Origin of the sequence: Rhizobium pisi (assembly GCF_003938655.1) — a bacterium.
In the GTDB taxonomy this organism is placed as follows: Bacteria; Pseudomonadota; Alphaproteobacteria; order Rhizobiales; family Rhizobiaceae; genus Rhizobium; species Rhizobium pisi.
In genome coordinates, this window is sequence record NZ_RJJT01000033.1 from 1 (window position 1) to 56,022 (window position 56,022).

At 61.8% G+C, this 56,022-nt stretch carries 49 protein-coding genes and 1 pseudogene; 28 read left to right on the forward strand and 22 right to left on the reverse strand.

Translation table 11 applies throughout. The features are described 5' to 3' along the window. Nucleotides 1-756: 756 nt before the first annotated feature. The 5 genes from EFD55_RS30090 to EFD55_RS30110 all read left to right on the forward strand — a co-directional run bounded on the left by EFD55_RS30090 (nt 757) and on the right by EFD55_RS30110 (nt 7,089). A complete protein-coding gene (locus EFD55_RS30090) occupies nt 757-3,783 on the forward strand; it encodes an alpha-mannosidase (protein ID WP_125850359.1) in 3,027 nt (1,008 codons plus the stop codon). 101 nt (nt 3,784-3,884) lie between these two features. Continuing rightward, nucleotides 3,885-4,607, forward strand: a complete 723-nt coding sequence (locus EFD55_RS30095; RefSeq protein WP_125850361.1) for an antitoxin Xre/MbcA/ParS-like domain-containing protein — start codon at nt 3,885-3,887, stop codon at nt 4,605-4,607. Then, nucleotides 4,604-5,188, forward strand: a complete 585-nt coding sequence (locus EFD55_RS30100) for an RES family NAD+ phosphorylase (protein WP_125850363.1) — start codon at nt 4,604-4,606, stop codon at nt 5,186-5,188. Before EFD55_RS30095 ends, EFD55_RS30100 begins: the two co-directional genes overlap by 4 nt. A 47-nt stretch (nt 5,189-5,235) precedes the next feature. Continuing rightward, entirely contained in the window at nt 5,236-5,883 is a 648-nt protein-coding gene (locus EFD55_RS30105) for a DUF433 domain-containing protein (protein ID WP_125850441.1), read from the forward strand. 333 nt (nt 5,884-6,216) lie between these two features. After that, nucleotides 6,217-7,089 (forward strand): DUF6030 family protein, encoded by an 873-nt coding sequence (locus tag EFD55_RS30110; protein ID WP_125850443.1) that lies wholly within the window; start codon nt 6,217-6,219, stop codon nt 7,087-7,089. Nucleotides 7,090-7,229: 140 nt separating this feature from the next. Here the strand turns inward: EFD55_RS30110 and EFD55_RS30115 are convergent, their stop codons facing one another. Further along, on the reverse strand, nt 7,230-7,868 hold the full coding sequence (locus EFD55_RS30115; RefSeq protein ID WP_125850365.1) for a TetR/AcrR family transcriptional regulator: 639 nt from the start codon (nt 7,866-7,868) through the stop codon (nt 7,230-7,232). Nucleotides 7,869-8,063: 195 nt separating this feature from the next. Here EFD55_RS30115 and EFD55_RS30120 point away from each other — a divergent pair, with 195 nt between their 5' ends. Further along, nucleotides 8,064-10,526: a glycoside hydrolase family 3 C-terminal domain-containing protein gene (locus tag EFD55_RS30120; RefSeq protein WP_125850367.1), complete on the forward strand. Its 2,463-nt coding sequence runs from the start codon at nt 8,064-8,066 to the stop codon at nt 10,524-10,526. A gap of 152 nt (nt 10,527-10,678) precedes the next feature. On the opposite strand, the gene EFD55_RS30125 is transcribed toward EFD55_RS30120, so the two are convergent. Next, nucleotides 10,679-11,116: a hypothetical protein gene (locus EFD55_RS30125; protein ID WP_125850369.1), complete on the reverse strand. Its 438-nt coding sequence runs from the start codon at nt 11,114-11,116 to the stop codon at nt 10,679-10,681. 564 nt (nt 11,117-11,680) lie between these two features. On the opposite strand from EFD55_RS30125, the gene EFD55_RS30130 reads away from it, so the two are divergent. From EFD55_RS30130 to EFD55_RS30160, 7 genes are read left to right on the forward strand one after another with little or no spacing between them, the layout of a single operon-like run. Beyond that, a complete protein-coding gene (locus tag EFD55_RS30130; RefSeq protein WP_125850371.1) occupies nt 11,681-13,066 on the forward strand; it encodes an NADH:flavin oxidoreductase in 1,386 nt (461 codons plus the stop codon). Between the two features lie 33 nt (nt 13,067-13,099). After that, the gene (locus EFD55_RS30135; protein ID WP_125850373.1) at nt 13,100-14,626 is read left to right on the forward strand and encodes a c-type cytochrome; all 1,527 of its coding nucleotides are present in this window, start codon (nt 13,100-13,102) and stop codon (nt 14,624-14,626) included. Continuing rightward, the gene (locus tag EFD55_RS30140; RefSeq protein WP_125850375.1) at nt 14,623-15,054 is read left to right on the forward strand and encodes a hypothetical protein; all 432 of its coding nucleotides are present in this window, start codon (nt 14,623-14,625) and stop codon (nt 15,052-15,054) included. The genes EFD55_RS30135 and EFD55_RS30140 overlap by 4 nt, the downstream gene beginning before the upstream one ends. Then, on the forward strand, nt 15,051-16,526 hold the full coding sequence (locus EFD55_RS30145; RefSeq protein ID WP_125850377.1) for a c-type cytochrome: 1,476 nt from the start codon (nt 15,051-15,053) through the stop codon (nt 16,524-16,526). The genes EFD55_RS30140 and EFD55_RS30145 overlap by 4 nt, the downstream gene beginning before the upstream one ends. 16 nt (nt 16,527-16,542) lie before the next feature. Further along, nucleotides 16,543-19,332: a hypothetical protein gene (locus tag EFD55_RS30150; protein WP_125850380.1), complete on the forward strand. Its 2,790-nt coding sequence runs from the start codon at nt 16,543-16,545 to the stop codon at nt 19,330-19,332. Between the two features lie 2 nt (nt 19,333-19,334). Beyond that, entirely contained in the window at nt 19,335-21,143 is a 1,809-nt protein-coding gene (locus EFD55_RS30155; protein ID WP_125850382.1) for a GMC family oxidoreductase, read from the forward strand. Beyond that, the gene (locus EFD55_RS30160; protein ID WP_125850384.1) at nt 21,143-24,031 is read left to right on the forward strand and encodes a patatin-like phospholipase family protein; all 2,889 of its coding nucleotides are present in this window, start codon (nt 21,143-21,145) and stop codon (nt 24,029-24,031) included. Before EFD55_RS30155 ends, EFD55_RS30160 begins: the two co-directional genes overlap by 1 nt. Before the next feature lie 55 nt (nt 24,032-24,086). On the opposite strand, the gene gabD is transcribed toward EFD55_RS30160, so the two are convergent. The 9 genes from gabD to EFD55_RS30205 form a co-directional block, all read right to left on the reverse strand. After that, the gene (gene gabD / locus EFD55_RS30165; protein WP_125850386.1) at nt 24,087-25,541 is read right to left on the reverse strand and encodes an NADP-dependent succinate-semialdehyde dehydrogenase; all 1,455 of its coding nucleotides are present in this window, start codon (nt 25,539-25,541) and stop codon (nt 24,087-24,089) included. Between the two features lie 211 nt (nt 25,542-25,752). Beyond that, nucleotides 25,753-26,739 carry an ABC transporter ATP-binding protein gene (locus tag EFD55_RS30170; protein ID WP_125850388.1) on the reverse strand — a complete coding sequence of 329 codons (987 nt, stop codon included), beginning with the start codon at nt 26,737-26,739 and terminating at the stop codon, nt 25,753-25,755. Continuing rightward, on the reverse strand, nt 26,736-27,761 hold the full coding sequence (locus EFD55_RS30175) for an ABC transporter ATP-binding protein (RefSeq protein WP_125850390.1): 1,026 nt from the start codon (nt 27,759-27,761) through the stop codon (nt 26,736-26,738). Before EFD55_RS30175 ends, EFD55_RS30170 begins: the two co-directional genes overlap by 4 nt. 2 nt (nt 27,762-27,763) lie before the next feature. Then, nucleotides 27,764-28,735, reverse strand: coding sequence for an ABC transporter permease (locus EFD55_RS30180; RefSeq protein ID WP_125850392.1), 972 nt, complete (start codon nt 28,733-28,735; stop codon nt 27,764-27,766). Between the two features lie 10 nt (nt 28,736-28,745). Next, complete coding sequence (locus EFD55_RS30185) at nt 28,746-29,783, reverse strand: ABC transporter permease (RefSeq protein WP_245438261.1); 1,038 nt, start codon at nt 29,781-29,783, stop codon at nt 28,746-28,748. A gap of 103 nt (nt 29,784-29,886) precedes the next feature. Beyond that, nucleotides 29,887-31,584 (reverse strand): ABC transporter substrate-binding protein, encoded by a 1,698-nt coding sequence (locus EFD55_RS30190; RefSeq protein ID WP_125850395.1) that lies wholly within the window; start codon nt 31,582-31,584, stop codon nt 29,887-29,889. A 62-nt stretch (nt 31,585-31,646) separates the two neighbouring features. Next, on the reverse strand, nt 31,647-32,540 hold the full coding sequence (locus EFD55_RS30195; protein WP_125850397.1) for a proline iminopeptidase-family hydrolase: 894 nt from the start codon (nt 32,538-32,540) through the stop codon (nt 31,647-31,649). 19 nt (nt 32,541-32,559) lie between these two features. Further along, nucleotides 32,560-33,147, reverse strand: coding sequence for an ANTAR domain-containing response regulator (locus tag EFD55_RS30200; protein ID WP_125850399.1), 588 nt, complete (start codon nt 33,145-33,147; stop codon nt 32,560-32,562). Continuing rightward, the gene (locus EFD55_RS30205) at nt 33,144-34,313 is read right to left on the reverse strand and encodes a transporter substrate-binding protein (RefSeq protein ID WP_125850402.1); all 1,170 of its coding nucleotides are present in this window, start codon (nt 34,311-34,313) and stop codon (nt 33,144-33,146) included. The genes EFD55_RS30200 and EFD55_RS30205 overlap by 4 nt, the downstream gene beginning before the upstream one ends. Before the next feature lie 484 nt (nt 34,314-34,797). On the opposite strand from EFD55_RS30205, the gene EFD55_RS30210 reads away from it, so the two are divergent. Continuing rightward, the gene (locus EFD55_RS30210; protein ID WP_210276391.1) at nt 34,798-36,438 is read left to right on the forward strand and encodes a tetratricopeptide repeat-containing diguanylate cyclase; all 1,641 of its coding nucleotides are present in this window, start codon (nt 34,798-34,800) and stop codon (nt 36,436-36,438) included. A 285-nt stretch (nt 36,439-36,723) separates the two neighbouring features. After that, nucleotides 36,724-38,445, forward strand: coding sequence for a putative bifunctional diguanylate cyclase/phosphodiesterase (locus EFD55_RS30220; protein WP_376774118.1), 1,722 nt, complete (start codon nt 36,724-36,726; stop codon nt 38,443-38,445). Here EFD55_RS30220 and EFD55_RS30225 read toward each other — a convergent pair. From EFD55_RS30225 to EFD55_RS30240, 5 genes are all read right to left on the reverse strand, one after another. Next, nucleotides 38,429-40,147, reverse strand: a complete 1,719-nt coding sequence (locus EFD55_RS30225) for an asparagine synthase-related protein (RefSeq protein ID WP_125850406.1) — start codon at nt 40,145-40,147, stop codon at nt 38,429-38,431. The genes EFD55_RS30220 and EFD55_RS30225 overlap by 17 nt on opposite strands. 136 nt (nt 40,148-40,283) lie before the next feature. Next, the gene (locus EFD55_RS33390) at nt 40,284-40,442 is read right to left on the reverse strand and encodes a hypothetical protein (protein ID WP_165504890.1); all 159 of its coding nucleotides are present in this window, start codon (nt 40,440-40,442) and stop codon (nt 40,284-40,286) included. Between the two features lie 219 nt (nt 40,443-40,661). Then, the gene (locus EFD55_RS30230) at nt 40,662-41,375 is read right to left on the reverse strand and encodes a hypothetical protein (RefSeq protein WP_165504891.1); all 714 of its coding nucleotides are present in this window, start codon (nt 41,373-41,375) and stop codon (nt 40,662-40,664) included. A 120-nt stretch (nt 41,376-41,495) separates the two neighbouring features. Next, complete coding sequence (locus EFD55_RS30235) at nt 41,496-42,167, reverse strand: hypothetical protein (protein WP_125850410.1); 672 nt, start codon at nt 42,165-42,167, stop codon at nt 41,496-41,498. A gap of 176 nt (nt 42,168-42,343) precedes the next feature. Beyond that, entirely contained in the window at nt 42,344-42,688 is a 345-nt protein-coding gene (locus tag EFD55_RS30240) for a helix-turn-helix domain-containing protein (protein ID WP_008532056.1), read from the reverse strand. Nucleotides 42,689-42,926: 238 nt separating this feature from the next. Between EFD55_RS30240 and EFD55_RS30245 the strand changes: the two genes are divergently transcribed. From EFD55_RS30245 to EFD55_RS30260, 4 genes are all read left to right on the forward strand, one after another. Further along, a complete protein-coding gene (locus EFD55_RS30245) occupies nt 42,927-43,577 on the forward strand; it encodes an acyl-homoserine-lactone synthase (RefSeq protein WP_125850412.1) in 651 nt (216 codons plus the stop codon). Nucleotides 43,578-43,741: 164 nt separating this feature from the next. Next, a complete protein-coding gene (locus EFD55_RS30250) occupies nt 43,742-44,467 on the forward strand; it encodes a helix-turn-helix transcriptional regulator (protein WP_125850414.1) in 726 nt (241 codons plus the stop codon). Nucleotides 44,468-44,589: 122 nt separating this feature from the next. Next, the gene (locus tag EFD55_RS33965) at nt 44,590-44,952 is read left to right on the forward strand and encodes a CopG family ribbon-helix-helix protein (protein ID WP_245438636.1); all 363 of its coding nucleotides are present in this window, start codon (nt 44,590-44,592) and stop codon (nt 44,950-44,952) included. Continuing rightward, on the forward strand, nt 44,901-45,155 hold the full coding sequence (locus EFD55_RS30260) for a FitA-like ribbon-helix-helix domain-containing protein (RefSeq protein WP_125850416.1): 255 nt from the start codon (nt 44,901-44,903) through the stop codon (nt 45,153-45,155). The genes EFD55_RS33965 and EFD55_RS30260 overlap by 52 nt, the downstream gene beginning before the upstream one ends. Before the next feature lie 127 nt (nt 45,156-45,282). Here EFD55_RS30260 and EFD55_RS30265 read toward each other — a convergent pair whose 3' ends face one another. Then, nucleotides 45,283-45,747: an Lrp/AsnC family transcriptional regulator gene (locus EFD55_RS30265; protein ID WP_125850418.1), complete on the reverse strand. Its 465-nt coding sequence runs from the start codon at nt 45,745-45,747 to the stop codon at nt 45,283-45,285. 124 nt (nt 45,748-45,871) lie between these two features. Between EFD55_RS30265 and alr the strand changes: the two genes are divergently transcribed. The 3 genes from alr to EFD55_RS30280 all read left to right on the forward strand — a co-directional run bounded on the left by alr (nt 45,872) and on the right by EFD55_RS30280 (nt 49,397). After that, nucleotides 45,872-47,005 (forward strand): alanine racemase, encoded by a 1,134-nt coding sequence (gene alr / locus EFD55_RS30270; RefSeq protein ID WP_125850420.1) that lies wholly within the window; start codon nt 45,872-45,874, stop codon nt 47,003-47,005. Between the two features lie 31 nt (nt 47,006-47,036). Then, nucleotides 47,037-48,305: a D-amino acid dehydrogenase gene (locus EFD55_RS30275; RefSeq protein WP_125850422.1), complete on the forward strand. Its 1,269-nt coding sequence runs from the start codon at nt 47,037-47,039 to the stop codon at nt 48,303-48,305. Between the two features lie 72 nt (nt 48,306-48,377). Continuing rightward, on the forward strand, nt 48,378-49,397 hold the full coding sequence (locus tag EFD55_RS30280) for a helix-turn-helix transcriptional regulator (protein ID WP_125850423.1): 1,020 nt from the start codon (nt 48,378-48,380) through the stop codon (nt 49,395-49,397). Here EFD55_RS30280 and EFD55_RS30285 read toward each other — a convergent pair. Both EFD55_RS30285 and EFD55_RS30290 read right to left on the reverse strand, forming a co-directional pair. Beyond that, entirely contained in the window at nt 49,321-49,671 is a 351-nt protein-coding gene (locus EFD55_RS30285) for a hypothetical protein (RefSeq protein WP_125850425.1), read from the reverse strand. The genes EFD55_RS30280 and EFD55_RS30285 overlap by 77 nt on opposite strands. 193 nt (nt 49,672-49,864) lie before the next feature. Continuing rightward, nucleotides 49,865-50,125 (reverse strand): hypothetical protein, encoded by a 261-nt coding sequence (locus EFD55_RS30290; protein ID WP_125850427.1) that lies wholly within the window; start codon nt 50,123-50,125, stop codon nt 49,865-49,867. A 160-nt stretch (nt 50,126-50,285) separates the two neighbouring features. Between EFD55_RS30290 and EFD55_RS30295 the strand changes: the two genes are divergently transcribed. Beyond that, the gene (locus tag EFD55_RS30295; RefSeq protein WP_125850429.1) at nt 50,286-51,167 is read left to right on the forward strand and encodes a transglutaminase family protein; all 882 of its coding nucleotides are present in this window, start codon (nt 50,286-50,288) and stop codon (nt 51,165-51,167) included. Nucleotides 51,168-51,264: 97 nt separating this feature from the next. Then, on the forward strand, nt 51,265-52,092 hold the full coding sequence (locus EFD55_RS30300; RefSeq protein ID WP_125850431.1) for a transglutaminase-like domain-containing protein: 828 nt from the start codon (nt 51,265-51,267) through the stop codon (nt 52,090-52,092). A 13-nt stretch (nt 52,093-52,105) separates the two neighbouring features. Here EFD55_RS30300 and EFD55_RS30305 read toward each other — a convergent pair whose 3' ends face one another. Then, a complete protein-coding gene (locus EFD55_RS30305) occupies nt 52,106-52,327 on the reverse strand; it encodes an alkylphosphonate utilization protein (protein WP_125850433.1) in 222 nt (73 codons plus the stop codon). 116 nt (nt 52,328-52,443) lie between these two features. Here EFD55_RS30305 and EFD55_RS30310 point away from each other — a divergent pair, with 116 nt between their 5' ends. Then, nucleotides 52,444-52,776, forward strand: a complete 333-nt coding sequence (locus EFD55_RS30310; RefSeq protein WP_376774117.1) for a HoxN/HupN/NixA family nickel/cobalt transporter — start codon at nt 52,444-52,446, stop codon at nt 52,774-52,776. Here the strand turns inward: EFD55_RS30310 and EFD55_RS30315 are convergent. Next, a complete protein-coding gene (locus EFD55_RS30315) occupies nt 52,773-53,363 on the reverse strand; it encodes a hypothetical protein (protein WP_183736895.1) in 591 nt (196 codons plus the stop codon). The genes EFD55_RS30310 and EFD55_RS30315 overlap by 4 nt on opposite strands. Before the next feature lie 133 nt (nt 53,364-53,496). On the opposite strand from EFD55_RS30315, the gene EFD55_RS30320 reads away from it, so the two are divergent. Then, the gene (locus EFD55_RS30320; protein ID WP_125850435.1) at nt 53,497-53,727 is read left to right on the forward strand and encodes a helix-turn-helix transcriptional regulator; all 231 of its coding nucleotides are present in this window, start codon (nt 53,497-53,499) and stop codon (nt 53,725-53,727) included. Nucleotides 53,728-53,743: 16 nt separating this feature from the next. On the opposite strand, the pseudogene EFD55_RS30325 reads toward EFD55_RS30320, so the two are convergent. After that, nucleotides 53,744-54,414, reverse strand: a pseudogene (locus tag EFD55_RS30325) (recombinase family protein); the annotation flags it as partial. A 526-nt stretch (nt 54,415-54,940) separates the two neighbouring features. Between EFD55_RS30325 and EFD55_RS30330 the strand changes: the two are divergent. Both EFD55_RS30330 and EFD55_RS30335 read left to right on the forward strand, forming a co-directional pair. Further along, nucleotides 54,941-55,354 carry an NUDIX domain-containing protein gene (locus EFD55_RS30330; protein WP_125850437.1) on the forward strand — a complete coding sequence of 138 codons (414 nt, stop codon included), beginning with the start codon at nt 54,941-54,943 and terminating at the stop codon, nt 55,352-55,354. A 62-nt stretch (nt 55,355-55,416) separates the two neighbouring features. Next, the gene (locus EFD55_RS30335) at nt 55,417-55,830 is read left to right on the forward strand and encodes a hypothetical protein (protein WP_125850439.1); all 414 of its coding nucleotides are present in this window, start codon (nt 55,417-55,419) and stop codon (nt 55,828-55,830) included. Nucleotides 55,831-56,022 lie beyond the last annotated feature (192 nt).

Genomic DNA, 56,022 nt, shown 5'->3' on the forward strand with positions numbered 1-56,022 from the left:
GACCAACCAGCCGCACGGCGAGTTTTTGACCTTCATCCATAACTAGGTGTCCACCTCTTTTAGGTGGACACCTAATGCCAAAGCTCAATCAACTACAGAAGGTGCGGAGAAATTCGCGCTTACCCTGTATCAACAGGGTATGAATGTTGTTTTAAGAGATTAGGCTAACTAGCGCGTATTTGCGTGCGGAAGGAAACAATGTAGCGGTTTCCATGTCGCGATCGTCAGCAGCTGCAAATCCATCGCAGCTGCCATCGCTCCGTTCAGATCGATGCCCAACCGCCGATACACAACGTCGCGAGCCCTTTGCGAGCCTGTATTCACTTCATCTCGAACAGGAGGGTGTTCAAGATGCGAGCGCCTGAGGCATCTATTGGGTAACCCACGAACACTTCGAACTGCCTGATGACTGATCGCAGTCTTGCAGCGTTTGTGCCTTTCGTTCCTAATGAACCGGACGTCGCTCCTCTACACCGTGGCAGCCCGCCGTTCCAGAAACTTGCTTGATTTCCACGGTTGAAAGCACTTAGCGCACATTTGGAATCAAGGAGGTGTAAAAGTGCAAAGAGATTGGGACGTCGACAATACTTGCCACAATGAGTTTCTTCCGGGCTTGACGCCAAATCAAAGTTACTTAATCTAAGCATCGATTGGACCCGCTGGGAGGAGGGGCCGGCAATTTGCGATGGCTGTCGCACCATCTTCCAAAGCCATGATTCCGGGTCGTCCGCCGCCGATTTTTCAACAGGATAAGCCATGCCGCTCACCATTGCCCAACGTCTCGACCGTCTGAAAGTCCGCATTGCCGAGCTGGCGCATTGGCGGGATCGATATAGCGCTGCGATCGACGGCTGGACATTCGAGGGCGAGCCGATTGCGCATCATCAGGACTGGCCGCATCGCCAGGGTGTCGTGCATTTTGCCGCGAGCGCTGAAGCGCCCGAGAGCTGGCCGCTTGAAGATATCCGCCTGCAGCTCGATCTCGGCGGCGAGAGCCTGATTACGCTCAGCTATCCCGACGGCGCGAGCGAGACATTCGGTCTCGATCCTTATCACCAGGAATTTCCGGTCAAGGGCCGCCGCTTTTCGATCGCGACGGAAACGGTCGCCCGTTTTCCCTTCGGCGAACCGAACCGGACGCCGAGGCTCAACAAGGCCCGGCTGATCTGGCTCGACGGTCCCGTTCACCGGCTGCACCTTCTCCTGAAGCAGGTCGCCGAGGCGGTTGGGGCGCTCGGAGAGCATGAGGTTGTGCCGCATCTGGTCGATGCCGCGGAAGAGACCTTGCGCAGCCTCGACTGGCCGTCCGATACGGCCGCCTACATCTCCCGCACCTCGGACGCCGTCATGCAGCAGAAGATCTGGGAGCTGCCGGAGCTCGTGGCCGATCCGGCAGGCCTGACGGACGAGCAGAGCGCTTCGGCAGCCTCCGCCTTCGACGCCCTGACGGCGCGGTTGAAGGAGTTGCAGAAGCGGTTTCCGCCGAATGGCGAGCTGGTGTTGACAGGCCATGCGCATATCGACCTCGCCTGGCTCTGGCCCTATCGCGAGACACGGCGGAAGATGCGGCGCACCTTCAACACGGCGCTGTCGCTGATGGAGCGCTCGGAGGATTTCCGGTTCAACCAGTCGACCGCCCATTATTACGCGCAGATGGAAGAGGAAGATCCCGAGCTTCTCGACCGCATCAAGCAGAAGGTCGCGGAAGGAAAGTGGGAAACCGTCGGCGGCATGTGGGTGGAGCCCGATACCAACATGCCGACCGGCGAAAGCCTCGTCCGTCAGGTGCTCTATGGCCAGCGTTATTTCGAAAAGATTTTTGGCGCGCGCCACACCGTGTGCTGGCTGCCGGATTGCTTCGGTTTCTCCGGCGCACTGCCGCAGATCCTGAGACAGGGCGGCATCGACAGCTTCTTCACGATCAAGGTCAACTGGAGCGAGACCAACCACATCCCCTCCGATCTCTTCTGGTGGAAGGGCCTCGACGGCAGCCGGGTGCTGACCCATACCTTCGACAATCCGATGCAGGGCTATAACGGCTTCGTGCAGCCCGACTGCTACCTGCCGACATGGAAGAATTTCCGCGCCAAGACGCAGCACCAGGCTTCACTTCTGGCCGTCGGCTACGGCGACGGCGGCGGCGGCGTGACGCCCGAAATGGTGGAGCGCGAGGTGCAGCTGCGCGATTTCCCTGCCATTCCGCAGGCGCGCTGGGGCACCGTCAAGAGCTATTACGAGCAGGCGCACCAGACCGCCGGGGAAAAGAAGCTTCCCGTCTGGGACGGCGAAATCTATCTCGAACTGCACCGCGCAACGCTGACGTCGCAAAGCGGCGTCAAGCGCAGGCATCGCCAGGCCGAACGCGCGCTGATCACCGCCGAGACCCTCGCTTCGCTGGCTCATCTGCTCGGTGCCGAAAAACCTCGCAGCCTGGAAGTGGATTGGCGGGTCGTTCTGAAAAACGAATTCCACGACATCTTGCCGGGTTCGAGCATCCGCGAAGTCTATCAGGACGCGGAACAGGAACTTGGCGGCGTCATCGATCATGCCAGGGCCGAGCAGGCCAAGGCATTGCAGGCGCTGTCGGCCAATCTGCCGAAGGGCGGGATCGCCGACGCACTCGTCGTCGTCAATCCCTCGCTTGCGCCAAGAGCGGTGAGCGCCACGCTTGCGGACGGCACGGCACTTTCGGCCGCCGAGATCGTCGCGCCCTTGTCCGTCGCGGTCTTCGACAGACAGGCGCTGAAGTCGGTAGGCGGGCTGAAGGCCGGGCCTGACCGTCTTGAAAACGATCATCTCGCGGTCGTGATCGGCAAGGACGGTGCCGTTGCCAGCCTCATCCATAAGGCGACCGGCCGCGAAGCGGTCGATGGCTCCGCCAACCAGCTCTGGGTCTATCCGGCCGACAAGCCGCGCAACTGGGACGCCTGGGATATCGATGCGGATTACGCCGAAAAGGGCATCCGTCTCGAAGCGCCCGAGAGCATCAGCCTTGTCGAAAGCGGCCCGCACCGCGCGGCGATCCGCGTCGTCCACCGTTACCGCAATTCGGGCGTCACGCAGACCTACGTGCTCAGTGCCAATTCCAAACGGCTCGACATTGAAACGACGATCGACTGGCATGACCGCCGCACCCTGCTGCGCACCCTGAACCCGGTCGACGTGCGGGCGCGCAAGGCGACCTTCGAATGCGCCTTCGGCACCGTCGAGCGGGCGACGCACACGAACACGTCCTGGGAGCAGGCGATGTTCGAGGCCGTCGCCCATCGCTTCGTCGATATCAGCGAGCCGGGTTTCGGCGTGGCGCTGCTCAACAATGCCAAATACGGCCACAGTGCCCGCGGCAATGTGATCGGCATGAGCCTGGTGCGCGGGCCGATCTATCCGGATCCGCTGGCCGATGAAGGCGAGCAGAGCTTCACCTATGCGCTGATGCCGCATGACGGCGCCTGGCATGAGGGCGGCGTGCTCGACGAGGCGCTCGACCTCAACCAGCCGCTCGTCATAGCGGAAGCCAAGGGCCTTTCCGCCGGCACTTTTTCGCCGCTTGCCGTCGCCGGCACCCCCGTTGCCTTCTCCGGCCTCAAGGCCGCCGAGGAGGGCGAAGGCCTGATCCTGCGCCTCTACGAACCCGCCGGCCGGCGCGGCCGCCTTTCCCTTGCCCTGCCTTCCGGATGGACGGCGTCACAGCCGCTCAACATTCTCGAAGAGCCGATGGAGCGCAAAGGCCCCGCCGACATCATGCCTTTCGAAATCAGGACGTGGAGGCTGCAGAAGGGCTGACATTCCCTTTTCGGGAAATCCTGCAGCTAGACAAATGGGACAAACTGGACAAATGGGTGATTTGAGACTATATCAGTTCCTGTAAGAACGGAGATGGTTTCATGGCTGGTTCCCAGGCGCAGTTGCATCGTGCTCGTCAGGCTGAGGTCGCCGATCGCGTTGCCGCCAAAGTCGCCGACGTGTTGAACGCCGACGCTACATTCGAGTCCGGCTCGGTTGCGCTCTCCGCCAGAATTGCGGGCGCGGCGGCTGCAGCCATTGTCGATCTTCCCGTCAGCGTGCGACGCGAGCTCAGCAAGCGCCAGGGCGAACTGGCCCGCCGCATTCGTGGTCTGGTGGAAACTTTCAGCGATGCGCCTGACAAGGGCAAGATCGCACTCGAAATTCCGAAGGCCGTGGCGCCCTCCGGCGGCGAAGGGCTTGGGAAGATCGTCACAGTGGAGGAAGGCGAGCGGCTGCTGGGCGAGCTTGCGGTCGCCCGCAAGCTTGAGGATTGGGCCGGGCCGGTAGCTGGTGCCAGCGAACTCCAGCGTGATTTCGCCATTGCGCGCTCCACGCTCAATCGCTGGCAGCACGCCGGCGAGGTCATCGCACTGTTGAAGGGAACGCGGAAGCACGTCTATCCGATCGAACAATTCATCGACGGGCGTCCAGCAAAGGGCATAGGAGCGATCGCCGCTCTCGTGTCCAATCAGCGGGTCGCGTGGCTGTGGCTGTGCCAGCCGAACCCCATGCTGGGTGGGCGCCGGCCTATCGACCTCCTGAAACAGGATCGCGCCGACGAGGTCGTCGAGGCGGCTCAGACCTATTTCGCGGCGCAATGAGCCTCGACAAATCAGTCCTGCAACGTATCGCCATCCGGGCTGACGTCACCGACTATGTCAGGATCGTCGCGCGCGCCCATGCCGCGACGCCGCTCGGCATGGGCTTCGGCAAGACACGGTTCTCAAGCCCGAGGGATAAGTTCCGGCTACTCTATCTCGCCCAGGATCCGATGACGGCGGTCGCGGAAACGATTGTTCGCGACCGGTTTCAGGGCAAGGCCGAGCGATGGATATTGCGAGAGGAGTTCGACCGCTATTCGATCGCCGCTGTCCGAAACCCCCATCCGCTCTTCCTGCTCGACCTGCGCTTCGAAGGCGCAAACCTGCTCGGGGTCGCGACGGATGCCGTTCGGGCAAGGGCGCAGGCCGGCGGACGCCGGCTCAGCCAGGAAATCTACGACCGCACCGATTTTGACGGCATTCTCTACATGTCCCGGATCACCAACAAGCAGTGCGTCGCCGTCTATGATCGCGCCACTGCCAGCCTCGAGGCCGACAGCCCCGCATTGGATCTCGTCCGCCTGTCCGCACTCGGCCCCATCCTCGGTGCCCTGCACGTCGCTGTTATGGACGGGGAATGATGTCCGCTCAGTAACGGCTTCTCGTTTTGCCGCCGACGTCCGGCGAAATCCCGCCGTGTCCGCTTTCTGTAGTCGCTGTCCCAATCGCTACGCGCGTCGCGCTTCGTGACGTGAACAGGGTCATTGACGAGGGAATTCTTCCCGCGGCATTTCTGTCTGCGGAGAACGGACGTCGGGTCTGGGCGACCGCATGCACGCTCATTTCCTTCTACTATGAAAGCGCCGGACAGCTGACATCGGAGGAACGTCTGAACATGATCAGGTGGGCCGAGCCGAGGCTCAGCAAATGGAAGACGTTGACGTTGGCGTCGCTGGCCAAAAAGGATTGGACGATGCGCCATGATTTCCTCACTATCGATCTTGCACCCTTCGTCGAGAGGACGGCGGAGAGTCTTTCAAACCTGGAAGCCGCCCGCGCGCTGGTAAGCTCCTCGCCTGATGTCCTCGGCGGCACGCCTGTTATCGAAGGCACGAGAATTCCGGTATACGACGTCGCCGCTTCAGTTGCGGCGGGACATTCTCTCGATGAGATCCTCGAGGCATACCCGGCGCTTGATGAAAGACGTGTCGGCCTCGCCAAGGTCTATGCCGATGCAAATCCGCTGCGTGGCCGCCCCAAGCCAGTGAACGAATTGCCGACCGGGGCGACGGTCATCACGGATCGCCGTGTTCCACGACGCAGGAAAGCAGTATGAAATTCCTGATCGAGGAGTGCCTTAGCCCGCGGCTTTCGATGATCGACTGAACTGTTCTCGATATGTGTGGGTCTGCGAGTCCCCTAGGAGAGTCGCCTGAGGTTCCTGCTTGACGCCTTATACGCTCGACATCAGAATCGCGGGTGTCGAAGGTGAGTCGGCTGTACCGCTTTCACATTGTTGCTCGCCTCAGAAGGACGCGCCGCAGGGAGCTGATTGGCCGCGTGCCGACCAACGCCGCTGGTCACGGGTTTGCGAGGTGACGCCGTGGGTAAAGTGTTATCAGCAGTCGGTCCTCCTCGTGACAGCCCACCCCGGCAGTGGAAGTTCCCAATGCGGAGCAACCGCCGCTGGCTGGTTTGGGCAGCGGTTTCGATGTCCGTTCTGCTTCTTGCAGCTGTCGCTTTTTACTGGGAAATCCGCCACTCCGGAGACCCGATCGAAGGCTTCGAAGATCGGGCTCTCGACAAGGCTGCCCGATCATCACGCATAGCCGCCGGCCCCTATGTGGCGGCTCCTCGGCCGATATCCATATCGCGGCATCTGGTCGAGATTCCGAAATTCGACTTGGCAAGTCAGTTTCTGCGGGTGTGGCTGGTCTCGGGCGCCAATATTTGCGGCGCTCTTCGAGAGGCCGGTATCGAGGTGGGCGAATGGAAAGCCGCATCGATGCGCAATCGCGATTATGAATGTTATTTTCAGCGTGTCTACGAACGGGATGAGGTGCGACCGCTTAGTTCGACCTTCGTCAAGGTTCGTGGAAATGAAACGGGTGATCTCGTTGAGATCCGCGCCAAGATCGTCGGGCCGAAGGTTGATGTCCAGGGGCGTCTCGCCCCGGCTGTCCTGCGCATTTTCGAGACCATTGTAAAGCAGGCCTGCTGGCGCGATTTCGAAGATACACTTGCGTCGATCCAAAGCCTTCGCGATGTCGAATACGAACGATTTGGCGCCTATCTCAGTTTCACGCGCGAAGCCGGCAGCGAAAACAGCTTTAATTTTGCTCTCGGCCTCAAGGCGGCGTCAGCTTCGCAAGCAAGGACCAGGGCGTATTTTTCGACAGACCGCTGGCTCGCCACGACAAATCTACGCATCCCGAAAAATTCATCCGCATCGACCGCAACGGCACGTCCAGATCAGCCAATTGCGCTCGATGACGGAGCAAGTACCGGTCGCAATCCAGGATCGAGCGGAAACTGCGGCTGAGCAACGGATCAGCGCGACAGGCTGGCTGCCGGTCGAAAAGCGTCGGGTCGGGCGGCACAGTTCTCAACGACGAAATCCACGAAAGCGCGGACGTGGATCTCGCCGACCTCTCCGGTAAAGGCGCCATCCCAGGCCGGCGGTCACGGCTTTAAACCAAGGCTCGCCAGCAGGCGGTCGACATAGGCTTCCAGGCCGCCGACCATGTCGAAGCGATCGGGGTCGCGCAGCCAGAGCATCTGCAGGCCGTCCATGACAGCGATCAACTCGGCGGCCATTGCTCGGCTGTCGATCCCACCGTCGATCGAGCCATCGGCGATGGCCCGCTCGAAGGTCGCGGCGATGCCGTTCTGCATGTCAGTGGCGCGATCGAGAAACCATGCCTTGGCGGGGTGGTCCTTCATCAGGCTCTCGGCATTCAGGATGGCGAAGGCCCTGACGACCTCGATCATTCCGGCGTTGCGGCGAAAGATCTCGACCATGCCTTTGAGTAGGCCTGGCAGATCCGAACGATAGTGCCCGATGAAATCGGCGCTTTCGAGATCGCGCTTGGCAAGGATCGCAAGCAGCAGATCGACCTTTGTGGGGAAGTGATGCAGCAAGCCGGGCAGCGACAGGCCGACATCCCGGGCAATGTCGCCGATGGCGGCATTCTGGTAGCCGTCTTCGGCAAAGCGCCGCATCGCCGCCGTCAGGATCTCCGCCCGGCGCTCCTCCCCCTTGCGGGATCGGCGCCGTCGCTTTTCCGCCTGTCCAGTCTCTGTCTCTGAAAACCCTGCCATCTCTCCCGTCTGCCTCTTCCAGCGGCGATCGGCAAGTCTCCAGCCGAAGTCTCCGGTCCCAATTCATACACGACGCGCGAGCGGTTGACATCTTAAAAATACCGAGTAATCGGTAGGTTTAAGAATTGCTGGAGGCGACCCCAAGCCCGACGGATGGCTTGCGGTGTCCGCAATGTCTTTGAACGGGAGGTTTGCATGATCGATTCCATTCTCGACCGGATGACGCTCGAAGAGCAGGTGTCGCTGCTGTCAGGCGCCGATTTCTGGACGACGGTTCCCGTCGAGCGTCTCGGCGTGCCGAAGATCAAGGTGACGGACGGGCCGAACGGCGCTCGCGGCGCGGGCTCGCTGGTTGCCGGCGTCAAGGCGAGCTGCTTTCCCGTCGGCATCGCGCTCGGGGCCACCTGGAATCCCGATCTCGTCAGGCAGATGGGTACGGCCCTTGCGCGCCAGGCCAAGAGCAAGGGTGCCGCCGTCTTGCTCGCGCCCACGGTGAATATCCACCGCTCCGGCCTCAACGGGCGCAATTTCGAATGTTACTCCGAAGATCCGATGCTGACATCAGAACTCGCCGTCGCCTATATCGAGGGCGTGCAGGGGGAGGGGATCGCCGCGACGATCAAGCACTTCGCCGGCAATGAATCCGAAATCGAGCGGCAGACCATGTCTTCCGACATCGACGAGCGAACGCTGCGCGAAATCTACCTTCCGCCCTTCGAGCAGGCTGTCCGCCGCGCCGGCGTCATGGCCGTCATGTCTTCCTACAACCGCCTCAATGGCACCTATACCAGCGAGCATCATTGGCTGCTGACCAAGGTGCTGCGCGAGGAATGGGGCTTCGACGGCATCGTCATGTCCGACTGGTTCGGCTCGCATTCGACCGCAGAGACGATCAATGCCGGTCTCGATCTCGAAATGCCGGGCCCGGCGCGCGATCGCGGCGAAAAGCTCGTTGCCTCCGTGCGCGAGGGCAAGGTGGAGGCGGCGACCGTGCGGGCGGCGGCGCGACGCATGCTGCTGCTGCTCGAGCGGGTCGGCGCATTCAAGAGCAAACCCGATCTCACCGAGCGGGCGGTCGACCTGCCGGAAGACCGGGCGCTGATCCGGCGCCTCGGCGCGGAAGGCGCGGTCCTCCTCAAGAACGACGGCATCCTGCCGCTTGTGAAGACCTCGCTCGACCGGATCGCCGTCATCGGGCCGAATGCCGCGAGCGCCCGCGTCATGGGCGGCGGCAGCGCGCAGATCGCCGCGCATTATACCGTGAGCCCGCTCGAAGGCATTCGCGCCGCCCTTTCCAACGCCAATAGCATCAGCCACGCCGTCGGCTGCCGCCACAACCGCCTGATCGACGTGTTCAAGGGAAAGATCGCGGTCGAATATTTCAAGGGGCGCGGTTGCAAGGGCGATCCCCTCCATGTCGAGATCGTTGAGAAGGGCGAGTTCTTCTGGTTCGAGCTGCCGTCCGATGAGCTCGATCCCGCCGATTTCTCGGCGCGGATGACGATGCAATTCGTTCCGGAGGAGAGCGGCGATCATCTGTTCGGCATGACCAATGCCGGGCTGGCGCGGCTCTTCGTCGACGGCAGGCTCGCGGTCGACGGCCGCGACGGCTGGATGCGCGGCGAGAATTATTTCGGCACGGCCAATGACGAACAACGCGGCGCGGTGACGCTCGAAGCTGGCCGGACCTATGAGGTCACGGTCGAGTATGAGCCGTCCATGGCGAGCGAAGAGGGCATCAACCTCATCGCCGTCCGCTTCGGCGTCGAAAAGCCGCTCGGCGAAGCCGATATCGAGGCCGCCGTCGAGACGGCGCGCAATGCCGATCTCGCGCTCCTCTTCGTCGGCCGCGACGGCGAATGGGACACGGAAGGACTCGATCTGCCCGACATGCGGCTTCCGGGCCGCCAGGAGGAACTGATCGAGAAGGTCGCTGCCGCCAATGCCAACACCGTCGTCGTGCTGCAGACCGGCGGCCCCATCGAAATGCCTTGGCTCGGCAAGGTCCGCGCCGTTCTGCAGATATGGTATCCGGGTCAGGAACTCGGCAATGCCGTCGCCGACGTCCTGTTCGGCGATGCCGAGCCCGGCGGCCGCCTGCCGCAGACCTTCCTGAAGGCGCTGGCTGACAATTCCGCCATCACGGGCGATCCCGCCATCTATCCCGGCAAGGACGGGCATGTGCGCTACGGCGAAGGTGTCTTCGTCGGCTACCGCCATCACGACACACGCGCCGTCGCGCCACTCTTCCCCTTCGGTTTCGGCCTCGGCTATACCAGCTTCCGCTGGAGCGAACCGCTGCTATCGGCGCGCGAAATGAGCTCCGACGGTGTGACCGTCAGCATCGAGCTGACCAATATCGGCGACCGGCCTGGCTCGGAACTCGTCCAGCTCTATATCCGCTCGCCGAAGGCGAAGGTGGAACGGCCGGACAAGGAACTGCGCGCCTTCGCAAAGCTCTCGCTGCTCCCCGGCGAGACCGGTACGGCGGTGATGAAGATCGTCCCGCGCGACCTCGCCTTTTTCGACGTCGAGACCGGGGCCTTCCGGGCGGAAGCGGGGAACTATCAGCTGGTCGTGGCAGCGAATGCCGCCGATACCAGGTTCGTAATCGACCTGCCCTCGCCCTCCAGCTACCTGCTGCCGACTTCGTACTAGGCGGGTAGGGGCAACGCGTTTTGGCCCGGATGCACATCCAATAGTCACGGCAGGCCGATGGCCTGCCGGGTGATTGGCGCGTCTATCGAAGAACAGACGCGCCCCGCGTGGTCAATTTCCGCAAGCGGCTTCGACCCGTCTCCGCTTTACCGTTACTTTTGCGGAATCATGACGTAGGCCTCGCCGCCGTTCCGGTCGTGCTGGAAGATGAAGCGCTTGCCCTTGATGGTGGCAACGAAGGGCTGGTTGGGCTTGTCATTCATCGGAACATTGTCGGCGAATTCGGCGACCGCGCGCAGGAACTGCTGATGCAGGGTCGGATCGGCGCGATTGGGGCTGGTGATGGCGCATTCCCGGCCGGGCTTGATCTGCACCGACATGGAATGGTCCTTCGTCATGCCGTCCTTGCCGCCATTGAGGTCGTCGAAATCGGTGACGCCGTAGCGCTTGGCGCCGCTGATCCCGGCCGTGAAGGACGGGGCGGTTTTCAGGCAAAGGTCTTTGAAGGCTTTGATAGCGATATCGGTCTTGCCTGATGCTACCGGCGGGGCGGCTGCCGACGCCGTGCAGTCGGCCATTCCGGCTGTCATGGCGAGCCAAATTGCTGCAGACTTAAATGGATTGGTGATGCATTGACGTGTCATGGTTTTCCTATCTTTCCGCCTCGTCATCCGGTGGCGCGGGAGCGTGCGCCCGGCGTGACATACGCATCCTTAAAGCGATCGTCTAAATAATTTGCAACCGGCGGGTCGGGCTTGCAGGAAAGATCTCAGCGCAAGTCGTCGCCGAGTTTAAGGGGTGCCGACAATCCACGCGGCGGGCGGTTTTCGTCTGGGAAATACTGATCTCAACGCGCCGAAACGACATCGCGGCCGAGATCAATCGGCAACGTTGTTTGCTCACTTGCTCGAAATAAAGCATGGCGGGCCGGTTATCTCTGGATATCAGGCGAAGGCGCATGCAGGCGCTTCACGGGTTGTTATTCATGACTGTATTTGCACAGATTTTTAGCTGTGCAAGCGCGCTGGAATCCGTTTGCAAACCACATAGGATTGCATTACCGTCCAGCACACTCGGAAGTTATAGCTCTCGCATTGCATTTCGGCTTTTTATTCTCCCTCGTTGCTTCGGCACGTTATTCGGATGGGCCCTGCATGCACCCAGATAGCCAGTTCACACATGCCGACAACGCGACGCTAATCTTCAACGAGCTGAAATTTCGCTCGCTGACGGTCAAGAACCGACTCTTCCGATCCAATATCTCAGGCCAGTTCGACGACTATAACGGTCATGGCGGGAATGCCCGGCTGAACTGGGAGGAGAAATTCGCGCGCGGCGGGATCGGCTGCATCATTTCCTCCTTCACCCCGGTCTCGGTGCGCGGCCGCATCCTCGTGCGCTACGCGATGATCGACGATGACGACAAGATCCCCTTCTGGCGGGAGGTCGGCCGCCGCGTTCACGGCCATGACTGTCGGTTCATCATGCAGCTCAGCCATTCCGGCCGCCAGCAGGACATGGGCGGCGTCGAGAACCTGTTCAACAAGGGTCTGAGCTCGACCGATAAGAGCGATTACTTTCATGGGCTGCTCGCCCAGGCGATGACGAAACCCGAGATCGCCGAGGTTGTGGAGCAGTTCGCCCAGGGGGCGCGGCGCGCCCGGGAGGCGGGGCTCGACGGCGTCGAGCTTCACGGCGCCAACGGCTATCTGCTGACGCAGTTCCTGAGTTCCGGCATCAACGACCGGACGGACGAATATGGCGGCGGCTGGGAGGGCAGGGCGCGTTTCGTGCTCGAGATCGTCAGGGCGATCCGCCGCGAGGTCGGCCAGGACTTTCATCTGCAGATGAAGATCAACGGCGTCGACCACAATGACTGGCTCTATCCCTGGATCAAGAAGGGCAACACGCTCGACGAGACGGTCAAGATCTGCACGATGCTGCTCGACGGCGGCAAGGGCGTCGATTCCTTCCATGTTTCGAGCGGCTCGACCTTTCCGCATCCGCGCAATCCCGCCGGCGACCTGCCGCTGGAAGACCTCCACCGCTGGTATGACGGCATGCTCTCTCAGGGCACGCGGGCGCCGATGAACTATGCGATCTTTTCCAATCCGCTGCTGGGGCGCGCCTTCCAGGCGCTCTGGCGCTGGCGCAGGGGCAAGGTCATCGAGGGCATCAATCTCGACTATGCCCGCGCCGTTTCCGAAGCGATCGGCAAGATCGATCCCGATATCAAGGTGCTCTGCACCGGCGGCTTCCAGCATGCCGACCGGATCGCCGAGGCGCTCCGCTCGAAAGCCTGCGACGCTGTCACAATGGCCCGCCCGCTGATCGCCAACAACAATCTGCCTGAGATACTCGCCGAGGCCAACGGGCCGGAGAAGGAATGCACCTACTGCAACAAGTGTCTGCTCAACGATCTCGAAAACCCGCTCGGCTGTTATGACCTCAGCCGGTTTGACGGGGCAACCTTCGAGGATCGCTACAGCGAGATGATCAAGCAGGTCATGTCGGTTTTCGAGCCGCCGACCTTCCATTGAGGCCCGCATCGCACGCGCATCCGGAGGGGATCCATGAGCAGCGACAACGACCGCAAGACGCCCGTCGAGATCGCCGTCGCGCGCCACCGCCGCTGGTGGCTGGCGATCGTCGTGCTGCTGTTGCTCGCGGTCGTCTACTACCTGGTTTTCGTCAACCAGTATGTCGTCGCCTTCAAAGGTCAGAGCGAGCATTTCATGCATGGCTCGATCGGCAGCGAGACGGCGACGGGACCGCCTTACTGGGTCTTTAAGGCCTTGCCGGTCATGTATGCCGACAAGCTGGGGCCGGAAGGCTGGAGCCGGTTCGGTTTCCTCTACGAAAAGCCCGGCGACGACCTTCCGATCGGGGTGTCTCGCCGCGTGGTCTCAGGCGTCGAGCGGGTCTGGCTCAACTGTTCCGTCTGCCATGTCGGCACCTATCATCTTCCCGGCGATCCGGTTCGCCATCTCATCCCCGGCGCACCGTCCAACAATCTGCGCCTGCAGGAATTTATCCGTTTCTTCATCGATGTCGGCCGCGATCCCGGCTTTACCGCGGATGCGCTGATTGCGACGATCGATAGCCCCAAGGTCGGCGGCGATCTCAATATCTTCGAGCGGCTGGTCTATCGCTACGTGGTCTTTCCCAGGGTCAAGAACGCCTTCCTCGATCTCGGCACCCAGCTCGATTTCGTCAAGCGCCAGGAGGCGTGGGGGCCGGGCCGCGTGGACACGTTCAATCCCTACAAGGCGCTGCAGTTCAATTTTCCCATGGACGAGGCCCATATATCGGGTGCTGCGCTGAACGGCTCTTCCGACTATCCCGCCATCTGGCGCCAGCGTCCGCGCGAAGGCATGAACCTCCATTGGGACGGCAATAATGATTCCGTGGCCGAACGAAACCTGAGCGCCGCACTCGGCGCCGGCGTGACGCCCGTGACGGTCGACCGCGCGTCGATCAAGCGCATCGAAGACTGGATGTGGGATCTGCCTTCGCCGCCCTTCCCCGTCGCCGGCGGGATCGATCAGGCGAAGGCGGCAGAGGGCAAGACGCTGTTTGCGCATTATTGCGCTGACTGCCACGGCTTCAAGGATGCGAACGGCTACAGCTATGACAGGCAGCGTTTCACGCGGCTCGGCAAGACGGTTCCGCTCGCCGAGATCGGCACCGATGCGGGGCGCTGGACCTCCTATACGGAAAATTTCGCTGCCGAGCAGAACCTGCTCTATGCCGGCTACCCCTGGCGCTTCAACCGCTTCCACAAAACCGACGGCTATGCCAATCACCCGCTCGACGGCATCTGGGCGCGCTCGCCCTATCTGCACAACGGCTCGGTGCCGACCCTGCGCGACCTGCTTCAGCCGAGCGCCAGGCGGCCGCCCGTCTGGTTCCGCGGCAGCGACGAGTTTGATCTCGCCAAAGTGGGCTATCGGTCGGATCAGTCGGCCGGCGGCGATCTATTTCGATACGACACGACGCGGCCCGGCAACGGCAATGCCGGCCACGAAGGATATCGCTACGGCACGGAGCTGCCGGACGCCGCAAAAGACGCCCTCGTCGAATATATGAAAACGCTATGACCCAGTCGCGATCGCTCAGCAAATGGAAGGCACGGCATGCGGTCCTCGTCTGGATCGGCATCCTGCTGAATTTCGCCTTCGTCCTGCCGCTCATCTTCTGTCCGGAATGGATTCTCGGTCTCTTCGGCATCACCGTCAACCAGCTGATCTGGCCGCGATTTGCCGGATTGCTGCTCGGGATCCTGTCGATCTTCTACATTCCGGCGACGCTCGATATCGACCGTTACCGCATCTTTGCCTGGCTTGCAGTCTTTCCCTCCCGCACCTTCGGCACGGTCTTCTTCTTTCTCGCCGTCTTCGTCTTCGGCCAGCCGATCGGCTATCTCGCCGGCGTCTTTCTCGACGGGTCGATCGGCATTGCGACGCTTTTCTGCCTCCTGCGCATCCTGCGGCTCGAACAGAATATCTCCGAAGGGAGACAGGCATGAGGCGCGTCTTCTGGAAATGGCTTTTCGCCATTCTCGTCCTCATCGTTGTCGGCGCATTCGCGCTGTTCTTCCTGCTCTTCCGGCCGGTCGCCCAGCCGAGGACGAACGATCTGGCCGAGGTCTTCAACCACGGTTCGATCGGCAACGAAGAGGCGCAGGGAATTCCCTACTGGATCTGGCGGGTTCTGCCGCAGCTCTTCCCCGACCATCTGCCGGCAAACGCGGACGGCTATGGCGCCTTCGGCCTCTACTGGCGCGCCGGCGACGAGGTTCCTGTCGGCCTGTCGGTCAAGACGCTGGGCGTCATCGGGCGCGTCGCGCCGAACTGCGCCTTTTGCCACCAGGGCAGCTATCGGCTGCGCGCCGACGAGCCGGCGCGGCTGGTCGACGCCGGCCCGGGAACGAGGGTCAATCCGCAGGCCTATATCCGGTTCCTGATCGATGTCGGCGCCGATCCCAGGTTTACCGCCGACCGGGTGATGGCGGAGATCGGCAGGATCTACGACATGCCGGTCTTGGAGCGGGCGCTCTATCGCTTCGTGCTGGTGCCGGCGACCCGGGCGGCCCTCCAGGAACAGGGGCGGCAGTTTGCCTGGATGAAGGACCGGCCGGACTGGGGTCCGGGCCGGATCGATCCCTTCAACCCGGTCAAGTTCCAGAACCTCAAACTTGCCGACGACCACACGATCGGCAATTCCGACATGATGCCGCTCTGGTCGCTTGCCGATGTCGCCGCCACCAACACGCGCCGCTTCTCGCTCCATTGGGACGGATTGCAGACCGATCTCTACGAGACGGTGGTCTCGGGCGCGATCGGCGACGGCATGACCTACAAATCCTATGGGGGAACCGAAGCGGGTCTTCGCCACATCATGGATTTCATCCGCCTGCAGGGGCCGCCGCCCTCGCCCTTTTCTCCCCTCAGGCCGGCAGGCGATCCCTATCATGTCGATGCGGCTGATGTGGACGCCGGCCGCGCGATCTATGCCGCGCAATGCGCCGTCTGCCACGATGCCAAGGGCGCCCGCTACCGGACGCCGATCTCGATCGTCGAGCTCGGCACCGACCGTCATCGCCTTGATATGTGGACGCCGGCCGCCCGCGACCGCTATGCGGTCTATGAGCCCGGCTATGCCTGGGGTTTTGCCAATTTCCAGAAGACCGACGGTTATGTCGCCACAAGCCTTGGCGGCCTGTGGCTGCGCGGTCCCTACCTGCATAACGGCAGCGTCCCGACATTGCGGGCCCTGCTGCTTCCGCCCGCCGAGCGGCCGGGGAAATTCTACCGCGGCTACGATCTGGTGGATGCCGAGAATGGCGGCTTCGTAAGCATGCCGGATAGCCCGGGGCAACGCTACGGCATGCTCTACGATACGAGCCTTCCGGGCAACGGCAATGGCGGTCATCTCTGGGGCACGGATTTGGCTCCGGAGGCGAAGGAGCAGCTGCTTTCCTATCTCAAGACACTTTGACCATCAGGAGGGGGCAATGGCAAACGTCAGACAGCGCATCGTGCGGTTTCTCGCCTGGACGGTCGCGGCCGTCGTCACCCTTGCCGTCATCGCCATTGCCGCGGTTGCGCTGATCGTCTGGTGGCTGATCGAGCCGGATGCCGGCCAGTTCGGCCATGTCGAGGATGAGGCGAAGAAAGTCCATCGCACGGTCGAGGAATTCCCCGGGGCAGGCGAGCCTTACTTCGCGGCGATGGACAAGGGCCTGCTGCTGCCGCCGCCCGTCGGCGCCGATTATCCCGCTGAGATCAAGGAGGTCGCAACCGCCACCGGGCTCGATCCGGAGGCCGTGCGCAAGGCGGCGATCCGCGGACAGAACGCCTGGATCGTCTGGACCGGCGGCAACGACCGTTTCTGGGATTTCGCCGCCCGCGCGACGATCGGTTCCTTCGATCTCCTAAAGACCGTCTCCTCCTACCCGACGATGGCCTATGGCCGCGACAACCGCTTCCGCTATCTCGGGCTCGTCAACGAGCCCTGCTTCGACGCCCCGAAGAACGCCGATCCCGACCATTGGGGGCTGTGGCTCGATCAGCGCAAGAAGGACTGCGCGCCCGACAGTTTCGGCGGCAATGCCGAGGCCGATGCCCGCTATCCCGGTGTGCAGATCGGCTCGCGTGGGACGACGGTCAAGGTCAAGGGCGAAGATAAGAAAATCCCGGTCGGTTCCTATTACGGCGAGCCGACGGGCGTGATGGGCCTGCGTCTCTTCCCCAACCCCGATTTTGACAACAAGGCCGCCGAACATTGGGACGCGCTGCGCTACTACACCGATCCTTCCTATTACAACGACAAGGATCTCGTGCGTCCCTATCGCGTCGGCATGTCCTGCGCCTTCTGCCATGTCGGTCCCAATCCAATCAACCCGCCGAAGAATGTCGAGAGCCCGGAATTTTCTGAAATCTCCTCCAATCCCGGCGCCCAGTATTTCTGGGTCGACCGCATTTTCTTCTGGAACACCAAACCGCGCGCGACCCCTGGTGAACCGGCCCCGAACGAGGGGAATTTCCTCTTCCAGCTGTTCCACACGAACCCGCCGGGTTCGCTCGATACCTCGCTGGTCTCAAGCGATTACATGAACAACCCCCGCACGATGAATGCCGTCTACGACGTCCTGGAGCGGCTGCGCATCGGGGCGAAGACCGGCAAGGAAATCATCAAGGGAGACGAGAAGGACAACAAGCAGGCGCAGGATTATCCGCAGACCGCAGCCTTCGGCTCCCTCTACGACAAGACGACCGGCACGGTCGCCTCGATGCGCGTCCTGAAGGACGGCGCCGATTCCGTCGGCACGCTCGGCGCTCTAAACCGAGTCTATCTCAATATCGGCCTTTTCAGCGAAGAATGGCTGCTGCATTTCCGCCCCTTCCTCGGCGGCCAGAAGATCTCGCCGATCCGCATTGCCGACGCCCAGAAGAACTCGGTCTACTGGCAGGCGACCGAAGCAATGACACCAGACATGGCGATATTCTTCCTGGTCGCGGCCCGCGCCGATCACCTGAAGGACACGCCGGTCGGAGAAAAGGTGCTCGAAGCGCGCGACCCGGCTGAGGTCGAGCGCGGAAAGATCGTCTTTGCCGAAAATTGCGCCGCCTGTCATTCGAGCAAGCAGCCGGTGCCGGCGCCGGAGCTCGGCGTCGATCAGGGCATCTGCGCCGGCGGCGGGTCCGGCCCGCATTATCGCGAATGCTGGGACCGCTATTGGGCCTGGGCGCAGTCGGATGCCTTCAAGCAAGGCATGGTCAAGCTCGTCACCGGAAAGGACGCGGACGGAAAGGATTTCCTCGACGGCAATTACCTGTCGACGGAACGGCGCGTGCCCATGGATGTCGTGCGCACCAATGCCTGCAGCGCGATCGCCACCAACGGGCTGTCGGGCGACATCTGGGACAATTTCACCTCCTCCACCTACAAGTCGCTGCCGCCGCCGCATGAGGTGACGGTCAATCATCCGGTTTCGGGCGCGGCAACGCCGCTGCAGGCGGCCGGCAACGGGCGCGGCTATCTCAGACCGCCCTCGCTCGTCAGCGTCTGGTCGACCGCACCCTTCCTGCTCAACAATTCCGTCGGCCACGAGGACAGCTATTACGGGAAGGACTACTACAATCAGGACTATGCTGGCGGCTACGGCGCCGGTCGCGGCACCGCCTGCCCGGCGGCGGATGCGAGCGATCCCTATCTGCCCTGCGTCGAAAACAGGCTTGGGGTTTTCGACCGGTCGATCCGCCAGATGCTCTCGCCGCAGACGCGCCGGATGGACAAGATGACCGAGGCGCCGGTGCCGGGCTATATCTACCGCACTAGCGCTCCCTCCTGCCTCATCGTGCCGCCGGGCTTCGTGCCCGACAAGGTGAAGCCCTTCACCGGCCTGCTGAACAAGGTCGCCGGCTGGGCCTTCAAGAAGGACGGCTCGATCACCATCGGCCCGTTCCCGGCCGGTTTCCCCGTCAATGCGCTGACCAATACCGAGCTGCTGCCCGACAATGACGAGGAAAGCAAATTCGCCAACTACAAGCGCCTGATCGCCAACGGTCCGGCGCTGATTGGAGCCTTCTCCGAGCTCGGCGGGCAATGCACGCCGGAGGAACTTGCTGATCCCGCCGTGCTCGCCAAAGCCGAGAAGGTGGTGCGCGATACCAAGCTCATCGACCGGCTGGTGGGCTTGAGCAAATGCCCTGACTATGTGGTCAACGGCGGGCATAGCTTCGGCGCTGCTCTCCCGCAATCGGACAAGAATGCCCTGATTTCCTATCTGGAGCAGTTCTGACGATGTCCGGCGGGCCGACCCACGATTATATCGTCATCGGCAGCGGGGCGGGCGGCGCCGTTCTCGCCGCACGGCTGGCCGAAGAGGGGCGGACCGTGCTCGTCATCGAAGCCGGCGGCGATCCGCTGGCGAAGGCCGACGACGGCTCCGAGATGCCGCTTGCCGATGCCTGTCGCGTGCCGGCCTTTCATGCCTTTGCCTCGGAACATCCCGGCATGGCCGAGAACCATTGGGTGCGCCACTACGAAAATCAGGAAATGCAGGAGCGCGACTGGCGCTACAGCAAAGAAAAGGACGGTGTGCTTTATCCGCGTGTGCGCGGGCTCGGCGGCTGCACCGCCCATCATGCGATGATCATCGTGCGGCCCAATCATTGCGACTGGAACCACATCTTTGCGATCACCGGCGACGAGAGCTGGAAGGCCTCGCACATGCAGGGTTATTTCGAGCGCATCGAGCGCTGCCGCTACCGCTTCTTCCTGTGGCGGTGGCTCGCCGCAATAACGGGCCTCAATCCGACGGGCCACGGATGGTGGGGGTGGATGACGACGGAGCGGGCCCTGCCGCTCAGGGTCCTGCGCGACTGGCCCCTGTGGCGGGCGCTGCTGCGCAGCGTTGGTGCTGCTGCCGACGCCTTCGGCAAACGGGGCTCGGACTGGGAGATGACCGAGGTCGACCCGAACGACAATCGCAACTGGAACATTGGCGCCTGCGGCGTGCGCATCACACCGCTTTCGACGCGCCGCCACACCAGGCACGGGCCGCGCGAGCGGCTGCTCGACGTGATGAAGCGGTACCCCGACCGACTGTCGCTTCGCCTCAACACCACGGTTACGCGCATCGAATTCGACGGCAAGCGGGCGGTGGCGGTTCGCTGCATCACCGAGGAGGGGCGCGAGGAGGTCATTCGGGCGGGCCGTGAGATCATCCTGGCGGGCGGCGCCTTCGCCTCGCCGCAGCTTCTGATGCTGTCGGGCATCGGCGATCCCGCCCATCTCCGCAAACACAAGATTCATGTCGTCGAAGCGCTTCAAGGCGTCGGGCGGAACCTGCAGGACCGCTACGAGGTCGGCGTCGTCAGCCGGGTGAACGAACCCTGGTCGGCGCTCAAGGGCGTCACCTATACCAGACGAGATGCCCATTACCGGCGGTGGCGCTGGTTCCGCATCGGCAACTATACGAGCAACGGCGTCATGTTTTCCCTGACGCTCAAGTCTAGCGACACGCTGAGCGAACCGGACCTGCACTGTTTTTCGCTGCTGGCCGATTTCCGCGGCTATTATCCCGGTTATTCCAAGCGCATCCGCAAGCCGGATTACATGACCTGGGCGATCCTCAAGGCCTATACCGAAAACCAGGGTGGCACGGTGCGGCTTCGAAGCGCCGATCCCGCGGCCCTGCCTGCCGTCGTCTTTCATTCCTTCTTCGAGGGAACCGGCAATTACGACCTCGATCTCGATGCCGTCGTCCATGCCATCCGCTTCGTCAGGAAGATCAACGATGCGATGGACGATCTCATCGCATGCGAAGAGGAGCCCGGCCGGCAGAACGAGAGCGACGAGGCGCTTCGCCGCTATGTCGCCGAAAACGCCTGGGGCCATCATGCCTGCGGCACCTGCGCCATCGGCCCCCGCGAAAGTGGCGGCGTGCTCGACAGCCGCTTCAAGGTGCACGGCATCGAAGGCCTGCGCGTCGTCGATGCTTCCGTCTTCCCCCGCATTCCCGGCTACTTCCTTGCCACCGCCGTCTACATGATCGCGGAGAAGGCGGCCGACGTCATTCTCGCCGATAGCCGACTGGAAACACTGTGATGAACGAACACCCCACCCATCGGGAAGCCAGCATCTACAATTGGCTCGGCGAGCACGTCCGCGGCTTCGTTCGATGGTGGCGGGAATTCGATGCCTGGCTGAACCAGCCGCTGCCGAAGGGGCGGGGCCTCGCCTGGCGATGGCTCGCTCCCGACGGCTACGCCTGGTTCGTGCCGGTGCTTGCGGGCATTCTAACCCTTGCCATGGCGCTCGGCCCGACCGTCGAGATGCGCTGGGGCAATCTCGGCCTGCTCGCGATCGGATTCGCGCTTCTTTTCCTGCTGCATGCGGTGGCCTGCCGCCAGGCGCTCTTCAACCAGTATCTGCTCGCTGGACAGCTCGTCATCCTTGCGGCCCTTGCCGTGCTTCTGCTCATCGATTCACGCCCTGAAACCTACGGCATGATGACGGCACGGCCCCGCCTGCATGTCGGCGTCGCCATCGTCTGCGCGCTCGTTCTCGCGCTGCCGGCGGCCTGGCTGCTGGCATCGAGCCTGTTCCGCTCCAATGCAGGTGGCGGGCTTGCCGACAGTCTGCCGAAGGTCGAGCTCTTCCTGCCCAAGAACCGCTACGATTTTATGGGCCGCGGACCGATTGCCGCGCTGGCGTCGGCCTTGTTCATCGCGCCGATCCGCTATCCGGTCGAGCTGCTTCTGCCCGGATCGCTTCTCACTCTGTTCGTGCCGGACCACTATCTCGGCTACGCCTTCTACGTGACGGCCGCCGTCGCATGGTTCGCCCTTTTCCTCGGCATCCTGTTCGACCGGCTGATGGAAATCCTGCAGACGGTCGGGCGTCTCTTCTTCATCGGCCCGCAGCGGGTCATCAGCATTCTCGTCATCGTTGTCGCGGTGCTTCGCCTCGCCGATGTTCATTACATCACCTATCTCTTCAACGCCGGCTCAAAAGGCTACGGCAACACGACGCTCATGCGCTATATCGCCTTCGCCTATGCCGTTGCCTGGTACTACGGCTTCTGGTGCGATCACTTCGTCGCGCGCCGGCTCATGCGCCTCATGGACAAGGAGCGGCAAACGATCACGCCGGTCCAGATCGCTTACGATTATGAGGGCAGCGAGACCTTGAGCACGGTCCAAAACAAGGGCCGGACGATCGCGCTGCATGGCGCGGGACGCTTGAAGATCGAGGGCCGCTACGAGGATCGATATCAGCGGCAGACCAAAGCCACGTCGAACCGGGCGATCCAGTTCATGACGCCGGCGGAATTGCTCGCGCAGTTTCGCGCACAGCTCGAGCGCCTGCCCGCCGAGCAAGCTCCAACGGGAGATCTGCTCGCGAGCCTGCGCAACTTCCAGCGCTCGACGCTCGTCTATCCCGCCCTCGTCGGCTTTGTGGCCTATCTTCTGATCGGCGGTCCCGCCGCCTTCAGCTTCCTGCGGGCGATCCAGCCGCCGGAACTTGCGATCCGCTCCGAGCGGCATGTGGGCAAGCAACCGGCAGCGCTCTTGTTCGAAAGCGGCTGGGCCAATGGCGGCTGCGCAGCCCTCGAGCCCACGACGCCGAGAATTGCCGTCGTCGCTTCCGGCGGCGGCACGCGCGCGGCGATCTACACGGCCTCGCTGCTGCGGGGGCTGGCCGAGCAGGACCAGATCTGCAACGTCGTCCTGGTCAGCGGCGTCTCGGGCGGCAGCGCCGCGCTCGGCTATTTCGCGCTTCACGAGCAGGAGCTTCGCCGGCCGCGCGGCACCTTGGACGTCAAGGCATGGGATGATTTCTCGCAGGCCATGGCGCTGCCCTTCATCGAACAGGTGATCGATGGGGCGAGCGACATGCGTTTCGCCTTCGGGCGCTGGCATTGGGCGTCCTCGGCCTGCCGCGAAGCCAAGATGCCGGATCAAGGGACCAACGGCTGGACCCTGGCGCGTTCAAGATTGGGCGCTATCCTCGCCGAATCCTTCGTTTGCGAGATGGGCGCTGCAACGATGGAGGCGCCATCCTTCGGTCTGATGCTCAACACCGCGATTGTCGGATCTTTTTCCGATGACGGCCCGTCTTCCAACAACAGCCCTTTCTGCGAGGTCGATCCGAAGCTTTCGCTGCCCGAGAAGGCGACGCGCTGCCGCCAATTCCTGGATGCCGCGCAAGCCGGTGGGCGGCTGGTGCTGACCAACCTCGCCGCGCCCAAGCCTCCGCCTGATGATGGATCGCTGCACATGCAGCTCGTCACGCTCGACAATGCCGATATATCGATCGGGCGCGCCGCGGCGCTCAGCGCAAACTTTCCGCCGGTCTTTCCCGATGCCGCGATCGATATCGCGACCCCCGGCGAAAAGGGGAAACGATACTGGGTGACCGATGGCGGAGCGGTCGAAAACCGCGGCGCCATGACGCTCTACTATTCCATCCGCGATGCGTTCCGATCGGCGCCGCAGGCGCTGCCGCCGCTGCATGTCGTCATCGCCGATGTCTCGGCCTCGGCCGGTCGCTACAGCGAGAGTTTCGGTTTCGGCTCGGTGCTCGGCGCCGGAGGACAGCTGGGCCTCGGTCTGGAAACGGAGCTTCGCGCGGCGATCGAGAAACTCTACTGCGATCACAATTCCGAAGTCCGCATCCACGAGATCACCATGCCGCGCGTCTATCGGGATGGCGGGATCGGAACGCATTGGCTGCTTCCGAACTCGCTCTCCTTCACCAATCCGGACAAGTCGTCGGAGACCAAGATCCTGTCTGCCCGGGACGTCGAAACGCTGGTGCTGGCGCTGCACAGCGATGTGACGGAACCCTATGAGGACGACGCCGCTGCCAGGTCGGTCAAGGCTTGGGCTGAGCAGGACAAGGTCGCAAAGCACGACGAAAACTGGAAAGAACTGCTCGCCGCCCTTGCGGCAAAGCAGGGCGGACGAGGAATGTCCTGCGCGCCTCGCTGAGGGGACGAACGCGCAGAACGGCTATATCCGCCCTTCGGCGACCGGGTTGCCGGCCTCAGGCGATGCCGCCGAGGCAGACATATTTGATTTCGGTGAATTCCTCGATGCCGTATTTCGAGCCTTCGCGGCCGAGGCCGGAGAGCTTGACGCCGCCGAAGGGAGCTTCGGCCGTCGAGATCAGCCCGGTATTGACGCCGACCATGCCGTATTCCAGCGCTTCGGCGACCCGGAAAACACGGGAAAGATCCTTGGCGTAGAAATAGGAAGCGAGGCCGAACTCGGTGTCATTGGCCTGGGCGATCACGTCGGCCTCATCCTTGAAGCGGAAGAGCGGCGCCACCGGTCCGAACGTTTCTTCCCTGGCAACGGTCATGGCAGGGGTGACGTCGGCGAGCACGGTCGCCTCATAGAAGCGTCCGCCGAGCCGATGGCGATGACCGCCGGCAATGACGCGGCCGCCCTTGGAAATCGCATCGGCGACATGCTCCTCGACCTTGGCAAGGGCGGCTTCGTCGATCAGCGGGCCGAGATTGATGCCTTCGTCGAAGCCGTTGCCGGTCTTCAGAGCGCCGACCGCCTTCGACAGCTTCTCGGCAAAGGCATCGTAGACACCCTCCTGCACATAGAGCCGGTTGGCGCAGACACAGGTCTGGCCGTTGTTGCGGTATTTGGCGATCAGCGCGCCTTCGACAGCGGCATCGAGATCGGCGTCATCGAACACGATGAAAGGCGCGTTGCCGCCGAGCTCCAGTCCGAGCTTCTTGATGGTCGGCGCGCTCTGCCGGTAAAGCTCGGCGCCGACTTCGGTCGAACCGGTGAAGGTCAGCTTGCGCACGATGGGGCTTGCGGTCATTTCGCCGCCAATGGCGCGCGCCGATCCGGTCAACACGCTGAAGAGGCCCTTGGGAAAACCGGCGCGTTCGGCGAGGATGGCAATCGCGATCGCCGAGAAAGGCGTCTGCGAGGCCGGCTTCAGCACCATGGCGCAGCCGGCGGCAAAGGCCGGTCCCGCCTTGCGGGTGATCATCGCATTCGGGAAATTCCAGGGGGTGATGGCGGCAACGACGCCGATCGGCTGCTTCATGACAAGGATGCGCTTGTCCTTCTGGTGGCCGGGAACGATGTCGCCATAGACGCGCCGCGCTTCCTCGGCAAACCATTCGATGAAGCTCGCGCCATAGGCGATCTCGCCCTTGGCCTCGGCAAGCGGCTTGCCCTGCTCAGCCGTCAGGATGCGGCCGAGATCGTCCTGATTTGCCATCATCAGCTCGAACCAGCGCCGCAGGATCACCGAGCGCTCCTTGGCGGTGCGGGCGGCCCATTCCTTCTGCGCGACCTCGGCTGCGGCAATCGCCGCCCTGGTCTCGGCAGCACCCAGCATGGGAACGTGGCCGATGATCTCGCCGGTCGCCGGATTGTCGACCTTGATCGCGTTGGATGGATCGGCCTCTATCCAGTCGCCGCCGACCAGCGCGGCCTGCCGGAACAATGTTGCGTCCTTCAATTCCATGACTGTCTCCTCAGATAGACCGTTTCCGTTTTCTTCGAGTCACGGGGATGCTCTATCTCTTTTCGCCTTTGCGCAATTGCGGACTTGAAAAACTGCTGCGCAGTTTTGCGGGATTATTGTCGCCACGCCGCAGGGAGCGGGCGGTTCGCCAACAGACTACCACGTTCGAACCAGGATTTGGGGGAAGGCCGGCGTCGAACCGTCCGTGGGTTCATGCAAGCGGAAAGTGACAGGCGACGGTGTGGCGGCCGGCATCGCCGGCCAGTTGCGGCCGGACTTCGTGGCAAAGCGGCTTGGCATAGGGGCAGCGGGTGGAGAATTTGCAGCCCTTGGGCGGGTCGAGCGGGCTCGGAATTTCGCCCTCGAGCAGGATGCGCCCCTGCCGGACGCGGTTGTGCGGCTGGGGGACGGCCGAAAGCAGCGCCTGTGTATAGGGATGACGCGGCGCGCCGAAGAGCGCATCCGTCTCGCCGACCTCGACGATCGATCCGAGATACATGACCGCCACCCGGCTCGACACCTGGCGGACCACCGCCAGGTCGTGGGCGATGAAGACATAGGTAAGGTTCAGCCGTTGGCGCAGGTCTGCGAACAGGTTGACGATCTGCGCCTGCACCGAAACGTCGAGCGCCGACACCGGCTCGTCGGCAACGATCAGCGCCGGCTCGACGGCGAGCGCGCGCGCAATGCCGATGCGCTGGCGCTGGCCGCCGGAGAATTCGTGCGGGTAACGGTCGAGATATTCGCGGCGCAGGCCGACGATTTCCATCAGCTCGGCGAGCCGTTCGTCGATTGCCTTTCCCTTGGCGATGTCGTGCACGTCAAGCACTTCGCCCAGCATGTCGCGCACCTTGCGGCGCGGATTGAGCGAGGACGAGGGATCCTGGAAGATCATCTGCATCCTGCGCCGCACTGGTGTAAGCGCACGCTTCTCCGCCTTGGAGATGTCCTGGCCGTCGAAGGTCAGCCGGCCGGCTGTGATGTCGTAGAGCCGCGTCAGGCAGCGGCCGAGCGTGGATTTGCCGCTGCCGGATTCACCGACCAGACCCAGCGTTTCGCCGGGATAGACATCGAGGCTGATCTCGTCGACGGCATGCAGGGTGCGGCCCGAACCCGGCCAGACGGTCTTGCCGACGAGGAAGTTCTTGGTCAGCGCCTCGGCGGAAAGCAGCGGCCTCACGTTCCCACTCGCGCTCATGCGGGCTCCTCCGATGTCAGGACGGTTTTGCGCAGGGCTTCGCGTTCCTCGCCATCGAGCACGCAGAGCACCGACTGATTGCCGATGCGGCGGGTCGGCGGCCGGGCGGCGCATTCGGCCCGGGCGAAGCGGCAACGCGGCTGAAAGCCACAGCCCTCGGGAATGCTGCCCGGCGTCGGTGGCATGCCGCCGATCGAAATAAGCCGCTTCGGCCGCTCGCCGGTCAGCGGCGGGATCGAGGCCATCAGCCCCCATGTGTAGGGATGAACGGGATTGGAGAAGATTTCGCGGGTTGTGCCGCGCTCGACGATGCGGCCGGCATACATCACCGCCACCTTGTCGGCGACCTCGGAGACCACGCCCATATCGTGGGTTATGAGGACGATCGCCAGGCCGAGATCTTTGCGCAGCCTGAGCAGCAGGTCGAGCACCTGCGCCTGCACGGTCACGTCGAGCGCCGTCGTCGGTTCGTCGGCAACGAGCAGCGCCGGCCGGCAGGAAAGCGCCATAGCGATCACCGCCCGCTGGCGCATGCCGCCCGACAGCTGGTGCGGAAAGCGCTCGGACGCTTCAGTGGGGTTGGAGAAGCCGACTTCGCCGAGAAGCTCGATCGCCCGCAGGCGGGCGACCCGGGCCGACATCGGCTCATGGGCGCGGATCTGCTCGGCGATTTGCCAGCCGATCCTGTAGACCGGGGTCAGCGCCGTCATCGGATCCTGCGAGATGAGCCCGATTTCCTTGCCGCGGATACGGCGCATGGCGCTTGCCGACAGTTCGAGAATCCGCTGTCCGCGAAAGGCGACTGCGCCGTCGACGCTTGTTGTCTTCGGATCGTGCAGGCCGAGCAGCGACAGGAGCGTGACCGATTTGCCCGAGCCGGATTCGCCGACGATCGACAGGATCTCGCCCTCGCGCACGGAAAAGGAAACGTCGTCCACGGCCCTGACGAGGCCGCCATCGGTGACGAACGAAACCGTCAGGCCTTGGACATCGAGAAGAACGGGTTTTTCAACGTTCTGCATCGTCAGTTCTTCCTTACGCGCGGATCGATCAGCACGTAGACGATGTCGACGGACGCATTGGCGAGCACCACGAAGAACGAGGCGTACATCACGGTGCCGAGGATCATCGGGAGATCGAGGTTGAGCAGCGCCTGATAGGTGAGGCGCCCGACGCCGTTCAGGCCGAAGACCACTTCCGTCAGAAGGGCGGAGCCGCCGACAAGGGCGCCGAAATCGAGGCCGAACATGGTCACGAACGGGATCAGCGACGTACGCAGCGCATGCCTGAGCATCACCCGCGCCGGGCTCAGACCCTTGGCGCGGGCGGTGCGGATATAGTCCTCCTGATAGGCTTCCACGAGGTTGGCGCGCAGCACCCGGCCATAGATGCCGACATAGAGGGCGGCGAGCGTTGCCCAGGGAATGATGAGCGTCAGGAACCAGCCGACAGGGTCAGAAAACAGCGGCTTGTAGCCGAGGGCCGGAACCCAGGAAAACGCCCAGCTGTCGTGGAAGCGGCTCTGCGAGATCAGGTTCATCACTTCGCCCAGCCAGTAGACCGGCATGGAGACGCCAATCAGCGCGAGCGCCATGAGCCCCCGGTCGAGCAGCGTGTCGCGGGCCATGGCGGCGACGACGCCGAAGACGATGCCGCCGAGCACCCAGAGCACGGCGGCGCCGAACACCAGCGACAGCGTCACCGGCGCGGCTTCGGCAACCTGCGGCACGATGCGCATGCCGCGATTGACGTAGGAGGTGAGATCCTGCGTCACGAACAGGCGTTTCATCATCAGCACATATTGCACCGGCAGCGGCCGGTCGAAGCCGAATTCGATGCGGATCTGCGCGATCGTCTCCTGGGAGGCGTTGCGGCCAGCGATGCGGGCGGCCGGGTCGGAGCCTGGTGTGGCGAAGAAGATTAGGAACACCAGCGTCGAGATACCGAACATGACGAACGCCATCTGGCCGAGACGCTGCAGGATTGCAAAAACCATCTCCGCTTCCTCAGACGATCTTGGTGCGCGGATCGAGCACGTCGCGGATGCTGTCGCCGAGCACGTTGAGCGACAGCACGGTGAGCGCGATGGCGATGCCCGGCGCCAGCGCCACGGCGGGGCGCGTGTAAAGCAGGGTCTGCCCGTCCTGGATGATCGTTCCCCAGCTCGCATCCGGCGCCTGCACGCCGATCGAAAGGAAGGACAGGGACGATTCCGTGACGATGTTGAGCGCCATCATCAGCGGGATGAACACGATCAGCATCGTGGCGACATTGGGCAGGATGTCCTTCCAGAGAATGCGCCATTCGGGAATGCCGAGCCCGATCGCCGCCAGCACGAATTCGCTGTTCTTCAGCTCCAGCACGCGACCGCGCACCGGGCGCGCGACATAGGGCACGTAGATGATGCCGATGATGCCGATCGGCAGCAGCAGGCTATCGGCGGTGATCTCGATCGGGCCGAGCACGATGCCCTTGGAGATCAGCACGATCGAGAGGGAAATCGCCAGAAGATAGACCGGAAAGGCCCAGAGGATATCGAGCAGCCGCGACAGGACCGTATCGACGAAGCCGCCGAAAAAGCCCGCGCAGATGCCGATCAGTGCGGCCAGGACCAGACAGATTGACGTGGCTGAGAAGGCAATCAGCAGCGAATTGCGGCCGCCATAGAGAAGCCGGGCGGCAACGTCGCGCCCCTGCGTGTCGGCGCCAAGGAAATACTGCGCAGCCCAGGTCGGGCCGATCGGCGTAACGCCGAGACCGAGGCCCTCGGTCGAAGGCTGCATGATCTTGACCTTCTTTCCGTCGATGGCGACCTTGCCGCTGAGATTGGAGCGGAACGGATCGGTCGCCGACACGGAGTTCGCATAAAGCGGCGCGGCGAGACTCGACAGGATCATCAAAAGCAGCACGAGGGCTGCGGCGATTGTCGGCTTGTCTCGCTTGAGAAGCCGCCAGGCCCGCTGCCAATGTCCCGCGCCTTTGCGCACGCTCCGGCTCTGCGAACTCTCCATCGGCTTTGCGATGCTGTTGGGTACGAGGGTCATTTCCGTTTTCTGCCGTCACGCATGGTCGAGCTCTTGCCGGTCCGGATTGTTTAAGAAGACGGGCAATGGCGTGGCGCGGACGCACGCCATTGCCGCGCGCCGTTTACTTCACCCAGGACTGGGAGATGATCCAACGGTTCTGCTTGTTGAACAGATAATTGCCGAGGCGGGCGGAGGTGAAATTCACGCTCTTCGGCGTGAACAGCGGCGCAAGCGGCGCTTCGGCCATATATGCCTTGTCGATCTTGGCCCATTCAGCATTGGCGGCGTTCTCGTCGGTCAGCGAAAGGGCCATGGCCGCCTTCATCTTGGCGTCGAGGTCCTTGTTGCAATAGCCTGAGATATTGATCGAGGAATCGCTGCCTTTGTGGAAGCTGTCGCAGGAGAGCAGCACGTTCAGGAAGTCCGACGCGGCCGGATAGTCCATGTACCACTGGCTGACGCTGATCTGGACGTTGTTGTTGGTGTTCTGGATGTAGGCGAACTGGATATTGGGCGAGATCGCCTTCATCGAGGCGTCATAGCCGAGATCGCTGAGCACGCTCTGCAAATAGGTGCCGATGCCGCGCGCGACCGCGTTGTCTTCGGCAATCACCGTCACCTTCTGGCCCTTCGTGCCGGATTCTTCGACCAACTGCTTGGCCTTGTCCATATCAGCTTCCGACCATGCCGGACCGGGGTCCTTGGTATAGATGCAGTCATCGGCATGGCCGGGGAAATCGGGCGGCAGGATCTGGCAGGTCGGCTGGGCGAGCACTTCGCCGCCGAAAAGACCGACGAGCGCGTCACGATCGAGCGCATAGTTCAAGGCCTGCCGGACCTTGATGTTGTCGAAGGGCGGCAGATTGACGTTCATCGGCGCATACCAGAAAGCCGCAAGCGGATCGATATGAACCTGATTGGCATATTTCGAGCCGATCTCGGGCAGGCGGTCGGCTGGAGGCGTGTCGTACATCCAGTCCACCTGGCCGTTGACCACGGCGTTGATGCCGGCTTCCTCCGTCATGCCGAACTTGTAGTCGATTTCGTCGGCATAGCCGTCCGGCTGGGCGTCGGCGCTCCATTCCTTGAAATGGGGATTGCGCTTCAGCACCATCTGTTCGTTCGGATTGTAGCTTTCGATCATGTAGGCGCCGGTTCCGGGCACGGGGCTCGTGCCGGCATCCTTGGCCGGCGTATCGGCCGGAACGATGCTCGCATGCGGCACCGCGAGCTTGGCGAAGAACTCCGAATCCGCCGCGACGAGATTGATGGTGACGGTGCCGGCCTTGTCGTCGGCGATCACGCCGCCGTCGAGCGTGCAGCTGTCGCCGTCCGCCATGCATTTATCGGCGCCGACGATGCCATTGTAGAAGCTGCCTATGGTCGGGCCCTTGACCTTGAAGATCCGCTGGAACGAGGCCACGACGTCAGCCGGGGTGACTTCCTTGCCGTTCGAGAACATGACGCCCTTGCGGATCTTGAACACATAGGTTTTGCCGTCATTCTTGATCTCGGGCATCGCCTCGGCGATCGCCGGCACGATCTTGAAACCTTCCGTGCCGCCGGCCTGCTTGAACTTGACGAGGCCGTCATAGGTCATCTGGTAGACCTGCCAGTATTGGGCGGTGTAGTTGATCATTGGGTCGATGGTGCCGGCCGCCGAAACGGCCGAGAGCGTCATCGTGCCGCCGCGATGCTGAGCCATCAGCGCGGCCCGGTCCTCGGCATGGGCAAGCCCCGAAAGCATGGTCTGCGCGAGCAGAAGGCCGGCGAAGGCTGTGCCGGCACGGCGTATGCGTGTTGTCGATCGTGTCGTCATGTTTGTCTGTTCCCTTATTTTTTTGCTGGTTCGATACGGCTGGGCACTTAAAGCTCTTGCTCTTACGGCGCTTTCCCATCGAGAAAGGCGCCGACCTCGGCCATGCAGGCCGCACGTTCCTCGACATGCGGCATGTGGCTGGACTGTTCGAAGATCCGCCAGCGCACGTCGGCAATCTCATCGGCATAGGGCTGCACGCAGGCTTGCGTCGCCTCGTCGTAATGGCCTGAGATCAACAGCGTCGGGACGTCGATGGTCGACAGCCGCCCGACGATCGACCAGTCTTTCATCGTGCCGATGACATGGAATTCGTTGGGGCCGTTCATCGTGTGGTAGACGGTCGGGTCTTCGCCGATGGCGTCGAAGGTGCGCTTCACTTCCGGCGGCATGGGGACGATGCGGCAGACATGGCGCTCGTTGAAAACATCGGTCGCCTTGGCGTATTCGGCGCTGTCCGTCGTGCCGGCCAGTTCGTGCTTGAGCAGCGTCGCCTGCACATCGGCCGGCAAGGCTTCGCGAAGGCGGTTGGCCTCGGAAATCCAGGTCTTCATCGCCGCCGGCGAATTGGCGATGACAAGCGCCTTGAGGCCGGCCGGCCGATCGACGGAGAATTCCGCCGACAACATCCCGCCCCAGGATTGCCCGAGCAGGCAATAGGCATCGCGGATGCCGAGATGGTCGATCAGGTTGTGGAGTTCCGCCTTGAAGAAATCGACGGTCCAGAAATCGCCGCCCTTTTCCGGCAGGTGCGTGGACTTGCCGTTGCCGACCTGGTCGTAGTGAATGACGGCGCGGCGCGTGGCGGCGAGATCCTTGAAGCTGTCGACATAATCATGCGTGCAGCCCGGCCCGCCATGGGCAACGATCAGCGGCGGCTTGCCGGACGCCAGGTCTCCGGTGATCCGGTACCAGGTCCGATAGGCGCCATAGGGTGCATAGCCTTCGGTTATCTCCATGTTTCGTCTTCCCTCTTCATCATCGTTCCAGAGTGCGCCGGTCGTTCCTGCAGATGGCGTCCGCAGCTTCCTCGATCGTCATGCCCCAATCCATCGCGATGCTTCTCAGGCGTTTGAAAGCGGTCGCTTCGCCGGCATATCCCTGCTGCATCAGCTGCAATACGGCGCTGACGACGATCGGCCGCTGTCGCAACCGGTCCTCGAGCGCGCGGATGTCGTCGGCATGGCTGCGGGCTTTATGGTAGGCGTGCGAAGCAATCAGCAGCGCGCTGTAGGCGCCGGTGGAGCCGATCGGCTTCAGCATGTGCGCGTTCGAGCCTTGGGCCAGCACCCATTCGATCCGTCCTGGTGCTTCCGAGCCGATCAGCGCCACGAGCGGCATCGGGGAAAAGCCGGACGGCCAGGGAAATTGCTGGTCATGTCCCATGTCGGCATCGAAGAACACGACGTCGGCAAGCGCATCCCGCTCGTCGAGCTGCGGCCAGACGGCCTTGACCTCGATATGCAGCGATTCCAGCTGTCGCGTCAGCGCCTCGACGGCCGGATGCGGCCGGTGCAGGATCACCGCGCGCCAACTGGAAAACATCGGTCGCTCGAAGCGGCTCATTTCACCACCTTCAATCCCGTTTTCGGCGCATGGCCGCCGGGCTTGCCGGGGAAAACCGAACGCACCAGGTAAGGGTCCGCCTCGACGATAGGGTTTTCGGTCTCGAAAATCTCGAAACCGCCCTCGCTGTCGGACCTGCCGATGAACGGCCGCAACCCGGCGTAATGTGTGCGCGGATCGAAGGAAATCGGGCCGATCGGCGTATCGAACTGTCGTTGCGTCACCAGTTTGCGGATCAGGTTGGGATCATCAGTGCCGGCATCGGCGATTGCCTGGGCGAGGACCGAAACCGCCATATAGGCGAAGACGAATGGCCCGGTGACCGGCCGGTCGTCGCCGCGGCGGGCTGCCAATCGCGCCTTGAAACGCCGGTTCTCCTCAGTGTCGAGCCTGTCCAGATAGATATTGGTGACGATGTGGCCGGCCTTGGCCTGCGGGTTGAGGTCCGCGAGATCGAGTTCCGAAAGGTTGCAGGCGACAAACGGACGGCGTTCGGCGCTGAACTCGGCGTCCTCCTCACGCAGTTCCGCATAGGCGCGGATGAACGCGTGGGCGGAGCGGCCGACGAGGTTGGAGAGGATGAAATCCGGCCGCTTCTGGCGGATCTCGGCAATCAGGTGGTCGACCTCTTCCGAACCGAGCGGCACGAAGCGCTCCGCCAGGACTTCGCCGCCCGCCGCCTCGGTGATCTCGCGGGCGATGCGGCCGATTTCCCAGCCCCAGATATAGTTGGAGCCGACGATGAACGGCCGCCGGCCGTAGCGCGGCATGACATAGCTAAACAGCGGCAGCAGATGCTGGTTGGGACAGGCGCCGAGATAGATGACGCTGTCGCTCGTCTCGTAGCCCTCATGCGGAAAGGCATACCAGAGCAGGGCGCCATGGCGCTCGACGACCGGAAGCACTTCCTTCCGGCTCCAGGACGTGATCGCGCCAACGATGTGCCGACATCCCCGCTGCCGGATGGCGACCTCGGCAAGCTCGGCGTAGCGTTCTGCACTACCAGCTGGATCGTCGACACGCGGCTCGAAGTGGAAGGAATAGCTGGAATTGTTGTTGACCTCGGCGACCGCCGCCAGGGCGCCGTCGACGGCATCGCGGCCAAGCGCCGCATAAGCACCAGTCGTCGAATAGAGAAGGGAAAGAGGGACGGACCTGCGGATCATGGCCTGTCCCGCAACTGACGGTGCGGGCTGCAACCGTTCGCCTGCCGCGAAGCAGACAAGGGGCCATTCCGACGGGTGGTATTCTTGATCACGCCAAAGTCTCGCTTCGAACACCTGCCAGGCACGACCGGCCGAACGGAATAAAAAAAGCCCCGTCCGCAGGAATTGCGGAAGTCGGGGCTCGGTTGCCGTTGGCGATCAATGCCATTTTCTCGGAGCAACGCTATGGCAAGCTCACTTTGTAGTCAATCGACAATCATGCTCATTTTTCGATCATTCTCGGTCCGGTAATGCGCTCCGCCCGCAGGGATTGTGGAGCTGTGTCTCCCGGCAATCTCAAGGCGGAGTTTATCGAAGACTTTGAGGCGGCGCCAACGCGCACGCCAAGACAAACATGGCCTGCGCGCATGTTTTGCCGGAGATTAGCATCATTGTTAAACTTCTGATGTTATCGATATCCGGAAGACAAATTTTGGCGTTCAACATGCAAGTTATTGATATTGAGGCAATTGCGCAAAAATCAAATTCCAGCCTGCAGCAAGCATGGCATCTTGGATGTACCGGCCGTTCGGTCGAAGCGCTTGCGATGGCCGGCCAAATTCTTGACGACGCCAGGTCGCAGGGCGACGATCGGCTCGCCGCTCAATGCGATACCGATATTGCCTGGTACTGTTTTCAGATCGGCAAGGCCGAGCTTGGGCTGACGCATGTCCGCCGGGCGGTAGACTTCTGGAAATCGACCGGGGAGCTCACGCAGGAAGCCCATGCCCGGGCCTATTTCGGATGGCTGCTCCTGGAGCTGGGCTTGCCGGAAGAAGCGATCGAAGAGGCGACCCGCGCATTGGATCTGGCCGACAGGACCGGGGACCGGAAGGCGCAGAGCCTCGCCACCAACGTCATCGGAATTATCTTCTGGTACAACAAGCAACCCGACCGGGCCATCCTGATGAGCGAAAGGTCCGTCGAGCTCGCCCGATCGATCGGCGACAGGACCTATGAATGCTGGTGGCTCATCAATCTCGGCGGCGCTCATTCGGAAGGCGGCTATATCGCGCAGGCTCTCGGCCAGCAGGAGGAAGGCCACCGGATGCTCATCAGGGCGCTGGACCTGACCGAACAGGCGCTCGACATTGCAATCCAGACCGGCGACAGCTGGGCGGCGCGCATCTGCCTCGGCAACCAGGCCGACTACTACGGTCACCTCGGCGAGCACGACAAGGCGCTCCAGTGCATGCTCCGCTATCAGCAGTTTCAGCAGAACAGCTATGTCAGGGACAGGCAGCAATATCTCTACACTTTGGGCCAGGTCTACAACAATTACGGAAAATTCGAGGAAGCCCTGTCGCTGCTGCTCGAGGCCGTGGAGCTGATCGACGAGGGCGGCAGCTTCGATTCCTATATCCAGATCTATCTATATCTGTCGCATGCCCATGAGGGGCTCGGGCAGTTCGATCTGGCGCTGGAGGCGCATAAGAAATACCATCAGGCATATTTGCAGAATAGCGCCGAGAGAACCCAGCAGCGCCCGCGTCTCGCCGAAATCTACTATGAAACCAAACGGCTGAAGGAAGTTGCCGAAACGGAGGCAAAGCGCGCCGACACGCTGGAGGCGTCCTATCAGAAATTGCAGGAGCAGACCGATATTCTTGCGAGCGCCGTCTATCTGGACGCGCTGACTGGGCTTTATAACCGCAAATATCTCGACAGCCGCTTCAAGGAGCTGACGTCCGAGAAACGTCCATATTCCGTCGCGATGCTTGACGTCGATCACTTCAAGGCGATCAACGACAACTTCTCGCACATGATCGGCGACCAGGTTCTCAGCGCCATCGGGACCATATTGCGCAACCAGCTCAGGGCGACCGATCAGGCCATTCGTTTCGGCGGCGAGGAATTCGTCATCTTGCTGACCGGCACTCCACGAGCTGCCGCCGATGTCTGCGAGAGGCTGCGTTCGGCTGTCGAACACTGGGACTGGTCGACGATCTGCAACGGACTGCGCGTCACGATCAGCATCGGCGTCGCCGGCTCCCTGTCTGCCAATTCTCCGAAGGAGATTTTGGAGATCGCCGACCAGAAGCTCTATACGGCGAAAAAGAGCGGCCGCAACCGGGTCGTTTCATAGCTGCTGTTTGGCGACAACGGCCTCATCCCGCGTTTTGGCAACGGCCAGGAAGAAACGTGCAATCTGGCGATCGGCACGAGACTTTCGCCCTTCGCGCACGACTGGGCAAAACCCTTGCTGGGGCGCCGATTTCATAACAATGAGGCAGACCGCGTCTCGGCGATCTTGGCGCCGCACGCATCTTCGTCGGTTGTTCGCGGCACGGCATTGCAACCGCGAGATCTCGATTAGTACTCTATCAAATATTCAATGAGACATTTGGGCGAACGAAACAGCGAGAGCCTCTTGAGTAATAAACGATCCAGGACAAACGTCGAGCTCGAGAATCTGCTTCGCCAGCTTGGCCTGGCCCTCGAGGCATCCGGGATCGGGATCTGGCAGCATAATATCGCGAAAAACCAGACGCGGTGGGACGAGCAGCTGAAGGCGATCTACGGCGTTCCCAAGGCTCCGCTCGATGTCATATGGCTCGACAGCATCCACCCCGACGACCTGGCGCCGACCAATGCGATATTTCTGCGGGCTATCGAAACCAAATCGGACTATGCCTCCGAGTTCCGCATCATCCGGCCGGACGGGGCGATCCGCTATTTGCGGTCGCGGGCCCGATATTTCGTGGACGCCGCCGGGGATCCCTGCTTCGTCGGAGCCGAATGGGACGTCACGGACGATGTGCTTCTCAACAAGGAGCTTGAGAGGAGCCGGGCGGAAGCTCGGCTTGCCGCCGATCACGATCACCTCACCGGCCTCCTGAACCGGCGCAGCTTCGATTTCGCCCTGTCGGAGCTTGCGCGCCAAGAGAGCGCCAAGGTTACGCTTCTTCACATCGACGTGGATCATTTCAAGGAGATCAATGACCGTTTCGGGCATGCGGTCGGCGATCTGGTTCTCCGTCACGTCAGCAAAATTCTGCTGGAAGCCATTTCGGCCGGAGACGTGGCTGCGCGCCTCGGCGGCGACGAATTCGCCGTCCTCATTCCGAAGGACGAGTGCGACAAGACCAATGCGGTGCTCGATCATATTCAGACGAGCCTGGAGAAACCGATCCCCATCGGCGATCAGACGCTGATGGTCTGTTGCTCCATCGGCGTTGCCAGTGCGATGAGTGCGGATCTCGCCAAGCTGCTCTCGCAGTCCGATCTGGCATTGTACCACGCCAAGCGGAACGGCCGGAATCGCGCCGAGATATTTTCCGACGAAATGGCGTCTACCCTGGCGAGCGAAAGGCAGCTCGCCCAGGATCTGCGCTCAGGGCTGGCGCTCGGTCAGATCCGCCCATTCTACCAGGTGCAGGTCGATGCCAAATCGTTCCGGGTCAATGGCGTCGAAGCCCTGGCGAGATGGCACCATCCGACGCGGGGGATTCTCGCGCCCGCCCATTTCCTGTCGCTCGCCTCCTATAATGGACTGGTCGCGGAGCTTGACCATGTCATTCTGACGGCGGTGCTCGCGGATATGAAATCCTCGGCATCCCTGCTGGACGGGATCCGGGTGTCCGTCAATCTGTCCGCCGATCGTCTCGACGATCCAGAGTTGGTCACCAAGCTCGGCAGCTATGACATACCGCCCGGCCGGTTAAGCTTCGAGCTGATCGAAACGATTTTTCTGGACAGCCTGAGCGATCACGTCAGGCAGAACATCCAAGCCATCAAGTCCTTCGGCATCGATATCGAGATCGACGATCTCGGCTCCGGTCACGCCTCCCTGCTGGGCCTGCTCGAACTGAGGCCGGATCGCGTCAAGATCGATCGCCAGTTGGTCATGCCGATCCTGCAATCGGTCCCGAGCCGCCGGCTGGTGAGTTCGCTGGTCGACATAGCGCGCGCGCTTGACATGGAGGTCATCGCGGAAGGGGTGGAGACGATCGACCATGCCAAGGTGCTTGCCGATCTCGGCGTTCACACCCTTCAGGGCTATGCGTTCGGACGACCGCAGTCGCTTGCCGATCTGACGGCGCGACTGGAGCAGGAGGCATTGGACGCACGGCAGGTTAATCGCGCGGGTTGACGAGAGGCATCGCGCCTTCGCCTCCCGTTCCATCAAATTCCGGCGACGCGCTTCGAGGCTGATCGCTTCGATCTCGTCCGGCGTGGGCGCGAAGCGTGCCGGCGGAGCGAGGTTCGTCCAGCCGGCGCAACATGTATTCGACATTGAAGGCATGGAAGAGGAAGCCGACGTCACCGAGCGAGGAATGAGGCCGGACGGCCCGGACGGCGGCAATCAAGCGGTCCGCGTCGACGAGCCCCAACTCGTGCAGGCGGCAGCTCCGCGTCAGGTCACGCGCGATCCCACCCGCGCCGGTGACGAGGGATGTTGTCAGGTAGGGTTCGAAATTCTCCCGCAACGGAATGTCCAGAAACGGCTCGGGGTAGCCGAGATGCCGCAGCAGGCGGCGGTGCAGGATTTTGTGCTGCCGCCAGGCGAGAGGCAGGCTGCGGTAGAAGCGGACCGCCTCCGGCTGGGCAAACGGGCTGATGGGCCAGAGGCCGTGGGCAGCAAACAGCGGCGCACGGGCGGCCTGCGCCTCCAGCACCGAGATCGGCAGGACGGGGAAGGGGGCTCTGTCGCAATGGGCGGCATAATCGGCGAGGCGGTCCTTCAGGGATTTTGACAGGGCCGGCGGAAAGGCCTCCGGAAGAAAGGCGTCGTTGACGTTGCGGGCGAGCTGCTCGGGCGCCTGTTCGAAGGCATGGGCCATCAGCAATTCGTCGCCGCCGGTTCCTGTCGCCACGACGCGCGCGCCGGAGGCGGCGACGAAGGCTTTCAGCAGACGGCCGAGCGGTCGTTGCAGATCGGCGTTGTAAGGGGCGGCTTCGTAATCGGCATGCCGGGCGAAGGTGGAGGGCACCATGGGCACGGCGCCGACCGGCAGCAGCATGTCCCGGAACCCGAAGTGGTCGATTGCGAGCGCGCGCCGGCCGATCTGCTGGCTCTGCGCCGCTCCGCCGATCTCCAGCGCGTAGGTCGGCAGGCCCGGATGCCGGGCGGCCAATATGGCGGCCACGACGGCCGAATCCAGGCCGCCGCTGAATTCACTTGCGACCACGTAGGGTTTCAGCGGCCAGCGCTGCAGCAGCGCGTCCACCAGCCCGCGAGCCGCCGCAGCAATATCGGCATCGTCCCGGAGAGGGCTCGGAACGTAATACTCCGCCGGAGCCGGATATGTCACCTTCACGGCGCCGTCGTTGTGGATGGTAAGAGAGGCCCGTTCCGTCACCATGAAGACGGAACGGAACATCGTCGTTGCCGCATAAGGTAAAGTTCCGGTCAGGCGCAGGCCGGTCCGCTCCACGTCGACGTCGTCGAGGTCGAGATCGGGGTAGAAGTCGGCGATCGACCATGACAGGTCGATCCGCGCGCCCGCCACCCTGATGTAGAGGGGTGCGACGCCGCCATGCCCGGCGGAAAGGGTGGCCGTGCCGGTTCGGCTGTCGATCGAGATCGACTGGTGGTCCAGCGGCCATTGCTGATGCGCGGCGCAGAAAGCCTTAGCCTGCTCCATCGTCCAATCGGCGCGCGGCCGGCCCAGCCTGTCCGGACCGGCGCAGCGTTCGCGGCAGAGCAGGATCGTGCCCTCCGGCGTTTCCCAGCGAAAGCTTTCAAGCAGGGGATGGTCGAGAATATCAATCCGCGCTGCCGGGCTTTGAAAAGCCTGCCGTTGCCCGTTTGGCGCGGGCAAGCGTTCCCGATCGATCGTTCCCTTGAACATGGCGTAATCTTTCCGATGTCACCTGACGAAAGTAGTGGCCGCCGCTTCTCCGGCGGTCACTGCAGCGTGTTGGGATGCCCGGGACAAACCCGAGCACGACGACGGAGGAACTGGCGGGCTTTGTCGCCGGCTCGGCTCAGACGTCGAGCTTGTCCATATCGCCCGGCTTCCCGCCCTTGATCATGGCGGCGATTTCGGTCGCGGACGGCGTCTGCCCGACGCGCGGAGCTTTGGCGAACACGTTCAGTTCGTTGCCGATGGTATCAGACTGCTTGGGGGTTCTGGTCGTATCCATGGTATTGCTCTCCAATTGAGGGTTGATCATCCCGCAATCTTGCGGGCGGGTGGCTTGGCTGCGCCAACACTAGGGTGACGCCGCTTGCGCGATGACCTTGACGCGACTGGCAGCTTGCCCGGCGGAATTTCTCGCGGTGTAAATCGACATTGCCGTATCCTCTCCTTTCAGGGGTTTGATGGCTTGCTCAAGCGTTGATGATGCGTTGGGTTTCCGAACCTATGGGCCTCCCGTCGCCAAAAAGGTTCCGTTGGCGTTGTAGATCACGGTGAAGGTTGCGTAGCCTGTGGTGAAATCGCAGCATGCCGCATTGGTCTCGTCATAGGACACGGCGCTTCCGGGCGGCTGGTAGCCCGTCTTCACGAAAAAGATCTGCTCCGGTATGCAACTCAAGACGGCGTTGGGGGCGGGGGCGACGTAGCTCGACAGAATGATCGCCTGGTCGTTGTTCAGCGCGGCGACGCCGCAATAGAGCTCCGGAACCGGCAAGGGCGTATAGGTGGGCACGATCATGCCAAAGGCTCCGACCGGAACCTTGGATTGATAGGCCGGCACGGAAAGCCCGAGCGGATCGAGCGACAGGGTCGTGCAATTGTCAGGCGAACCACTAGGCGTCGTGAGCGTGATCGCGCGGGCCGCCGTGGTGGTGCTGACGATCGATCGCGTGGCATCGAGCGTGATGAGCGCGATGAACTCAGAGGGCGTCACCGCTTGCCCGGTGCTGAGGGCGCCCGCGTAGATCTGGCTGTCCAGACCGAAATTGATCTGGGCTCCCGAACTCGTGTAGTTGCCGACGCTCTGGCAGCCGAGACTGCTGCTGAGAACGGAAGGGCTCGGCAAAGAGGGAAAGGCGGCCTGCTTCTGAAAGACATAAAAATATTGTGTCGTCTGCGACAGGTTGCGAACGATGATCTGGTAGGACGAACTGGTCATGACGTGCGACACTCCCGGCTGAGATCCCACCTGTTCGTCGCCCCGGCAAGCGGCGGCAATCGCGCGGATGGCGCGCATGCGGGCGAAGAGGGGACGCTTCGCCCGCATGCTTGCCGAGGCTTACTGGCGCTGTACGGTCCAGGTGCCATTGGCGTTCAGGGTGACGTTGCAGACGGTGTAGCCGCCGGTGAAATCGGCGATCGCCGCGGTTACGCTCGACTGCGTGAAATCCATGACGCTGCCGGGCGTATAGGAGCCGGTCTGGACATAATATTTCAGGATCGGCTGGCAATCGGTATTGCCGAGCGGGTTTGCCTGCACGAAGTTGGACAGCACGATGCCGCCATTGACGTCGACCGCCGAGCCGACGTTGTAGTAGGGCGGCGAGGTGAAGCTCGGCGTGGTGATGCGGAAGGCGCCAGGCTGCACCCCTTCACCGTAGACCGGGGCGGAAAGGCCGAGCGGGCTGACGGTTGCAGTCGTCCAGTCGTTTGGTTTACCGCTGCCACCCGACGCTGGAGCGAGATCGACGGCGCGGCTGGCCGACGCGTAGCCGGAAGCGGAGCCGATCGACGGCGGCGTATTCGCCTGCTGAATGCCCGCATAATATTGCAGGTTGACCTGGAAGGTCAGGATCGAACCTCCAGAATCGTAGTTGGCGAGGGTCTGCGAGAAAAGGCTGTTCGAATAGACTTGGCCGCCGCCGGTATAAATGGCCGGCTGTTGGAAGAAGAAGAAGCCTTGCGCCTGCGGCTCGTAGTTTTTCACGTTGATGGTCAGCAAAGTAGACATGGTCAACAACCCTTCTGCGTTGAGAGTGGAAACAAGGGTTCCCGCCGCGGCGGGGGCAGCCGTTCGCTGTTGCCGATGATGAAACCCTGGCTAGAAAGATCGTTGATGATCTATGTGATAGCAACTTAAACGTGTTGAGCGCAGGTTGAAAAATCTATCCAAATTTGCGTCTGGCGTTACGGATGCTCCGGGGGAATGGATTCGACCAATCCCATGAGATTGGACCGGGCTGCCGCAGGCCGGTCGCGCAGCGCCAGAACCAATTGCAATTCCGTGGTCGAGATCGGGCTGTTTCTGTGCCAGTCCATGGTGCCTCGCCCGAGCAGCAGCCAGTCGAGGGAGACGTCCAGGAGGTGTGCCAGCGCGCAGGCGCTTTCGAGCGATGTGTGGCCACCGTTCTGCCAGCGCGAAACGGCGGCGACGGAGACGTTGAGCTCTGCCGCGAGCGCGTGAACTTTGCGGAATTTGCCGCGGGATATCGCCTCGCGAATGCGTCTGCCGCGTGCCAGGTCGTGCGTCATCGGAATCCTCCCCATGGTCCCATCGAAATTGACAGAATTGACGGGCACGGAGAGCGTTCGGCCGATCAAATATCAGAAATCGCTTATGGAAGTGAAGGCCAAGGCGAGGCCCCGGTCAATCTGGTGAAATATCCATATTGCCCGGGATCGGTCTCCCGTTGTGAAACGTCCGGAAGCAGGACGCGCAAGACTGCGCAGCGGTTCTGCGATCAGGACTTCGGGATCAGGAGGGACGGAGATGTTGCGCATCCTCACCAGAGATATGTTCGAAACCGATCGGCGTGCTTTCGATGAAATGTTTCGGGCACGCGCCGCCGTCTTCCGCGACCGGCTGGGATGGCAGGTCGATGTCAGGGATGAGTGGGAAAGGGATCGATACGACGAGACGGAAGATCCCGTCTATCTCGTGACGCAATGGCCTTCCGGCGCGCTGACGGGGTCGCTGCGCCTGCTGCCGACCACGGGCGCGACGATGCTTAAGAGCGAGTTCCGTCAATTCTTTGACGAGCCTTTCGACGTCGACAGCCCGACGACCTGGGAATGCACCCGCTTCTGCGTTCATCCGCTTGCCGGGCTTGCCGATCAGAATTCATCGCGCACGGTCGCGACCGAACTGCTCTCCGGGCTTTGCGATCTCGCGCTCGATACCGGCATCGAAAGCATTGTCGGCGTCTATGACGCCGCGATGATCGGCGTCTACCGCCGGATCGGCTGGAGGCCGACGCCGCTTGCTCGATCCCGGCCCGAGATCGGCAACCTCTATGTCGGCCTGTGGGAGGTGACGGCTGAGAATTCCCACACACTTCGCGCCAACCTGTCCCGTCTTGTCGAGCAGGCCTCTCGCAATCTTGCCGAAGCGGCTGTCGAAAGGCATGGCGGTTTCAGGTGAGTGCGGCCTTGTCGCGCGGACTGAGAGCGACCGCCCAGACTGGGATATGCCGCGCCAGGCCTTAACCTATTTTTCACGCCATGCCGGGGATAGGCTTTTATCAGAAGTCGCTAAATGATACCAATGCGGGTGGTAAATTAAACGCACAACCACGAGTCCATCTCATGCTGAGCAGTTCTCGTTTTTTCTACAGCCTGGACCGGATCTCCGCAGCGCCGACATTGCGGGATCTGGAAACAGCACTGGATGAAGTTCGCCATATCTATGCGATATCGCACATGGTTCTGCATGTGACCCGCTCCTCGGGGGCGGCGGCCATCAACCCGTTGCTGATGCTGACCTATCCTCCCGAGTGGGTGAAACAATATCTTGAACGGGATTACTTCAGCATCGATCCCGTCGTGCGCCTCGGCCGGCGTGGCTTCCTGCCGGTGGAATGGTCCGCGTCGAAATGGGATTCCGGCCGGGCGCGTGTCTTCTTCAAGGAGGCGATGGCCTTCGGTGTCGGCCGGCAAGGCGTGACCCTGCCGGTGCGGGGACCGCAAGGCGAGCGATCGCTGTTTACGGTCACATCAAATCATCCCGATGCCTATTGGCGGCAGTTCCGCATGGACAGCATGCGTGATCTCCAGTTTCTCGCCCACCATCTCCACGACCGGGCCATGGTTCTCTCGGGCATGCGAAAAATTGTCGACATTCCGCAATTGTCGCGCCGCGAGCTGCAATGCCTGGAGATGACGGCCAGCGGCCTTATGGCAAAACAGATCTGCGCCCGCCTGTCGATTTCGGTGAGTGCGGTGCAACTCTATCTCGCCTCGGCGCGCCGGAAACTGACCGTCGCCACGACGAGCGAAGCAGTTGCCAAGGCAACGGCGCTGGAGCTGATATAGTTGAAATGCCTTCTCTGCTTGAGGTCAGACTTCTGTGGAGGACCGGCCAATACCTTCATAGACAAGCGGGGCTGGCAGAACCTACATTGGCGTCCGGTATTACCTTTGACTAAGGAGGCTCCATGGCGTCGCCGACCTCGCTCAAGCTCGATGACGAGCTGAAAGGTCGTGTCCAGCAACTGGCCGAAATCCGCCGCCGTTCGCCTCACTGGATCATGCGTGAAGCCATTGCGCAATATGTGGAGCGTGAGGACCTGCCCGAGCAATACCGGGAATGGCTCGTCGATTTCGGAGACAGCGGCTACGTGGCTCGCTACCGTATCGATGGGGACACCTTGACGATCCTGGCGGTGCGGCACCTGAAGAAAGCAGGGTTCCGAAAAGACGAACCCATTGTATTGATGGCATCATCATCGGGGGAGGGACTGTATCAATGCCTGCCGTCACGATACGCAATCTGCCCGAGGAAACCCACCGGGCGTTGAAGGTAAGAGCCGGTCGTCACGGTCGCAGCATCGCAGCCGAAATCCGTGAAATTCTGGATGCGGCAGTACGGCCGGCTGAGCGGGTCAAGCTTGGCTCGCTGCTGGCATCGATCGGCCGCGAGGCAGGTCTTTCCGATGGGGATGTGGACAGTCTGCAAAGCCTCCGTGACGAAGCACCTGCTGAGCCGATGAGTTTCGAATGATCCTAATTGAGACCAACGGCATTTCGGAGCCATGGAGCTCTTCCAGAGCTGTCCCTAGTTGATGGCGCGCGCATAGCGGTAAGATCGATCTGCATGCGCTGCGATGCGCAGCCGGGGCAACCGTGGTTCAGCGCCGACCTTTCGTCCGCGTCGCCAGGACATTCCGGATCGAGAAGCTGGAATGAATCCTGAGGACGCCTGGCAGAGCCGACAATATCTCCTTGTGGATCCGCTCGAACTCGCCGGCATTGGCGACCTCGACGCGCAGCAGATAGTCGGAGCCGCCCGTCATCAGGAAGCATTCCCGGATTTCGGGATGCCGGCGGACGGCCGCCTCGAAGCGGTCGAGGTAATCCTCCGTCTGCCGCTCGAGGGTGATGTTGATGATCACGGCGATCGTCGCATCCGCATTGCCGGTGTCGACCAGCGCTGTGTAGCCGCGGATCACGCCCGATTTTTCCATGATCTTGATGCGCCTGAGACAGGCCGACGGCGACAGGCCGATCTCGGCGGCGAGCTTGGCATTGCTCATGCGGGCATCGAGGCGCAGCAGCCTCAGGATATTGCGGTCGATCGTGTCGAGGGCGTGCATGATGGATTATTCCGAACGGTTATCGATTATGCGAATAATAGACAGATCATGCAATAATCGATGAATGAATGACAGGCAATTTCGCTGATTATTTCATAAGCTCTTGATATCAACAGGAGCAGACATGGATAGCGATATTTTGGTTTCCCGCCCACGCGCTGCCACGACCATGCAGGGAGCCACGGGCTATCTGACGATCGATCTTGCAGCACTCGGCCGCAACTATCGCAAGCTCGCATCGATGTTGGCGCCGGCCCGCACGGGGGCCGTCGTCAAGGCCGATGCCTATGGCCTCGGCGCCGAACGAGTTGCGGGCGCGCTCTACGATCAGAGTTGCCGGCATTTCTTCGTCGCCCAGTTCGTCGAGGCCGTGCGGCTTCGGCCGGCCCTTGCGCGGGACGCCCAGATTTTCGTGTTGAACGGCCTGCAGCCGGGCAATGAGATCGCCTGTGCCGAGATGGGTGTCGTTCCTGTTCTGAATTCGCTCGACCAGTGGCGGCAATGGTCGGCGGCGGCGCGGATGCTGAAGCGCTGCCTGCCCGCCGTCCTGCAGTTCGACACCGGCATGTCGCGGCTCGGCTTTCCCAGGGAAGAGCGGGCTGAACTGGCGGCAGCCCTTGGCGACGGCGCCAACGTCGAGATCCTCTTCATCATGAGCCATCTGGCTTCGGCCGACGACGCGGAAAGTGAGCAGAATGGCGAGCAGCGTGCCGAAATGTCCCGTATCGCCGACGAATTTCCGGGCTTCGACATTTCCTTCGCCAATTCCGGCGGCGTTTTCCTGGGCGACGCCTATCACGGCGTGCTCGCCCGCCCCGGCATCGCGCTCTATGGCGGCGCTCCGAGCGCCGGCGAAGAGAACCCGATGGAGCCGGTCGTCAGCCTCGATGTCGCCGTCGTGCAGACACGCATCGTGCCATCAGGCACGAAGGTCGGTTATGGAGGCGCGCATGTCACCCAACGGGAAATGCGGCTCGCCACCATTGCCGCCGGCTATGCCGACGGCCTGCCGCGCTGTCTCGGCGACCGCGGCGCCGTCTATTTCAAGGGCATCCGCCTGCCGATCGTCGGCCGCGTGTCGATGGACAGCATCACTGTCGACATATCGGCCCTGCCGGAGGGCGCATTGACCTTCGGCAGCCTTGTCGAAGTGCTCGGCCGCCATCAGACGCTCGAAGACGTCGCGCGCGACGCCGACACCATCTCCTACGAAATCTTAACCGGCCTGGGCGACCGTTACGACAGGCAATATCGCTGAGATCAGGCGGCTCCACACCATTGGGAATATCATGAAAGTCATCGTTCTGGGAGCCGGCATCCTCGGCGTCACATCCGCTTATCAGCTCGCCAAATCTGGCCACGAGGTCACGGTCGTCGACCGCCAGCCGGGGCCGGCGCTGGAGACGAGTTTTGCCAATGCCGGCGAAGTCTCCTTCGGCTATTGCTCGCCATGGGCAGCGCCCGGGATTCCCATGAAGGCCATGAAGTGGCTGTTCATGAAACACGCGCCCCTCATCCTGCGCCCGAAACTCGACCTGGCCATGCTCTCCTGGATGGCGAGGATGCTGTCGAACTGCACCTCCGAGCGCTACGCGCTCAATAAGAGCCGCATGCTGCGCCTTGCCGATTACAGCCGCATCGCGCTCGCCGAGCTTCGCACGGAGACCGGCATCGCCTATGACGAGCGCATGCAGGGAACCCTGCAGCTGTTCCGCACGCAGCAGCAACTCGACGCTTCGGCAAAGGACGTCAAGGCGCTCGCCGCCGACGGCATTCCCTATGAGGTGCTGGACCGGGACGGCTGCATCCGCGTCGAACCGGCGCTAAGGCACGTGCGCGACAAGATCGTCGGCGGCCTGCTGACCCCGAAGGACGAAACCGGCGACTGCTTCAAGTTCACCAACGCGCTGGCGGCCAAAGCCGAAGCGCTCGGCGTCCGCTTCGCCTACGGCACGACGATCAAGGCGCTTGATGTCGAGGTTGGCCGCGTGCGCGGGGTGATCACCGCTCGCGATGGCGATCGCGAGCGCGAGCGGATGAGCGCGGATGCTGTTGTCGTGGCGCTCGGCAGCTATTCGCCGCTGCTTTTAAAGCCCTTCGGCATCAGCCTGCCGGTCTATCCCGTCAAGGGCTACTCGCTGACTATCCCGATCACCGATGCGGCGCGCGCACCGGAATCGACCGTCATGGACGAGACCTACAAGATCGCCATCACCCGGCTCGGCGACCGCATCCGGGTCGGCGGCATGGCGGAGATTTCAGGCTATACCAACGATCTTGGGCTCGCGCGGCGCAGCACGCTGGAGCATTCCGTCACCGATCTCTTCCCCGGCGGCGATGTTTCCAAGGCCTCCTTCTGGTGCGGCCTGCGCCCGATGACGCCGGACGGTACGCCCGTCATCGGCCCAACCAGGATTATCGGCCTCTTCCTCAATACCGGCCACGGCACGCTCGGCTGGACCATGAGCACCGGGTCGGCGCGGCTGATCGGTGACCTCGTCAGCGGCCGCACGCCTGAGATCGACGCGAAGGATCTGGCAGTCAGCCGATATGGTTGATTTTGCTTCTAGAGAATGCGCGTAATGTACAAATCGATTATCACCGACGAGTATCGCCTTTCGAGGTCATGAATGTCCGTTGATTCCCGTATGCACACCAGTGGCAGCCTCCCCCGACCCCCGGCGACGCAGAACGTGTCGTTCGGGGAAACGGCGCACAGCGGAACTGACCCGGACTTGCTCTCGGAATTATTGTCGACGCCACCCTCTCCGATCAAGGTCACGGCGGAAGGCGATATGCCCGTTTCATTCCGCTGCAGTTTCGTCTCCGCTGGAGAGGTGGCGGTAGCCGACTGCGCTTACGAAGGCACGCTTCTCATCAAGCGGAAGGCGCCCAGCGTCGGGATGATCGTTTTCCTGCCGGTGGAGGGGAACGTTTGCTTCGACGGCCGGCGGGAGGAAATATATTCAGCTCCCGCTCGTGGTACGATCCTTGAGGCGGGTCGTTCCATGGGCGCCCGCATATTGGGCCGGCGCCGTCATTTCGGCCTGTTCGTCGATCAGGCGAAGATCACCAGTCACCTGACGCATATGTTCGAACGAACGATCAGCGGCGACCTCGATTTTCATCCTCACATCGATCTGACGGCGGGTCCGGGATTGGTGTTGCAGCAGATTGTCTCGAACCTCCATAGCGGACTGAGCGACAACGGACCGCTGCAACGATCACCGCTGGCCGTCGGCTCGCTTTGTGATGCGGCGGTCTATCTGCTGCTGGAAAGCTGCCGCCATCGCTATTCGGACGAACTTGCGCTGCCGGCTCCGACGCCGGCCCCACGCCATGTTAAGTGGGCGATCGACTTCATGCAGGAGCACATTGCCGAGCCGATTTCGCTCAACGATATCGCGGCGGCGGCCAAGGTGAGCGTTCGGACTTTGCAACAGGGTTTCCGGCAGTTCAGGAATACGACGCCGATGGCCTACCTGCAAGAAATCCGGATACTTGCCGCCCATCGCGACCTGCTCGATGCGGGCATGAGACTGACCGTCGCCGACATTGCTATGCGATGGGGCTTTACCCATTTCGGGCGATTTGCTGCCGAGTATAAAAGGCGTTTCGGCCAGTTGCCATCGCAGACCTTGAAGCGTTGAGTTCTGGCCTGCAGATCAGTCGATCGCCGGCATAATCGTTGATCTGTTCCTCGGGATCGCCATCGGTGTCGTTGACCACGAACACCCAGCCCATAAGGCTCGTGCCGTCATAGATGTGGAGATACCTTTCGTCACCCGCCTCAAGGGCTTCCTGCGCCTTAGCCGCTTCCACGCCGAGGTAGTCGGGCTCGCCGGGCTCGTCGTAGAAGCATTTCATGATCCAACCCCGCGCCTCGCAGTGACCGAGCAGTTCTTTGAGGGTTTTGATGGTCATTCGCTTGGCTCGCTTTCTGCGTTGCTGATGCTTTGTTTTAGCAATCGCGCGCTTGGAATGCGGCAGGTGAAGAGTGGATTGACGCAGCTGAATAGATAGGTAGCTAACGAGCTACCGAGCTAAGCGAAACGGGCGCTCGAAAGCGCCTGCGCTCGAAAGCGCCCGTTAGGTTCAGTGGGATCCGCCCGTGGTATCAGGCAACGGCCTTCAGCTCCGGCTTGCCGAGGTAGTCAGGCGCCTGGAGCATTTCGCGCTCGAAGCGGATGGCTTCCTCGATCTCCTCGACCAGGCGCTCATACGTCACGGCCTCACCATCGAGCTTTGCCATCGTGGAGGCCGTGCGGATGACGTTCATGATCTGACGACCGTTGAGATCGGCGTCAGCCAGCTTCGCGATGTCCTCGGTAGTGACGGTGAGGCCGGCTGCCTTGAGCAGGCTTTCGCCCCACCGCATCGAGTTTGACGAGCAGGGCGCGGGTTCTTCTTGCGGGAAACGCAGAAACGGCTCAGCATGGTCGATGAGATGCGCTATGCGGGCAGGGCACTTCCGCGAAAGCGGCACGGCCCCTTGGAAAGAGCAGCGTGAACAAATTATCCCACGGCAGCACGCTTCGATGACAATTTTTTCCGTTCGCCACATCACATCCTATCGTTACCTCAGGGAGGTCGAATTCGGCGAGCATCGATTGATGTTCCGGCCGCGCGACAGCTTCGATCAACGGCTCATCGAGGCCTCGTTGACGACCTATCCGGAAGATAGCCAAGTGCGCTGGATCCACGACGTTTTCGGCAATTGCGTCGCGCTCGTCGATATTTCAAGACCAGCCGCCGAGCTTCATTTCGAAACCTGGATCACGCTCGACCATACGCCGCAGGTCGCTCTGGATCTTCGGGTCGACGATGATGCACTGACCTACCCCTTCGCTTATCATCACGAAGAGCTTCCCGATCTCATGCCGGCGATGCAGCGCCATTATCCCGACCCCGCAGACGAGGTGGGACGCTGGGCTCGCCAGTTCCTGCGCCATGGGCAGACGACGGAAACCGGGCATCTGCTGATGACGCTTTGTTATGCCATCCGCGAAAGCTTTGCCTACGCGCGCCGTCTGGAGCATGGAACGCAGACGCCGATCCAGACCCTGCAGCGTCGTTCCGGCACCTGTCGGGACTTCGCCCTGCTGATGATGGAGGCGGCGCGCGCGCTCGGCCTCGCGGCGCGGTTCGTCACGGGTTATGTTTATGTTCCCGACCGGGACGGCTCCACCGTGCTCGGCGGCGGTTCGACGCATGCATGGTGCCAGATCTATCTTCCCGGCGCCGGCTGGACGGAGTTCGATCCGACCAACGGGATCGTCGGCAACCGCGATCTCATTCGTGTCGCGGTTGCCCGCGATCCGCGCCAGGCAGTCCCGTTGAGCGGCAGCTATGACGGGGATGGGAAGGATTTCGACAGCATGACGGTGCAGGTGAACGTCACCACAAGGCAATCTGGCTAGCCGCGCGGTGACAGTCCCGGTCTTGCGGGAACCGGGCGGCGCGATCAGCGTTCTTTACTCACTGCTGCCAAAGCGGAGACGCGACAAGGAAGCCACAATGAAGATACGCGCCGGGTTTCATCTGGGCTACGAATGCATGCAGCCAACGCCGATGCTGCTGGTCCTCAATATCCACCCCTCCCGTCGTGCCGATCTTCTCAGCGATCAGATCCTGACATTCGACCGGCCAATCGAGGCCTGGGAATATACCGATGTGTTCGGCAATGCCTGCAGCCGGATCGTCGCTCCGCCGGGCCTGACGACGATCTCGACGGAATTCGAGATCTACGACAGCGGCCAACCCGACATCGTTCCCGACGATGCCGTCCAGCATGCGATCAATGACCTGCCCGACGACGTGCTGGTCTTCCTGCTCGGCAGCCGCTATTGCGACACCGACAGGCTTGCCGATTTCGCCTGGGCGACGTTCTCGTCGACGCCGCTCGGCTGGGCGCGCGTCCAGGCGATCTGCGATTTCGTTCATGATCACATCACCTTCGATTACCTGAAGGCCGATGTCCTCCGCACCGCGCATGGCGGCTTCACCGACAAGGCGGGCGTTTGCCGCGACTTTGCCCATCTCGCCATCGCGCTTTGCCGATGCATGAATATCCCAGCCAGATATTGCACGGGCTATCTCGGCGATATCGGCGTTCCGATCGACCCCAATCCGATGGATTTCAGCGCCTGGTTCGAGGTCTTTCTCGGCGGCCACTGGCATACGGTCGACGCCCGCCACAATACGCCGCGTATCGGTAGAATACTGATGGGGACCGGCCGAGATGCTACCGACGTCGCGATGTCGACGGCCTTTGGCCCGGCAACGCTTTCCCGTTTCGAGGTGATCACCGAGGAAGTGCCGCAGGAGGCACTCAAGGACGACTGAACGGCGAATCGACCTATGCCTTCTTCAGGAATTCCGTTTTCAACACGAGACCCTTGACCTGCTTAGTGCTGCACTTGATCTCACCGGGATTGTCCGTCAGGCGAATACCCTTGACCAGCGTTCCACGCTTCAGGGTCTCCGAGGTTCCCTTGACCTTGAGGTCCTTGATCGTTACGGAATCGCCATCCTGAAGCTGGGTTCCATTGCTGTCCTTTACGATGATGCCGTCGGTCATGCTGTCCTCGCCTGGTGATGAAGGACGGAAATGCGCGATGGCGATTCAGGAGGCTGACTTTCCAAATCACGCCGGTTCACTTGTATCGGCTTCGGCTGGCATGGAGGTGAATAACCATGGAGCATTTGCCAGAAATTGGGCTTGCCTTTGGCGCTTTCGCACTCGGAACGCTTGCGCGGAAATTTCTGGTCCTTGCCGACGTCTGGGCCGCGTTTTCACGCGCACGGCGACAGGCAGAGCACGGCGATCTGGAACTGGACAGTCTATCCACACGGGGCGGCTTTAAGAGCCGATTGCTGGGCCGGACTTTCTCGGTCGTTTCGAGGCCATGGCATATGTACCCGCTCGGCTTCCTGTTCGGGCTCGGCTTCGACATGGCGACCGAAATCGGTGTGCTTGCCATCTCCGCCCCGCAAGCCACCAAGGAGCGGCTTTCTGGACGATCCTAATCTTCCCGATGCTGTTCACGGCGGGAATGTCGCTGATGGATTTCACCGACCGTGACCTGACGACGTGCGTTACCGCCCGACGATATTTCGGCGTCGATCTTTAGCAAATCAGAGATGACCGAACGGAGCTGTGGCCAAGGATACTCATCGCTTGAAGCGGCTGGTTGCCACTTGGCGAGCATGGCATGGAGCTTCGCGGTCGCGCCGACGATCGATGCCGCTGGCGTATCCCATAGCATTTCGGCCACGTCGTCCTCCAGGGCGGCCGCGCGTTCTTCTTCCTGGACCGCCTCGCTATATCCAATCTGCTGGTCGGCCGCCTTCCAGGCCTCGGGCGCATCGGATGGCATGCCGACCATCGCGAACAGTCTCTTTTCGAGCCCTTGCTGCCGTAGGCATGATTCGATCAGCCGATGGCGAGCCGCGCACCATTGACGCCAGATGGTAAAGGCGAGATCGTCGATATCCAACGGCGCCGCAAGCCGGGCTGCAAGCTCGGGATGTGTGGGAAAAGACGCCACCACCAAGGAATGGAGGTCTCCCTGCGTGACCGTAGGTAAAGTTCTGCTATTGTCGGAATCAGCCATGATCCCAGCTCCTGACAGCTTGGTTGTGGTCAGACTGCATTCGGTGTTCCAGCACCGAATGCAGTTGATTAGTTAGTCACTCTATACAGGGCAACTTTTAAATGTGCAATCAAAATCACCACGGCATGGTGATATGAAGGGTATTCAGTGTAAGTTGGCACGCGTTGCGCTTGATTGGGGAGTTCTAGATCTTGCAAGGGCAGCAAACGTCTCGACACAAACTATCACCCGCCTCGAGCGCGGTGAGAATCTACGGCCGAATACCTTGGAACGTATCCAACGCGTGCTGGAACATGCAGGCATAGAGTTTATTGCAGAAAATGGCGGCGGAGTTGGAGTTCGTTTCAAGAAGCCCGTGTCGTAGACTGACGTGCCCCCGTTGCTACGAGTTTCATCAAATGATCTTCTGGCGCACGGCGGGGCGAGCGAGCCAGTAGCTCGGGGTCGGCCAGCTTCTCGCGGACCATACGATGCACGGCGCGGCGCAGTCTTTCCACGGTCCAGTCATGGCCCCGGCGATTGAGGACCCGCACGACATTGTCCCAGCTATGTTTTGGGCGAAGTTGCCGAACCTCGGGAGCCAGGTTTGCGCAGAGGAGATCAGTTCATCGAGATAGATTTTTTCCCGGGCCTTTGAGACCGCCTTGATCGCTTCCGGCCGCCTTTCCCGAAGGCCAGGATTGCCTGGCAGCTTGCCGCGGCCTTTTGCCGCCTTGATGCCTGCCTTTGTTCGCTCAGCGATCAGCGCTCGTTCGAGCTGCGCGACGGCACCAAGGACTTGCAGAGAAAACATGCCCTGTAGCGTGGACGTATCGATCGGATCGCGGATCGACTTGAAATGGACGCCGCGCTGCTCGAGATTTTCGATAACCTGCAGGAGGTGGCTAACAGACCGGGCAAGGCGATCCAGCCGGACGACGACCAGCACGTCGCCTGCGGTGAGGTCTCCGAGAAGTCTTGTGAGAACCGGCCGAGCGCGTGACGCACCCGAGCCCTGCTCATGGTCCCAATGCAGCCCCGCCAGACTCGAAATGCGACGTCGGACGGGCATCCGATCGTAAATCGCATGAAGCGCGCGCTGTTGGTCATCTGCGGCGGAAGTGCCCGAAAAAAGGAGATCGGAGGAGGGGAGAGGCACGAAGGCCCGTTTGAGCGAAAGACGATGGAGGAATCTACGCTCGTCGGCAGGGGATGGCTGCTCCGTAGTGGCAGCGCTTCCGCCGAAATCTGCCCGAAAAGGCCAGAAAACCGAGCGTTTCCGGTCATCCAAGACGACTGACAGGGCGATTTGGGCGTCATATCAATCTACCATCGATAACCTATACTTATCGATGGTTAGCGCGCAGCGTGACGCTGTATGGACAACGGAAGCTAGTGAACGTTTTGATTTATTATGCCAAAAGAATAGCGTTAATTCATATGGTTAATTTAAATTAAATTAATCGGATGATCAGCGATCACCGGTAAGTGGGGCAGATTTTATGGCAGTGGTGCCTTGCCAGGCAATTGTGCCATTTCTCGTCTTCTACCATAATCGACGAAGATGAAGACGATCGTGGAGCTTGAGGGATCTTCGCATGAGCAGAGTGCAGAAAGCCTGCCCCGTTGTTTTCAGAATGCTGGATAGGGGACCAGAAGTTCTCGCCTTTGAGCGTCCTTCGGCCGGAAAGCAGTTTGTGAAGGGCACTATTGAAGCTGGCGAGAAGCCTATTGATGCGGCCAAGCGCGAGCTTCGGGAAGAGAGCGGGCTCGTGGTGAATTCACCCATGACGTCTTTGGGCGTATGCGAAATAGGAACCAGCCGTCAGCGATGGCATTTCTTTAGGTGGCAAGGCTTGAGTTTGCCGGATACCTGGCAGCATGAAACCACGGATGATCACGGTCACACGTTCAGTTTTTTCTGGCATCCTATCGATGTGCCACTTGACCAATACTGTCATTCAATCTTTGAAGAGGCCTGTGAATTCTTTGCCCCTCGACTGTTGCGTTGAACCGCTGATAGAGCCTTTCAACAACGGCGGTCCTCGCATATCGGCCAACAAGAGAGCTACCCATGAAGAAGATCACGGCAGTCGCTATTGCCGTGCTGTTTACGATCGCTCCGGCACATGCTGCAGGCGAAGTCGCATTTGATTGGAGCCTGATCACCTTAGGCTTCGGTCAGTACGACGCGAACCTGATGCTTTGCGATCGAAGGCCGGCACTGGATGAGAGGCGTCGGATTATCGAAATTCTAAAAAGGATACCTGGCTTTGACACTCAGGCGGCAGATGGACGCCTTACGAGAATGGCTGAGCTTACATATTCCGAGATTGAGATCCAGGGATGTAACCGTAAGAAACTTGCGGCTTTCCGACACTCGCTCGACGTGGAAATGGATAATCTGCAACAAGACATTGACCATCGGTCCAGCGATAGCAAGCAGTCCACCGCGCCTGGCTCCAGGCAAGGGAATGCCTCGCCTTAGCAAGTACGCGGTGCCGCTTCCAAGCCTTCAGCGCCCTGTAGAATCGCCAGACGAGATCGGGCAGCTGACCTGCCACTGAGAATTTCCTCCAGAATGGATTAGAGTCCGGCCTATTAAGGGACGGACGAATGAAGAAGCAGAGATTTACGGAAGAGCAGATTATCGGTGTGCTGAAGGAGCAGGAGGCTGGCG

Coding starts and splice junctions, on each gene's coding strand:
- EFD55_RS30175 (WP_125850390.1), bottom strand. CDS start 27,761: ATGCAGAACGTTGAAAAACCCGTTCTTCTCGATGTCCAAGGCCTGACG.
- EFD55_RS30155 (WP_125850382.1), top strand. CDS start 19,335: ATGTCCGGCGGGCCGACCCACGATTATATCGTCATCGGCAGCGGGGCG.
- EFD55_RS30145 (WP_125850377.1), top strand. CDS start 15,051: ATGAGGCGCGTCTTCTGGAAATGGCTTTTCGCCATTCTCGTCCTCATC.
- EFD55_RS30185 (WP_245438261.1), bottom strand. CDS start 29,783: ATGACCCTCGTACCCAACAGCATCGCAAAGCCGATGGAGAGTTCGCAG.
- EFD55_RS30115 (WP_125850365.1), bottom strand. CDS start 7,868: ATGGCAGGGTTTTCAGAGACAGAGACTGGACAGGCGGAAAAGCGACGG.
- EFD55_RS30260 (WP_125850416.1), top strand. CDS start 44,901: ATGCCTGCCGTCACGATACGCAATCTGCCCGAGGAAACCCACCGGGCG.
- EFD55_RS30150 (WP_125850380.1), top strand. CDS start 16,543: ATGGCAAACGTCAGACAGCGCATCGTGCGGTTTCTCGCCTGGACGGTC.
- EFD55_RS30250 (WP_125850414.1), top strand. CDS start 43,742: ATGCTGAGCAGTTCTCGTTTTTTCTACAGCCTGGACCGGATCTCCGCA.
- EFD55_RS30315 (WP_183736895.1), bottom strand. CDS start 53,363: ATGGCTGATTCCGACAATAGCAGAACTTTACCTACGGTCACGCAGGGA.
- EFD55_RS30110 (WP_125850443.1), top strand. CDS start 6,217: ATGCGGAGCAACCGCCGCTGGCTGGTTTGGGCAGCGGTTTCGATGTCC.
- EFD55_RS30310 (WP_376774117.1), top strand. CDS start 52,444: ATGGAGCATTTGCCAGAAATTGGGCTTGCCTTTGGCGCTTTCGCACTC.
- alr (WP_125850420.1), top strand. CDS start 45,872: ATGGATAGCGATATTTTGGTTTCCCGCCCACGCGCTGCCACGACCATG.
- EFD55_RS30210 (WP_210276391.1), top strand. CDS start 34,798: ATGCAAGTTATTGATATTGAGGCAATTGCGCAAAAATCAAATTCCAGC.
- EFD55_RS30135 (WP_125850373.1), top strand. CDS start 13,100: ATGAGCAGCGACAACGACCGCAAGACGCCCGTCGAGATCGCCGTCGCG.
- EFD55_RS30180 (WP_125850392.1), bottom strand. CDS start 28,735: ATGGTTTTTGCAATCCTGCAGCGTCTCGGCCAGATGGCGTTCGTCATG.
- EFD55_RS30100 (WP_125850363.1), top strand. CDS start 4,604: ATGAGCCTCGACAAATCAGTCCTGCAACGTATCGCCATCCGGGCTGAC.
- EFD55_RS30200 (WP_125850399.1), bottom strand. CDS start 33,147: ATGAGCCGCTTCGAGCGACCGATGTTTTCCAGTTGGCGCGCGGTGATC.
- EFD55_RS30305 (WP_125850433.1), bottom strand. CDS start 52,327: ATGACCGACGGCATCATCGTAAAGGACAGCAATGGAACCCAGCTTCAG.
- EFD55_RS30320 (WP_125850435.1), top strand. CDS start 53,497: ATGAAGGGTATTCAGTGTAAGTTGGCACGCGTTGCGCTTGATTGGGGA.
- EFD55_RS30280 (WP_125850423.1), top strand. CDS start 48,378: ATGTCCGTTGATTCCCGTATGCACACCAGTGGCAGCCTCCCCCGACCC.
- EFD55_RS30190 (WP_125850395.1), bottom strand. CDS start 31,584: ATGACGACACGATCGACAACACGCATACGCCGTGCCGGCACAGCCTTC.
- EFD55_RS30300 (WP_125850431.1), top strand. CDS start 51,265: ATGAAGATACGCGCCGGGTTTCATCTGGGCTACGAATGCATGCAGCCA.
- EFD55_RS30240 (WP_008532056.1), bottom strand. CDS start 42,688: ATGACGCACGACCTGGCACGCGGCAGACGCATTCGCGAGGCGATATCC.
- EFD55_RS30160 (WP_125850384.1), top strand. CDS start 21,143: ATGAACGAACACCCCACCCATCGGGAAGCCAGCATCTACAATTGGCTC.
- EFD55_RS30140 (WP_125850375.1), top strand. CDS start 14,623: ATGACCCAGTCGCGATCGCTCAGCAAATGGAAGGCACGGCATGCGGTC.
- EFD55_RS30205 (WP_125850402.1), bottom strand. CDS start 34,313: ATGATCCGCAGGTCCGTCCCTCTTTCCCTTCTCTATTCGACGACTGGT.
- EFD55_RS30120 (WP_125850367.1), top strand. CDS start 8,064: ATGATCGATTCCATTCTCGACCGGATGACGCTCGAAGAGCAGGTGTCG.
- EFD55_RS30275 (WP_125850422.1), top strand. CDS start 47,037: ATGAAAGTCATCGTTCTGGGAGCCGGCATCCTCGGCGTCACATCCGCT.
- EFD55_RS30230 (WP_165504891.1), bottom strand. CDS start 41,375: ATGACCAGTTCGTCCTACCAGATCATCGTTCGCAACCTGTCGCAGACG.
- EFD55_RS30265 (WP_125850418.1), bottom strand. CDS start 45,747: ATGCACGCCCTCGACACGATCGACCGCAATATCCTGAGGCTGCTGCGC.
- EFD55_RS30245 (WP_125850412.1), top strand. CDS start 42,927: ATGTTGCGCATCCTCACCAGAGATATGTTCGAAACCGATCGGCGTGCT.
- EFD55_RS33390 (WP_165504890.1), bottom strand. CDS start 40,442: ATGGATACGACCAGAACCCCCAAGCAGTCTGATACCATCGGCAACGAA.
- EFD55_RS30235 (WP_125850410.1), bottom strand. CDS start 42,167: ATGTCTACTTTGCTGACCATCAACGTGAAAAACTACGAGCCGCAGGCG.
- EFD55_RS30225 (WP_125850406.1), bottom strand. CDS start 40,147: ATGTTCAAGGGAACGATCGATCGGGAACGCTTGCCCGCGCCAAACGGG.
- gabD (WP_125850386.1), bottom strand. CDS start 25,541: ATGGAATTGAAGGACGCAACATTGTTCCGGCAGGCCGCGCTGGTCGGC.
- EFD55_RS30095 (WP_125850361.1), top strand. CDS start 3,885: ATGGCTGGTTCCCAGGCGCAGTTGCATCGTGCTCGTCAGGCTGAGGTC.
- EFD55_RS30125 (WP_125850369.1), bottom strand. CDS start 11,116: ATGACAGCCGGAATGGCCGACTGCACGGCGTCGGCAGCCGCCCCGCCG.
- EFD55_RS33965 (WP_245438636.1), top strand. CDS start 44,590: ATGGCGTCGCCGACCTCGCTCAAGCTCGATGACGAGCTGAAAGGTCGT.
- EFD55_RS30170 (WP_125850388.1), bottom strand. CDS start 26,739: ATGAGCGCGAGTGGGAACGTGAGGCCGCTGCTTTCCGCCGAGGCGCTG.
- EFD55_RS30090 (WP_125850359.1), top strand. CDS start 757: ATGCCGCTCACCATTGCCCAACGTCTCGACCGTCTGAAAGTCCGCATT.
- EFD55_RS30330 (WP_125850437.1), top strand. CDS start 54,941: ATGAGCAGAGTGCAGAAAGCCTGCCCCGTTGTTTTCAGAATGCTGGAT.
- EFD55_RS30295 (WP_125850429.1), top strand. CDS start 50,286: ATGACAATTTTTTCCGTTCGCCACATCACATCCTATCGTTACCTCAGG.
- EFD55_RS30290 (WP_125850427.1), bottom strand. CDS start 50,125: ATGCGGTGGGGCGAAAGCCTGCTCAAGGCAGCCGGCCTCACCGTCACT.
- EFD55_RS30335 (WP_125850439.1), top strand. CDS start 55,417: ATGAAGAAGATCACGGCAGTCGCTATTGCCGTGCTGTTTACGATCGCT.
- EFD55_RS30285 (WP_125850425.1), bottom strand. CDS start 49,671: ATGACCATCAAAACCCTCAAAGAACTGCTCGGTCACTGCGAGGCGCGG.
- EFD55_RS30195 (WP_125850397.1), bottom strand. CDS start 32,540: ATGGAGATAACCGAAGGCTATGCACCCTATGGCGCCTATCGGACCTGG.
- EFD55_RS30130 (WP_125850371.1), top strand. CDS start 11,681: ATGCACCCAGATAGCCAGTTCACACATGCCGACAACGCGACGCTAATC.